This window comes from Collinsella sp. OM08-14AT (assembly GCF_003438115.1).
Taxonomy (GTDB): Bacteria; Actinomycetota; Coriobacteriia; order Coriobacteriales; family Coriobacteriaceae; genus Collinsella.
On sequence record NZ_QSTE01000003.1, the window covers coordinates 113,639 to 171,309 of the forward strand.

The following is a 57,671-nucleotide window of genomic DNA, read 5'->3' on the forward strand; positions in this document are numbered from 1 at the left end:
CCGCCCTCGAGGGCCTTGGTAAACTTAACTTTGAAGAGAAGGGCAATAACCGTCAAAACGATGGTCATCATAGGGGCTGCGCCAAGGTCGATCAGCGGCTGAAAGACGGCATTAGCAAACCCGATTACTGCGTCCATGTCTCCCTCTTTCCTAAAAGAGAATTTCCTTTTCCGTATGTTGCCTTAAAAAAGGAAGATGCCGTTCCCGGTCGTCATCTTCCTTAAAGCCAAAGATTGTGCAGAGCGAAGCTGCAAATGATTAGTTGAGACCCTTTTCCTTGATAATGGCCTCAATCTTGTCGTAAACCGGCTTAGCCATAGCAGGCATGCGATAGAGGATCGGGCCGGCGTCGACGATCGGAGTCTTAACCTCAAAGCCAAAATCGGTCTTGGCGATCTGGGCGAAGATGTCGTACTGAGAGAGCATCTCCTCGTTAACGTCCTTGATCATCACGGCGTCGCAGTGCAGGTTGTAGCCGCGATTCTTGAACTCGGACTCGATGGCGTCCTTGATCTGATGGCTGGAGTTAACACCGGCGCCACAAGCTGCGAGAACCTTAATCATGATGAATTCCTTTCTCTATGCGGGTTATTCCGCGGATTCCTAAGGGTAATTGGCTAGTCGGCAGGAAAGTTGTCGACCAAGAACTGGTAGATGGCCTTGGCGTCGGTCATGGAGAACAGCTCCTTGACGCGATCGGTGCCAAGAGCGTTAACGAAGTCCATGATCTTGGCGAGGATGCCCACCTGGGCCTCCTTGTCGTCGTTGAGGATCATAAACAGGAACGAGACGGGGAAGGTCTGCGAGGGGTCGATCATGGAGTGCCACTCGACGGGGGTCGTCAGCTTGACGGGGACGATGCGGCGGGTGTGAACGAATTCGACCTCGGTGTGGGGAACGGCAAAGCTGGGCAACTCGGGGTCGACGACAGACATATCCATGCCGGTGGGGTAGCCCTTTTCGCGCTCGATGATGTTCTCGAGAAACGCGGGCGCCACATAGTTTTTGAGTGACAGCTTATTGGCGATCTCGGTAAAGACCTCTTCTTGCGTGGTGCGGTCGCAAACAAACACGGTGTCTTCGAAGAACAGATTGCTCTCTGCGGACATGTCTGCAACTCCTTCCGTTCCATACAGATCGAACATGTTCGAATCTGTTTGTTTAAGTTCTCTGTTATTTAAGTCTAAGAGAATTAGTGTGTCAATCTGTTTTCTATTGTTCGGCAAAGTTCAATTTGCTTTATTGAGGCAACATTGGATTGAAATGATTTTAAAATCGCAGCTTTTTGCCTATGTATAGCTGAAGTTGATGTGTCGGATACATTCGATATTCAACGTTTGGCGTTTACTATCCTACCGTTCACCGGGAAAAACCGACCGTTTAGGGTGAGTGAGCATAAATGTTCGATTACTATAAATGCGAACAAAACCACTCAAAGGAGTAAAAATGATTAAGGCGGAGCGTCAGGATAAGGTTCGTCAGCTGCTCGAGGAGCAGGGTACGGTCTCGGTCAAGGAGATCTCGGATGCGCTGGGCGTTTCGGACATGACGATCCGTCGCGACCTTGAGGAACTTGCGAGCCTGGGCGAGATTGAGCGCGTGCACGGCGGAGCCCGCAGTGCGCAGGGCCGTCCCCACGCTATGTTGCGCCATGAGTATTCGCACAGTGAAAAGCGCACCAAGCATGCCGAGGAAAAGCTGCAGATTGCGCGCCGTGCTGTGGAGCTTATCGAGGAGGGCTCGACCATCTTTTTGGGCACGGGCACCACGGTTGAGCAGATGGCCTCGATGCTGCCGACGTTTCGCCTGCGCATTGTGACCAATTCGCTTTCGGTGTTTAACCTGCTCGAGGCGCGCGAAGACTGCGAGCTGTGCCTCGTGGGCGGTATGTACCGTCGCCGCACCGCCGCTTTTGTGGGACCAACGGCCGAGGATACCCTGCGCGCGCTGGGCATCGATGCGGCGTTTATCGGCGCCAACGGCATCTTGGACGGTGACGTGTCTACGTCCAACATGGACGAGGGCCGTATCCAGCAGCTCGCCTTTAGCAAGGCCGACTCGCGCTACCTGATCGCCGACTCCAGCAAGATCGGCAAGCGCGACTTCTACACCTTCTGCCGCCTGGACAGCTTGGACGCCGTGGTGTGCGAGCCGGATATTGCCGACGAGGACCGCGCCGCCATCGAGGAGCACACGCAGGTCATTTGCTAGCGAGTGCCGCCGTGCTAGATCAGGCGGGCGTAGTCCTGTGACTGGTGAAAGACGTGGGCGATATAGATCGCATCGTGCTCAAACTTGTAAAGGCACGCGTAGTTGTCGACGGGAAACGATCGATAATTGCGTGTCGCCAGTTCCCGTATGTGGGAGAGGGGCCGTAGGAGCGACTGCTCGCGAAGCAGGTCAAGCTGATATTCAAACTCGGCAACAAAATTGCCCGCTGCACGTGGATTCATGAGGATTTGAGCAAGGTATCCGACAATACTCTCGTACTCATATCGTGCGCTTTTGAGTATTACGACGTTATAGGTCATATTTGTCTCGCATCGCGGTCGCGAAGGAGTCGTAGTCGCTGTAGTCGCCTTGCGATATCTCGTCTTCTGCCAGCATCATACGAGACAGCAGCTTGGCTTTGGCGATTTCTTCTTGCATGAGGCGATACTGGTCGCTGCTGATGCAGTGCATGGCCTCGTAGCCGTTCTTAGTTACGGTGACGTCGCGCTCAGACTCAACAAGTGCGGTGAATGTGGCAGTGTCCTTCATGTCTCGGACGGGCACACAGATGGGCATAGGTATCTCCTTCGCATTGGGACATAATTGTGCCACGTCATAAAAAATTGTCGGCGCCGCTGAATTGTCTCAATCTGTAACAGGTAGGACCGAAAAGTTCGGTTAGATGTTACGGATTGAGACAAACGTGCGGCGCGGGCCGCTCAAAAGCAAAAAAGGCAGATACGACCAAGGATGCGGGGCATCTACCGGGAAGGTCGTATCCGCCACACGGAAAGAGGCGCATGGACGCAGCGCCCATGCAATCGGGATTGGTAAGGTGCTCAATCGCGCGCGATAGTCGCGGCGGCCGGTGGAGCAGGCTTGCAAGCATGGGCAAGTGACACGCTCAACACGATTCTAAAAACAAAAAGGCCAGGATGCAGTTCATCCGGTGGTGTGTTCATCGCCTTCGTTGCCAGATTGCTCTGCACGCTGGCGCGTTGCGACGAGTTATGAGCCCATATCATGCTGAGAAGGCAAAGCCCAAGAACAAAAGTATCCCCGTCGGACCTAAGTTCCGACGGGGGCTACGGTGCGCTATCGCGCTGAATGGGTGTGATTACAATTGAGTGGCACAGGTACCCTCAACCATAGCGGGAACAGCGGCAACGCCCTGCTCGACCATGCAGTTTACATCGATATCGGTGTAGAACGCGATGTGGTTGGTGAGCAGCACGTTGGGGAACTGGCGTAGGTAAGCCATCTTGCGGTTGGCAAGAATGTCGTGCATACGGTTCTCATGGTAGATGCCCACTTCGTCCTCGAAGACGTCCATAGCAAGCGCACCGATCTTTTCGGACTCAATCGCCTCGATGACGGCATCGGTGTCGATGAGCTCACCGCGCGAGACGTTGACGATGGTCACATCTTCGCGCATCTTGGCGATGGCATCGGCATTGATGATGCCGCGGGTGGAGTCCATGAGGGGCACGTGCAGGGTGATGACGTCGGAGTTGGCAACGAGCGTATCCATGTCAACGTACTCGAGGCTGTCGCGGTTTGCCAGCTCGGCATTGGGGTAGGGATCGTAGGCCAAGATCTTGCAGCCAAAGCCGGAGAGGTTGTCGATGACGGTGCGACCAATGCGGCCGGTGCCAACCACGCCCACGGTCAGCGTGCGCAGTTCGCGGCCCAGCAGCCCGTCCAGGGAGTAGTCATTCACCTGCTGGCGCCAAATGGCGGCCTTGCAGCGGCGCAAGGCCATCAGGATGAGCATAACGGTGAACTCGGCAACGCCGTAGGGCGGATAGGCGGTGTTGCACACCTTGATGCCCAGCTCCTGGGCGCGCTTGACGTCCACGTGGTTGAAGCCGACGCAGCGGATAGCGATGTAACGAACGCCCAGCTCGTGCGCGCGCTCCACCAAAGCGGCGGACATCACGGATTTGTTGTTGATGATGATTCCCTCGCAGCCTGCAACGGAGTCAATGTTAGCTTCGGAGAGGATTTGAGTGTCAAAGGAGATGGAGTAGCCTGCTGGAAGATTGGCGGCAGCGCGCATGTAGGCGGCGACCTCGTCGTCGCGCAATTCGAACAGTCTGATGTTCATAGCGTTCCTTTTCTATGTCGGCGTATGATACGTCGCGGCCGGTGCCCGTGTGGCCCGTCCGCCGCGCTCGGGGATACCGTTCCCGTGGCGCGTTCATCGTCGTTACGATAATAGGCGGGTTTTTCGTGCTGCAACATCGCATAACCAGCACTTCCACGATTGCTATTTCACCTACGCGGTGAAAGATTTGAATGCGCGTGAAATTGGCAGGTCCTATGACGGAAGGTATAGTTATCTGAGACGATGATAGGAGGGTGCCGTGAGTTCCGATCGAAGCAGGGAAATTGTTCGTATTCTCGAAAGCGGGGCGTCCTGGACCACGGCGTCTCAGATCGCTTCGCAGGTTGGATGCTCTTCCCGTACTGTCAAAAGCGACATCACCGCGCTGAATCGCACCCATGAGGGCATGATTGTTGCCAGCTCGAAGGGCTATCGTATCGAGGATGCCACAGCAGCGGCGCAGCTGCTGTCGCAGCAGGCGAACGAGGTGCCGCAGACGGCCGAGGCGCGCAAGCGTTATATTCTGTTTGAACTGCTGATGCGCCACCGCAAGGTGCGCGCGGCTGATTTGGCGGAAAGCCTCTATATCTCGCTTGCGACGCTCGATAATGAGCTGGTTGCCATCAAACGAGAGTTGTCCGGGTACGGCCTGGTGCTGCGTTCGCGCGCGGGCTCGCTGTATATCGATGGCAGTGCATCGGGTGAGAAGAAGATGGTCAACCAGCTGATCTTTGACGAGACGAAGGACTATTTCAGCCAAATCGACCTTATCAATCGCTATTTCCCCAAGCTCGACCTCGCGCAGTTGCAGGAGCGCATCGACGCATGCCTGAAGCGCCGCGGGTTCTACATCAACGGCTATGCGCTCTCGAGCCTCATCATACATATTGCCATCTTCGTGGAGCGCACAAGCAATGGGTTCGAGTCGGTACCGACGACGGTCAAGGCGGCTCAGCCCGCCGGTAACGAGGCGCGCGAGGGTCTTGACGAGGTGGCGGGTGAGGTTTGCGCGGCTATCGAGGACCTTTTCTCTATGCTCGTGTCCGATGCCGATCGCGATGCCGTCCGCTTGATGCTGGGTGCAAACTTGATTCATGCGAATCGTTTTGAACCAAGTGACCCGGAGCACCGGCATGCGCGCGAGCTGTTGGGTGCGATTGTGGAGCGCGTGCACGATCAATTCGGGCTTAATTTGAGCGATGGCGAGTTTGAGCTTCGTTTCTCTCTGCATCTGGCCAATATGCTATCCCGCGTGCGCTGCGGGATGCTGTTGCGTAACCCGCAGCTCGAGGCCATCAAGAGCAGTCAACCGTTTATTTACGATGTTGCGGTGTTTGTCGCCGATGTCATCGCTGCGGAGACCGGCGTTTCTGTCAACGAAGACGAAATCGCCTACATCGCGCTCCACGTGGGGTGCTTGGTGGAGGGGCAGCGCGCCAATGCCGATAAACTGCATGCGCTGGTGGTGTGCACACGTCACAACGCCTACGAGACTCATATCGACAGTTTCCTCGATGCCCTTGATGCTTGTGTGGTGGTTGAGGGTATCGTGCCTGCCATCGACGCGGCGGGTGACATCTCGCGCGTTGACCTCGTGATTTCAACCGTGCCGCTGTCGGGGTATTGCCCGGTACCGGTGGTTAATGTCTCTCCGTTCTTTAGCAAGCAAGATATTTCGCTGATGCGTGAGCGTGTCGAAGCGCTGCTTAAGGCGCGCCTGCGGACAAACCTTGAGTGCAGCATGCGCACCTTCTTCACCGAGGATTTCTTTGCGATCGAGCCCGAGGTTGACGATTGGCGCGATGCGATTTGCAAGATGAGTGCGCCGCTGATCGAGGGTGGCTACGCGTTTGAGAATTTTACTGAGCGCCTACTGGAGCGTGAGGACATCAGCTCCAGTGCATACTGTGACATCGCGATGCCACACCCGCTCGATATGGACGCCAAGCGCACTGCCGTCTCGGTCGCTCTGTTCCCGCGCGGCCTTGCGTGGAACAACGCGACGGTGCATGCGGTGATCATGCTGTCGATTACCCGTGATGACCGGGCGTTTTTTGGCGAGCTGTTCAATTACATCTCGGGCGTGCTACTCAAGCCCGGTGCTGTGCGCGCCATCTCCCATGCAAAAAGCTACCAGGAGTTCTTGGACGCCCTGTTGCGTTGTGCGTAGGGTTTGCGTACAAGCGGGGGTGGCTACGTCAAAAAGGCCCTCCGTCGGGTGGTCGCCTTCTCGCTTGTCGCTTCGCGACATTTCAACTCATAAATAACAACGCCCGCTCGAGCACATACTCGGGCGGGCGTTGCATGAAAGGAGGGCCTTTGATACGCGGGCGAGGTCTACTTGATGAGCTGGTGGGTAGCCATGCGATCCATGGCCTCGATGACCAGCTTGCGAGGCATGCCCAGGTTCAAGCGCACGAAGTCGGCGCCGTTCGCGACATAGAAGGTGCCATCGCCCACGATGACGCCCGCCTTCGCTGCCATGTGGTTGCAGATTTCGGTTGCCGTGGCGCCCGTGCCAGCGATGTTCACCCACGGTAGGTAGGATGCATCCATACGCATGAGCTCCCAACCCTTCATCTTCTCCTCGATGAAGGCGGCGGTCTGTGCATAAGACTCGCGCAGATAGTCGGTGATCTGGTCCAGCCACTCCTCGGACTCATCGTAAGCGGCGATGATGGCGGCGCAGCCAAACGTGTTGGGAGAGGTAATAGAGTTCATCTCCAGGCGATGGCGGAAGATAGTGCGGATGCGCTCGCTTGGGATCATAGAGTAGGAAGTCTTGAGGCCGCCCAGATTAAAGCCCTTGTTGGGCGAGGTGAGTACGATAAGGTTGTCCAGATAACGCTCGGGCAGCTGCAGGGCCGAGATGAACGAGCCGGCCATGATGTGCTCGCAGTGAACCTCATCGACCACCAGTAAGCAGTTGTACTTGTGGCAGATCTCGGCGACGCGGGTGATTTCATCGAGCGTCCAGATGCGACCACCGGGGTTGTGCGGCGAGCAGAACAGGTGCACGCGTGGACGGAAACGATCCATCTGTTCCTCGAGCAGGTCGAAGTCGATGCGATAGGTGCGATCGCGATAGATGAGCGGGTTTTCGATTACGCGGAACCCGTTGTTGTGCGCCGCGTAGCCAAAGGGGTCGTAGACCGGCGTGTTGAGGATGACGCAGTCGTTGGGCTGGCAGAATGCCTGATACAGGTAGTGGATGGTCGGGACGGTTCCATAGGCGAGTGTGATCCACTCGCGCTTGACCTCGTTGTTATGGCGGCGGCGCTGCCAGTTGATGACGGCGTTGTAAAAGCCGTCGTGCGCATAGCCATAGCCGTATGCTCCGTTTTGGGCTACCTCGGCCAGACGCGTGCAGATTGCGGGGGCGGCGGCAAAGTCCATGTCGGCGATCCACATGGGAATGTAGTCATCCCCAGCCTTAGGGAATTTCTGCTTGATGATGGCGGGGTCCCACTTGCGAGCGTGATCGAGCGAGCGGTCAGCCATGGAATCGAAGTCGTAAACCGGCATAAGGTATCCTCCTCGGCGATATAGGCGCGACCCGCGGATGTGGGTCGCACACCGCCGGCGTGGTTCGCATCAGCGGCGTATGTTGCAGATAAGTATGACAAAGATGCATATGGAGCCCCATCCCCAGTAATTGCACGGCCGTGGTGAAAGGGGAGGGGCTTTCACCGTTTCACCGCTACGGTGAAAGCCCGGATACATCATTTGCGGCGCGCTGTCGATACACTCGCATGCAGACGCCGCCACTACGGGCGCCGCCATACGACCACAAGGGGGGTTACCTATGAACAAGGAGCTTATGTTCGCCTTGAGCAACGCCGACGCTGTCGCTTGCCGCGAGGGCGAGGTCCGCTCCATCATGCATGCCGAGCTTGACGATATCGCCGACGCCGTCGAGTACGACAAACTCGGTTCGATCATGTTTAAGAGCGCGGGTACCGAGGAGAATCCGGTCCGCATTCTGTTCACCGGCCACATGGACGAGGCCGGCTTTATGGTTCGCTATATTTCCGATATCGGCATGGTTCATGTGATCGGCGTGGGCGGCCCGCGTAAGAACAGCGTCGAGAGCCAGATTGTGCGCATCAAGACGCGTAGCGGCGAGAAAGTTCGCGGCGTGTTGTTTGCCAAGCGCGATACCGACGGCACTCCGACCGATATGTACATCGACTTTGGCTGCGAGACGGCTGAAGAAGTCCGTGAGCTGGGCATTGAGATTGGCGACTGGGGAACCTTTGCGGCCGAGTGCGAGCTCAAGCCCGTGAGTGACATTCTGCTGGGCAAGGCGTTCGACGACCGCGCCGGTGTGTATGTGGTGACCGAGGCCATGAAGCGCCTGGCCAACACCCCGCACGCAGCCGAGCTGTGGTTCGCCGGTTCCTCTTCCGAGGAGGTTGGCTGCCGTGGTGCTCAGACGGCTGCGGCGCACCTGGATGCCGATATCGTCATCCCAGTGGACATCGCTAATCCGCCCGAGTTCGATCGCGGTTGGAATAACAGCCGCAAGAACGGCCACGGTCCCATGATCGTGCACTACGACCGCATGCATGTCCCCAACGAGAAGCTGCTGCACTTCATCGTGGACACCGCCGAGAAGAACAACATCCCCTTCCAGCGTGACCTGTTCAAGGGCGGCGGCACCGATGCCGGCACCGCTCATCTAGTGGGAGACGGCAAGCTGGCAACGGTGATCGGCGTGCCGTTGCGCTACTGCCACGGTTCGTGGTCTGTCATGCGTGGTGCCGATTTGGACGCGGCAGTCGATCTGGTATGCGCGCTGGCAACCTCGATCGATCGCGTCACCTATGAGGAGCTTAAGAGCTTCGAGTAGCGCTTCGGCAGTCAACGGTTTCAATCGGGCGCGCCGTCAAAGCGGTGACGTGCCCGCCGAGCAGAAAGGGATTATCCCGGTGGAAAACAACGAACAGCAAATCATGACCATCATCGGCTCTGCTGGCGCCAGCAAGGGCAAGGCGTTCGCCGCGCTCGCTTGCGTGCGTGAGCGCGACTACGAGGGCGCCCGTGCGCTGCTTGCCGAAGCCAAGGAGGCCGATCTGGCCGCCCATGCCGCCCAGACCGAGGTGATTACCCAGGCCCTGTCCGGCGCGGAGAACGCCGCCGCTGCGAGCCTGCTTATGGTCCATGCCCAGGATCACTACATGACCTCTCAGCTCGCCCGTGACCTCATCGAGGAGATCGTCAAGATCTTCGAGGAGCGCGACGCCGAGGCCAAGCAGGCGTAAGAAACACGTCTGCGAAGGAGCGATGCGCGCTACGAGCGCTGCGGTCCGTTCCTTCTCCAACAGTATTCAATTGCCGTTAGAAAGGGATAAACAATGGCAAAGATGAACATCGTTTTGTGCTGTGCCGGTGGTTTCTCCACCACCATGCTGATGGATCGCATCAAGCAGACGATCCACAACAGCCAGAAGCTCAACGACGATGACTTTGAGCTCAAGGCCATCGCTGCCGACCTGCTGGACCAGGAGGTCGACCACATGGACGCGTTGATTATGGGTCCTCAGATCGCCCATAAGCTCGAGTCCATCAAGCCCCTGATTGAGCCTCGTCACATCCCATACGTGATCGTCGATCAGGAGACCTACGGCAAGATGGACGGTGCTACCGTGTTTAAGCAGCTGCTCATCGCCAAGAAGAAGGCTGACATGGCCCGCGAGGCCGCCGAGGCAAACCAGTAAGCCCCTGTTTGATATATCCTGAAGTGGAGGATGCGACGTATGTCGGAAGCTGTAGAGAAAAAGCAGAGTGCCTTTGATAAATTCGAAAACCTGCTGAACACCTATCTTGGCCCTGTTGCCGAGAAGATGGACAAGCAACGTCACCTGTCCGCAGTTAAGAAGGCCATGATCGCCATGACCCCGCTGCTACTGATTGGTTCGTTCTGCCTGATCCCGGCCGCCATTCCCAACATGATTGGCGAGACCAACCCCATCTCCGTTTGGATTCTGAACAACACCCAGTACTTCGATTTGGCCTATAACGTTTCCATGGGCCTGATGTCGGTCTTCGTTTCCGTCGTTACCGCCTACCACCTGGCCAAGTCCTATGAGCTGGACGCTCCCGGCTCCATGTCCATGGCCCTCGTTGCCTTCCTGTTGCTCGGCATGGAAATGGACGAGGCCGGCGGCATCGCGCTGCGTGGCATGGGTTCCAAGGGTCTGTTTGTTGCCATGGTCGCTTCGCTACTCGCGGTCGAGGTGTACCGTTGGTGCAAGAAGCGTCACTTCACCATCAAGATGCCTGATACCGTGCCCGACTTCATCTCGAGCTCCTTCGAGATCATCCCGGTCACCGCTATCGTCATCGGCCTGTTCTTGGGTATCCGTGTTCTGTGTCAGGGCGTTTTCGGCATCATGCCCAACGAGATCTTCTCGATCATCCTGGCCCCGCTCGTCGGTTCGATGGACAGCCCGCTCGCGGTTACCTTCTACCACATCCTGCGCTGCTTCATCTTCTTCTTCGGCATTCACCCCTCCGTTCTGTCGCCGATTGTTCAGCCGATTTCCACGCAGTTCCTGGCTGAGAACATCGCTGCGGTTCAGGCCGGTGGTGTCGCTACCCACATCTTCACCCCTGGCCCCATGTCCGCATTTGGCGGTTTCACCGGCCTGGGTGTGACCATGGGCGTTGTTATCTGGTTCATGTTCTCCAAGTCCAAGGTCCAGCGCGAGATCGGCCGCATCGCTTTCATCCCGTCGCTGTTCGGCGTAAACGAGCCGATTCTGTTCGGTGCTCCGATTGTTCTGAATCCGATTTTCTTTATCCCGTTCGTTATCTTCGGCGGCATCCTGTCCTCCATCCCGTTCTGGTTCATGAGCTGGGGCTGGGTACCCTGCTCTACCTTCACGCCTCCTTACGTCGGTGTGTTCCTGGAAGGCTTCCTGACCAACATGTCTTGGACCTCGATTGCGGCCAACGTGGTTCAGCTGGTCCTCGCACTGATCGTGTACTACCCCTTCTGCAAGGTTGCCGAGAAGCGTGCATTGGCTGAAGAGGCTCGTATGGCTGCCGAGAAACATTCCGAGATCTCTGCTGAGGACGAGGCTCTGCTCGAGGATCTTGACCTCGACTTCTAATCAAGTGGAATAGCAGGCGCCTGCGCCTGCTAATTTTGAAAGTATGAAAGCCCGGCGATGGGGGAGACTTCGTTGTCGGGCTCCTTTGAAAGGCGCTACGTTCGATGAATGCACATGTGGATAATATCCGTACCTTCTTGGACGAGCACGAGCTCGACGCATTGCTGATCAAGAGTAAAACCATGAAGCGCTACCTGGGCACGTTGACCGGTAGCGGTTGCAAGGTGCTCATCACGCGTGACCGCGGTTTTCTCATCATGGACGGCCGCTATGTGAACGAGGCCCAGGGTCGCGAGTTCGATCTGGAGTTCCGTGTTCACGAGCAGGGGAAGAGCTATTTGGTCGAGCTCGAGCGTGCGCTCAAGGAGTGCGGCTGTGCCACGGTGGGCATCGAGGAGTCCGAAATCTCAATCTCGGAGTATCGCAACTTGGAGGGCTTGGGCTTTGGCACTACGCTGCTGGGCAGCGAGATGGCGCTGATGCGCCTGCGCAAGGACGAGGCTGAGATTGCTGCGGTCCAGCATGCGGTCGATGTTGCCGATGACGTGTACGCCAAGGTGATCGAGCAGTTGCACGTGGATATGACTGAATTTGAAATCTCCGCACTCGTGCACTATTACTCGATTGCCGCCGGTGCCGAGGCAATGTCGTTCGATACCATCGTTGCCACCGGCGAGCGCAGCGCCATGCCTCATGGCCGTCCTACCGACCGTCGGGTCCAAGCACATGAGCCGATCCTGATTGACTTCGGTGTGCAGATCAACGGTTATCAGTCAGATATGACGCGCGTGTGCTTCCTGGGCGCCCCGACCGACCGGATGGCTCATGTGTACGAGACCGTTTTGAATGCTCATCTTGCAGGCATCGATACCATTCGTTGCGGTGTGGTGGCGCGCGATGTGGATGCGGCCGCACGTCGTGTAATCAACGAAGCGGGTTACGGTGAGTATTTCACCCATGGTCTTGGTCATGGTATCGGCATGGGTGGCGACTTGCCGCTGCTAAACCCCTCTGGTGAGATTGTGCTCGACAACGGAATGATCATGTCCTGCGAGCCGGGCGTATATATTCCTGGAGTCGGAGGCGTGCGCATTGAAGACGACGTCTTGTTGAAAGACGGCGTTGCATGCCCGCTTAACCATACTGATAAGCAGCTGCGCATTCTGAATGTGAGGTAGCGCATGGCTAAAAAGCGCAAGGAACGGCCGCGTGCGGCGACCGCGGAGCAGATGCCTTCTCCTGCGGCGAGCACTGTGAGCAAGATTCACAAGGAATCGAAGGCTAATGCATCCTCGATTCTGCCGGCGCCCCCGCTGTCGCGTTTGTACGCGTACGTTATCGACTGGATTTTGGGTGGTATTGTCTCTGGCTTGCCAGCCGTGTTGGTTTATCTTGCGCTGACCCACAAGAACGCGATGCTCCCCGACTTGTACGTGTTTGAGGCAATGGGGTATCCCTGGAGCGTCGGTATCGTGGTCGGACTATCGTGCGTGCTCGCCGCTATCGCATACTTTGTGCTGATTCCGTTGCTGGCGTGGCCGGGGCAAACGCCGGGCAAGCGCATCGCGCATGTTCGTGTCGCAACGCTTGATGGCGGCTTGCCTTCCGTCGGACGCTTGATTTGGCGTCAGGTTATCGTTGGCTTTTTGCTCGAAGGCAGCGGGTATGTGGTGTCCCGATATATTCGCGAGACAATGGTGCTTGTCACCCGCGTTGACGTGAATTATTACTGGGAAATCGCGGGCATGATTATTACAGCGGTGTCTCTGCTCATGTTCCTGATCGTCCCCGCGCGCCGGTGCGTTCACGATTGCCTGGCTGGCACGCGCGTGGTTCCCACTGAGGGGCATCCGCTGTATCAGGACTAGTCACCTGTGAATTTGCCGCGGCGACGTTGTCCGCGGCCTACTTGTTGTATGCATGCGTAATGTCCGGCATGCTTCTACCTTGCCTAACGCGCGCGTTGGGCTAAATGAATTGGTCGGTCTACGACGAAGGAGTTAGAAATGTATAGCAAGAACGTTATGGTCGTTAACCCCACTGGCCTGCACGCTCGCCCTGCAGCGACGCTGGCGACCGAGGCTGCTAAGTTTGCCTCGAAGATTGAGGTCCGCAACGCCTCCAAGGATGGTGACTTCAAGGACGCTAAGTCCATGATTGCCATCATGACCTCGGGTATTACCCAGAACGATGAGGTCGAGTTGCGTGCCGAGGGCGACGACGAGGTTGCCGCCGTTGACGCGTTGGTCGCTCTTATTGAGGGCGGTTTCGGCGAGTAGCGCACTCTTGATGCGGACGGGTGCGCGTTCTTGCGCGCCGTCGATTTTGGCAAGAACGCCAATGCAGATGCCCTTCTCCGAGCGATCGGGGAGGGGCATTTTATTGTGAGTTTGAGTGGCACGTCCGCCGAGGTTCCTGATAGTTCGCGCTATCTTATCGCCGACTCCAGCAAAATCGGCAAGCGTGACTTCTGCACGTTCTGCCGCCTGGACAATTTGGACGCCGTGGTGTGCGAGCCGGATATTGACGATGAGGATCGCGCCGCCATCGAGGAGCATACGCAGGTTATCTGCTAGCGAGTGCTGCGGGAGATACTTTTGCCCCTGCCATTGCGGAGTATTTACATCATCACGACGCATAATAGGTGCGCGTGCAGATTGCAGGTTCCCCTGTGCGATGAGTTGCAGCTGTTTTACGGTGAGGCATAGCATCCGTTATGCGTAAAGCTCGGTATTACTGTATGTCTCAACCATTGCAATGGTCGGTATTTTTGTAGCTATAAGCTCATTTAAAGCTCGGTATTTTTGTATTATTAGATATATCTGAAGGTCGGTATTTTTGTAAACTAGCACGTAAATTATGCTGAGGTGAGATTATGTTTAAACGGAAGGCATATGATCGTCTGCAGGAGTGGAAAGAACGCTCGCAAGGGCGCACTGCGGTGCTTATTGAGGGTGCAAGACGCGTTGGCAAAACGACGCTCGTCAAGTGCTTCGCGCAAAATGAATACAAGGATTATCTGTACATTGACTTTTCGGCTGCTAGCAAAGCCACGCTCGATATATTTCTGAACCATCGTGAAGATGTCGATCTTTTTTTACGCATGCTTCAGCTGCAGTATGGTAAGGCCCTCGAACCGAGAGAGTCGCTGGTCATTTTTGATGAAGTGCAGCGGTTTCCCATCGCGCGCGAATACATAAAGCATCTTGTAGAAGACGGCAGATTTGATTACATCGAGACAGGCTCTCTTGTCTCCATCAAAAAGAATGTCGATAGCATTGTCATACCGTCAGAGGAAGAAAGGATCCCTCTCGAGCCCCTCGATTTTGAGGAGTATCTTTGGGCGACCGGAAAAGATCTTTATGCAGAAGAGATCCGTAAAGCGCGCGAATCTCGGACCGCGCTTCCGGACGGCGTTCATGCGACGTGCATGAGATTATTTGATGAGTATATGCTTGTCGGTGGTATGCCTCAGTCGGTCGACTCCTTTGTGGCAGAGAATGATTTTAGAGGATGCGACAGGGTTAAACGGCAGATTATCGCACTGTACAGGGAGGACATTGCCAAGTTTGGAGGTTCGGACGCTAGACGTGCGCGGGCGGTTTATGACGATATTCCGGGTCAATTATCTGCGGCAAATAAACGGTTCAAATTTGACAGCTTGGAGAAGGGGTCCCGTTTTGAGACATATGAGTCGGCGTTAATCTGGCTTGAGGATGCGCGACTGATTAACCGTTGCTATTTATGCAGTGATCCGAGCGTGGGTTACCGCCTGCACGAGGACGCGTCTTCGCTTAAATGCTATATGGCGGACACGGGATTGCTCGTGAGCTTGGCGTTTGATGATGGTCCGGACCTTATGGATGTTCATAGAGACATTCAATTTGGAAGAATTTCAATTAATAAAGGAATGCTAATCGAGAACATCGTGGCGCAGCAGCTTAAGAGTCTGGGGCATTCGCTTTTTTATTACAGCTGGCAGGAGCCTTCCAAAACAGAGGGGAGTCGGCCCAGAACGCGTGAAATTGATTTTCTTGTTTCGCGCGGCTTTGAAGACGCGGCTGGAAAACCGCGGGTCACTCCTGTTGAAGTTAAATCTTCCAAATCGTATTCAACAATCTCGCTTGACGATTTCGGCAGACGATTCGAACGACGAGTCGGAGAAGAGATAGTTCTTCACCCAAAACAGCTCAGGGCTGAAGGGCATAGGATATATCTACCTCTGTATATGACGATCTTTATCTGATCGACGGCATGCGGTCCTGTGGCTCATTGAGCCGCAGGACCGTGTATCGTTGGGAGTTTATTGTGATAATGCGCGCAAGCTAAGCCGGGGATCGAGTTTTCGGGATATGTCGGTGAAGTTCCGTCACCGCGGACTGGGTGTCCGTGCGCCCGACGAGGTCGTTGCGTGCCTAGAAGCCCCGAGCTCCAGAAGCCGTACGCTTGTTTCGGGCGTGCTGGTCGAATGCTCCAGCGTGAAAGACCTACGGGTGTAGCTTGCTCGGCCTGTTTGTCTCGATCTGTAACAGCTAGGACTGAAAAACTCGGCTACGTGTTACAGGTTGAGATTTTTCGGCTAGGTCTAATCTATTCATCTCGATCTGTAACAGGTGGGGGCGAAATAACCGGCTAACTGTTATAGATTGAGATTGAGAGGATTGGCCGGTACGTTTGTCTCAATCTGTAACAGGTAGACGCCCAAAACCGGTTTTAGTGTTACAGATTGAGACAATTCGGCCTGGTCGGTCCCTTTCATCTCAATCTGTAACAGCTAGGACCAAAAAACTCGGCTAGATGTTACAGATCGAGACAAACGGCTCCCGACCAGCCAAAAAACAAAAAGACCGGGGGCGGCGCGCCGTGTGACGTGCCGCCCCCGGCTGAGAAATGGGGACAGGTTGTGTGAGCGGGCAACCCCGCCAGCCACTAGTCCAGACGACGGGTCTGCGCCACGTGCTTGTACCAGTAGGCGCTTGCCTTGGGCGTGCGCTTCTGGGTTTCAAAGTCTACGTAGAAGAAGCCGTAGCGCTTGTTGTAGCCGTTGGTCCAGGAGAACTGGTCCTGCAGACTCCACAGGAAGTAGCCGCCCACGTTGACGCCCACCTCCATGGCCTTGAGCAGCCAACGCAGGTGCTGCTCGATGTAGTCGATGCGCGGCTGGTCGTCCACAAAACCGTTCTTGTAGGGGTCCTTGTAGCCCATGCCGTTCTCGGTGATGAAGATCTGCTTGTAGTTGGGGTAGCGCTGCTTAATGTAGACGAGCAGATCGAACAGACCCTCGGGATAGATGATCCAGTCCCAGTCGGTGGTGGGGATGCCGGGCTTGTTCACATGCTCGCCAATGCCCTTGACGCGCCAGCGACCGGTGCCCTTCTCGCCCGTACCGTTGTGGTGCAGGTCGTTCTCGCCATCGTAAGCCTTCAAAAAACGGCACTGATAGTTGTTAACGCCCAGGTAGTCGTTGTGGAGCGCTGCCTCGCGCATAATCTCGAGGTCCTCGTCCAAGATCTCGATGGTGCCGCCCGAGACGGCAGCCAGGCGGTTGGCGCACTCGAGGGTGTCGGGGGCATACTCGCCGCGGAACGTCGCGTCGAGCAAAAACTGGTTTTGCAGCACGTGCTCGTTGTTGGCGGCTTTGATGTCGGCGGGGTCGTTCTCGTTGAGCGGGTACTTAAACTCCAGCGACTGGATGACGCCGATTTTGCCCTTAAAGCCGCCGTTGTGGAAGGCCAGCACGGCCTTGGCGTGGGCGAGCATCATGTTGTGCTCGCACTGGAAGGCCTCGGCCAGATGCGCCTTGACGCCACCGGGGAAGGTGCCCTCGATGTAGGTGTTGGAGGCGTCGGCCCAGATCTCGTTAAAGGTGAACCAGTAGGTCACCTGGTCGGCGTACTCCTTAAAGCAGAAGGTGGCAAAGTCCACAAAGGCGTCGATGGTCTCGCGGTTGAGGAAGTCGCCCTTCTCAAAGAGGGGAAGCGGCGTGTCAAAGTGATGCAGCGTGACGAACGGCTCAACGTGGTGCTTGTGGCACTCGGCGAAGAGATCGTGGTAGAACTGGACGCCCTCGGGGTTGATTTCGCCGGTGCCGTTGGGGAAGATGCGGCTCCAGGCGATGGAGAGGCGAATGCCGTTGATGCCGAACTCCTCGCACAGCTCCAGGTCGACAGGGTACTGGTTGTAGAAGTCCGAAGCGGGATCGGGGGAGAAGCGCCCCTGGGCCTCCAGAAAGTCGTCCCAGGCAACCTTGCCCTTACCGTGAGTGCGGGTCTCGCCCTCTACCTGGTAGGCAGCGGTGGCGCCGCCAAAGACAAAGTCCTCGGGAAACTGCGCGGGCGGGTTGGTGACGCTAGCAGGATTAACGGACATGATGATCCAATCGTCTAAATCGAAGGGCCAGCCGGTCTTGGATGGTCGGCTGGCCCTGGGCGTTACTTACTTCGAAAGTTGCTCACTCACGAAGGCGAGAGACTTGTCGCCGTTCTGGGAGAGCTCGATGTACTGCTTGCCACGGCAGGCGACGCACTTGTTGCCCACGCGCTCACAGTCCTTCTGCAGGTCGGCCAGGTAGCTTGCGGCCTGCGGGGCCAGGACGACCAGGTCAAAGTCGGGGAGCATGTCCACGTGGTTGCCATAGGCCTCGGCAGCGGTCTCGAGGTTAATGCCGCGCTCCTTGGCGGCCTTGGCCAGCGCGTTGGCGAGCAGGCCCGAGGTTCCGCCGCCCTGGCAGAGCACGAGCACGCGCTTGCCGTTGAGGTCGCTGGCGGTCGTTGTCTCGGCAGCGGGTGCTGCGGAAGCGGCGGGGGAGTCGGCCTTCACGGCCTCGGCAGCAGCGCCGGCGGCAACGCTCTTGGCGTCAGCCTTGCCCTGGAAGGCATCGTTGAGCTTGGCGGCCTTCTCGGCGTTCTTGGCGGCGAGCTCCTCCTGGGAGATCTCGGCCTCCTCGGCGCACTTCTGGGCGTCATAGGCACGGAAGAACGGGTAGTACAGAACGAAGTCGACGACCAGGATAAGGGCGAGCATCACAAAAGCGAGCGGCTGGAAGCCCAGGCCCATGATGGTGCCGATGGGGCCGGGGACGGTCCAAGGCAGGGTGTACATAAAGCCGTTCATGCCCAAGAAGTCGATAAAGATCTTGAGGATCCAGATGTTGGCGATCGGGGCAAAGACAAACGGGACAAAGAAGACGGGGTTGAGCACGATGGGCGCGGCGAACAGCAGCGGCTCGTTGACGGCAAAGCAGACGGGGACGATGGCGGCCTTACCGACGGCGCGCATCTCCTGAGACTTGGCCAGGAAGCAGAACATAAAGACCAGGACGAGCGTGGCGCCGGTGCCGCCCATGCAGACGACGAAGTACTGGGCACCCTGGGTCAGGACAGCGGAAGCGTGCTGGCCGGCCTGGAACGCAGCCAGGTTGTCGGTCATGTTGGCAACGAGGGCGGCGGCGATGGCGGGCTCGACGATCGAGGGGCCGTGGACGCCCACGAACCAGAAGAGGCTCATAGCGCCGTAGATCACAGCGAGGCCGATGTAGCCGTCGGCAGCGGTGAACAGGGGCTGGAACACCTGGATGACGCCCTGGGCAAAGCAGAAGCCAAAAGCAGCGCGGAAGGCGATGTCAAAGACCCAAAAGACGGTGATGCAGACGGAGAAGGGGATGATGTCCTTAAAGGTCTGCGAGATGTTGGGCGGAACCTGCTCGGGCATCTTGACGGTGATGTTGCGCTTAATGAAGAACTTGTAGATGATGCCGGTCACAAACGCAGCGATAAAGGCGATCAACAGGCCTTTGGAACCAAGGTAGGTGGTGTTGAAGCCGCTGGCAGCATCCGTGGCGATCGTGTCGCTCGAAAGGAGCAAGAAGCCGATGATGGCTGCGCACATGCACGAGATGAAGTTGATCTGGTTGTTCTTGGGTAGATCGCGGTTCTGGGCGTCGGCGAAGTGCTTGGCCGTGGTGGCGGCGCAGGCGATGGCCAGAATGCCCATGGAGTAGTTGTAGCACTTCCACAGGGCGTTGTTGATGTCATCGGGCCAGTAGAAACCCCAGATGTTGGGGACCGAGGCTACCAGGCAGAAGATGGACGAGAAGATGATGATGGGGATGACGGAGATAAAGCCGTCGCGGATCGCCTTGAGGTACTTGTTGCGGGCGATCGCGTTGAAAAAGGGCTGGCCCTTTTCGATGATGGCGATGAGTTGCTCCATGCAATGCTCCTAAGAGTCGGTGGGTTAGCAACGATGGTAGCTTTTGACGTTCGGTTGCCAAAATGTTGACGTTGCCATTTTGCGGCACAAAAAAAGACGCGAACCGGTGGCCCTTGTGCCTGTGGACCGTCGATTCCTTGCGCGTAAACGTTTGAGTCGCCCGGTGGCTCTGTGTTTGCACAATGGCAACGTTAACATTTGGGCGACAAAAGCCGCTCGGGGAAGCAGAATTGTCGGTGAACGGTAGGTTTTGGGTGGTAAGCGTATCGTTGGGGAGGCGTTGGATATACTTAAAGGTGTTCAAAATGACTGCGCAGGATGTCTTCAATGGCATCGTTGACATAGAAAGATCGACCTATGGCCGCTGTTAAAAAATCGGTTTCCGTTAAGGACGTGGCGCGTCTCGCGGGCGTCTCGGAGCAGACAGTCTCGCGTACGGTGCACGATTCGCCCAGCGTGCGCCTCGAGACCAAGGAGCGCGTGCGCGCCGCCATGCGCGAGCTGGGGTATCGCCCCAATTTTGCCGGTCGATCGCTGCGCCGCGGCAAGTTTAAGACCGTCGGCGTCGCCATGTTCAACATTACCGGCACCGGCAACCTCGACCGTATGGAGGGCTTTGCCGCCGCGGCCGACAAACATGGCTATGCCATCACCCTCACTAAAGTAGACGGGCATCCGTATACCCTCGAGAGCGCATCGTCGCGCATGAGCGCGCTGCCGGTGGATGGCATGGTTGTGATCATGAATCGCATGCCGGCGGACTTTGGCACCTTCGAGCCGCTGCCCGGTATGCAGACGGTGCTCGTTACCATGCTGGAGCACCCGCTCTGTTCAACAGTCGATAACGACCAGTTCGATTGCTCGCGCCAGGTGGTCGAGTCCCTGCTGGAGCAGGGGCACAAGACCGTGCACTTTATCTCGTGCCCCGAGCGCTCGCTTTCGGGCATGCGTCGCGAGGAGGGCTGGCGCGAGACATTGCGCGCGCATGGTATTGAGCCGCCGCGACTCGTCCGTGGCGATTGGACGGCACAGAGCGGATATGCCGCCGGCCAGGTGCTTGCGGACGATTCGAACTGCACAGCCATTTATGCTTCCAACGATGCCATGGCCTACGGCTGCATTCGCGGGCTCGAGTCGCGCGGGAAGCACGTGCCCCAGGACGTAAGCGTGGTGGGTGTTGACGATAGTTTGGGCGATATCGTGCCCGATCGTCGCCTGACTACGGTGCGCTTTGACAACAAGCGCGTCGGCATGTGGGCGGTCGACAAGATTGCCGGCGCCGAGGGCGCTGCACCCGGTGTGGAGCACATGCTGTTTCCGGGTGTGCTCGTCGAGGGCGATACGGTGCGCGATATACGCTAGGGTGCGGACCTGTTTGGGTTGCCGCTAATTGTGTTTGAGAATGTTCAGATTGGTTTAAAAACCGTTCACGGGTGAAAAGCAACCGCTCATAGCTCGAAATTACGTTTTGCGCTGTTCTTTTTTGTTTGAATGTTAATGTTCCTGCCATAAACAGCGCAGCGCGTATGCCCGGACGCGATGCTCTCCGTTGGTTCATATGTGAAAGGAACGCAATATGGCAACCAAAGAAGAAATCTCGATGGTTGGATTTGAGATTGTCGCATACGCGGGCGACGCCCAGACCGATCTGCTTGCAGCGCTCGATGCTGCTCGCGAGGGTGATTTTGAGAAGGCCGAGCAGCTGCACAAGGATGCCAGCGATGCACTTATCGGCGCCCACGACACGCAGACCAAGCTGCTTTCGCAGGAGGCCGGCGGCGGCGAGATGGAGATGACCTTCATCATGGCTCACGCTCAGGACACTCTCATGACCACCATGATCCTGGAGAAGCAGACCCGCTTTACCATCGATGCCTATAAGCGCATCGCCGCACTCGAGGCTAAGCTCGCCTAACGAGCTCTCACAACCAAGTCCCCTTCCAAAAGCTCTGCCGCTACCCGCGGCAGGGCTTTTCTGTTTACCCGGCACTTGGGGACGTTCCTTATCTGCCGGCAGTTTGGGACACTCCTGCCATGCATTCGATCCTTTGAGGATGGAAGAAACCGGGTCATTAGGTTTGCTGCGGTGCCGACTCGGTCTGTCGGTTACAAAACTATGCCGGTTTACTACGATGAATCGCATTCTTTCAACTATGGAAAGAACAGCGTTATCAAAGCCGCAGGTAGAAAGCTTGTCATTTTCTGCTAATAGCAAATGTGGTCGGTCCTATCGGTTTTATCGTAGTAAACCGGCATAGTTTTGAAATGGCACTATTCGACTAGCAGCGTTATGGAGCTTCTGCACGCCCTCCCGTTCGGTTTTTCGATGGGTGGGTATACTTTCCACCGCAATACAGGCCGGAATGAGGAGGCATCCAAATGCCGGATAACGGGTCAATACAAAAAAGAGACGCGCACGAGATGGCTCATGGGCGTCCTGTCCAGATAACCGAGCACACGACGGTAACCGAGCTGCAGCCCAGCCTGTCCGATGTCGTGTGCGCAAACAAAAAGCTGCAGATTGGCTTTATCGTTGCACTCGTGGTACTGGCGCTGCTGTCGGGCTTTGTGGCTCGTCCGCATTTTGCCGATACCAAAACATGGGACTCCACCATCGAGGTCATCGACCAAAAGAAGGGCAACGTTTTGGCGCTCACGACCTCGTGCGTGGCGCTGTCTGCGGGCATTACCGCGCTGCCGGGTGATACGGGAACGCCGGTTGCCGAGCAGCTCGCGCAGCTTTCGGGTAACTTGGGCATCGTGCTTGCCGTGCTCTACCTAGAGAAATATTTGCTCACGATTTTGTGGTCGGTTGGCTTGGGCATCTTAATCCCGTTTGCGCTGGTGCTCTTTGCGGTCTCGCTTGGCATTCACGGACGCTGGAGCACGAGCGCTGTCCTGCGCCGCGTGGCGACCCGCGTGCTGGTGGTTGCCGTGATCGGCATGGCCTTGGTGCCTGCAAGCGTATGGGTGTCGCAAAAGGTCGACGAGACGTATCGGGTGAGCATCGAAGCGGCCGAGCAAAAGGCGGCCGACGCTGCGGGTGCGGCAGACGGCAATAGCTCCAAAACGAGCAAGAAAAAGTCCGAGTCCACAGAATCCAAGAACGTGCTTGAGCAGCTTGCCGACGGTGCCTCGGGTCTTGTCGCGTCGGTGACCAACGGCGCCAAACAGATGACCGATGAGATTGTGCAACAGGTGACCGATCTGATCGAAGGCGTCATCGTGATGATTGTGACTTCGTGCGTTATTCCATTGCTGGTGCTCGCGGCGTTTCTGTGGCTGGGGCACACGCTGCTGGGGATCGATATTTCCGGCCCGGCGAACTATTTAACGGGACGTTTTCTGAGCGCTCCGTCCAAACATGCCAAGAAGAGCGGGCAGTCTGAGTAGGCGGCAAAGCGATCTTTGGAAGATCAACCGTAAGAAGGGCGGCCGAGACACGTTCTCGGCCGCCCTTTTGTTTGTTGAACACATGGTCGCTACGTCTGCGCCGGGCTCAAACGGTCGGCAATCAACCGTAAACGGTATTTGTTCAAAAAAGAACAAAGTTAAACAAATAATGGTTGCAACCTATGTTCGAATGTGTTCAAATAAACATGAACAGTGAAGAACCGCACATTCAGATGCCCGGACCTGAGCGCGATTCAACACTTCCAAACAGAAACTACGCACCTGCGTATCTCTCAAGGAGGATGTCATGAGGGTTGTAATCGCTTCCGATGCCGACGGTATGTCGATGAAGGAGTCCATCAAGGAGATGCTCATCGCTGACGGTCACGAGGTCGTCGACTATTCCGAGACCCCTGCTGCGGACTTTGTCGATTCCGCGACCGCCGTTGCCAAGGACCTGCTGGAGCACAAGGATTCCCAGGGCTTCGCATTCGATAAGTACGGCGTCGGCTCCTATATGGCCGCCGTCAAGATCAAGGGCATGGTCGTCGCAAACATTTCCGACGAGCGTTCCGCCTACATGACCCGCGAGCACAACGGCTCGCGCATGGTCACCATGGGCCCGGGCGTTGTGGGCACCGAGGTCGCCAAGAAGATCGCCCGCGAGTTCCTGCGCGCCCAGTACGCCGGCGGCCGTCACCAGATCCGTGTCGACATGCTCAACAAGATGGCCTAACGAGAGCCACCGAGAACTCGAACTTCTATCTCAACTTGTGAATTCAGACGAAAGGACGTTCTGATGAAGAAGACCATCGCAATCGGTTGCGACCATATCGTTACGGACGAGAAGATCTATCTGGCCGACCGCCTGGAGCAGGCTGGCTACAAGGTGCTCGACTGCGGCACCTACAGCCACACCCGTACGCACTATCCCATCTACGGTAAGGCCGTGGGCGAGGCTGTTGCCAGCGGCAAGGCCGACTTTGGCGTGGCCCTGTGCGGCACCGGCATCGGCATCACCAACGCCGTCAACAAGGTTCCCGGCGCTCGCTGCGCCCTGGTTCGCGACATGACCTCTGCCCTGTATGCCCGTCGCGAGCTCAACGCCAACATCGTGGGCTTTGGCGGCAAGATCACCGGCGAGTTCCTGATGGCCGATATCATGCTTGCCTTCCTGGAGGAGCCCTACGAGAAGACTCCCGAGCACGACGCCCTGATTGCCAAGATCGACGCCTGCAATAAGGCCGACGCCGAGGCTCAGGCTGACCCGCACTTCTTTGACGAGTTCCTCGAGAAGTGGGACCGCGGCGAGTATCACGACTAAGGGGGTTCCGGCGTTTTAACAAACGCCGGACCGGTCGACGCTGCGAAGCCATCTGGCGGGCAATCTGCCGCTCAGCTTCGACGGCATGACCAGAAGGTCAATGCCGTCTCGCTTCACGGCACCTTGCCTCGCCAGCTGGCTTCTCGCTGATGTCTGAGTGACCTGTGGGGTTACCGCTGTTGTTGCGAAGCGTTCTGGTATGGCAAGTTGCTCCGATAACACGTTTGCTTGCTTGGCTTGAGTGCTTCGTTTTGGCGGCCCCCGGCATTCTGCAGCTTTTCAATTGACGGCTCGCGTTTCTGTGAGGGGGCGCGGGCCGGTTTTCTATCAGCCCCACTGACTTGGCGGGCTGTCGTAAGAAAGGGAAGGCTCCTATGGAGTTTGTTCTTGATAACGGTTCTATCCGCGTAGCACTGAGCACGGCTGGCGGATCGTTCACTTCTATTGCGGCCAACGGCCGTGAGTACCTGTGGCAGGGTGACCCGGCGGTCTGGTCGGGCCAGGCACCCATTTGTTTCCCGATCTGCGGCGGCCTTCGCGACGGTCACGCAATGACCATGGGCGGCCGCGATGTTAGGCTCGCCCGCCACGGCTTTGCGCGCAAACAGGAGTGGAAGCTCGAGGAACAGAGCGACAACATGGTTGCACTGAGCCTAAGCTCTGCCGACCATGCCGAGCTGCTCGAGCAGTACCCGTATCCGTTTAAGATCGTTGCTCGTTACACGATCGATGCGGCAAAGGTGGCCGTGTCGTACGAGGTGACCAATGAGGGCACCGAGGACATGCCGTTCTTTGTGGGCGGTCACCCTGGCTTTAAGTGCCCGCTTGACGAGGGTGAGTCCTATGACGACTACGAGCTCCGTTTTGAGCAACGCGAGGCCGCCGAGCTCTGTACTGCCGTTCCCTCGACGGGCCTGATTGATGTTGAGCATCGCAGTAAGAACCCCATGATCGACCAGAACCTGCCGCTTACCCACGAACTCTTCGACTTCGCGGAGACCATCTTTGATGTGCTCGAGAGCCGCGTGGTTACGCTGACCAAGAAAACCGAGGACAAGGGCGTGCGCCTGACGTTCCAGGATATGCCGTACCTGATTGTGTGGAGCAAGCCCGAGGGCGACTTTGTGGCCGTGGAACCGTGGGGCGGCCTGTCTACCTGCTCCGACGAGGACGATATTCTGGAGCACAAGCGTGGCTGCCTGGTTGCCAAGCCGGGGGAGACCGTCACCCGCGGCTTTGAGATCGAGATCCTTTAACGAGCTATCGTATGTTTGGGGTGGGTCATGCCGCCCCGGAACAGGAGTTCAATATGATTCTGACCGTTACCATGAACCCGTCGATTGATACGCGCTATCAGCTCGACAAGCTGGTCATTGACGACGTTAACCGCGTCACGCCCGAAAAGACCGCTGGCGGCAAGGGCCTCAACGTGAGCCGTGTGCTGCTGCAACTGGGAGACGACGTGCTCGCGACTGGTCTGCTTGGCGGCCACATGGGTGCCTATATGGCCGAGCTTATGGATGCCGACGGCGTCAAGAACGACTTTGTGCCCATCGCCGGTGAGACGCGCATTTGCCTGAATATTCTGCACGAGGGTAATCAGACCGAGCTGCTGGAGAGCGGCCCGCAGATCGCCCCGGCCGAGCTCGAGGCCTTTACGGCCAAGTTCGCCGAGCTCGCGGCGAAGGCGGACGTTGTGACGCTTTCGGGCTCGCTGCCGCGTGGCGTCGATGCCGGCTACTATGCCGAGCTCGTCAAGATCGCCGAGGAGGCGGGCGCCAAGGTGCTGCTCGACACCTCGGGTGCATCGCTGGAGGCCGCGCTGGAGTCCGACGCTAAGCCTGAGCTCGTAAAACCCAACCTGACCGAGATTAACGGCCTGCTGGGTACGTCCTTTACGACCGATGATGTCGATGCCCTGCGCGAGGCGCTTGCCGCCGATGGCCGCTTTGCCGGTATTCCCTGGGTTGTCGTTTCGATGGGCGCTGCCGGTTCGGTGGGCTTCCATGAGGGTCGCGCGTTCCGCGCCAAGACGCCCGCGATTGCGGCTGTGAACGCAACGGGTTCCGGCGACTCGACCATCGCCGGTTTTGCGCATGCCATTGCTGCTGGTGCCGACGACGTCACGGTGCTCAAGACCGCCAATACCTGCGGTAAGCTCAACGCCATGGATCCCAAGACCGGCCACCTGGTCATGGACCGCTGGGACGAGATCTACAGCAACGTTGAGGTCGTAGAGTTGTAGCGGTTGCGACTCCTAATAGAATGAGCGTGGATAATCTCCTGCTTTTGGTGCCCATGCGAGCTCAAAGTGGGAGATTTTCCACGCTCGAGTCATTAGTCGTTGGGGACGTTCTTGTTTGACTAGTCGTTTAAGAGCGTCCCCAATGGCTACACTCAAAAACGGCGCCCGTCGGCGATGTTGCCGGCGGGCGCCGTTGTCTTGAAGACGAAATAGTCCGTTTTCCTCCGTCCCCAAGGGATCATTACAGTGAGTCGATAAAGCGCTGCTGGGCGGCGCGGCCGGCTTCGTTCCACTTAAAGACGCCGGCGTTGTCGAGCACGTGGCCAAACACTACGCCGACTTCCTCGTGCAGGATGCCGATGGCGCTATCCGCCGTAAGCTCGTCGGCGCGGCGGGCATAGACGTCCTCGGCCCACGCGGCATGGCTGCGGCAAAGGTCGTCGCCCTCGAGCGCACCGGCGAGATCGTAGCTGGCATCGGCCTTGGCCGCCAGCAGGTGCTCGCGGACAGCGCCGAGCTCGGGAACCAAGCGCGGCGGCAAAATCGCCAGGCCCATGACCTCGATCAGGCCGATATTCTCCTTCTTAATGTGGTGAAACTCGGCATGCGGGTGGAACACGCCCAGCGGGTGCTCGTCGGTCGTGATGTTGCAACGAAGCGCCAGGTAGGCCTCGTAGATCTCGCCGCCGGCATTGCCGCGGGAGTCGACGCGGCGGATGACGGGCGTCACGGTGTTGTGCGCTACGCCGTCGGCCGTGTGCGCGATAACGCCCACAGACTCGTCGGTCCACTCGCGCCAGGCGAGGATAATCTTCTCGGCAGCGTCGAGCAGCTGAGCGCGGTCATGCGAGCGCAGGCGCAGCACCGAGAGCGGCCACTGCAGCACAGTGCCGGTGACCTGGCCAAAACCGGGCACGCTAAACTGCGAGACCTCGGCGGCATGCATCATGGGGAACTCGTGCGCGCCGCCCTGGAAGTGGTCGTGCGACAGAATCGAGCCGCCCACGATAGGCAGGTCGGCGTTGGAGCCGATGAAGTAATGCGGGAACAGGTCCACAAAGTCGAGCAGGCAGGTCAGGCTCTTGCGGTCGACGTGCATCGGACGATGCTCGGAGCTCATGGCAATGCAGTGCTCGTTAAAGTACGCGTACGGGCTGTACTGGAAACCCCAGCGCTCGCCGTTGAGCTGGATGGGGATAATGCGCAGGTTTTGGCGAGCGGGGTGAGCGCCGCCGTCGGCTGCGGCGGAGCGTCCGGGATAGCCCTCGTTTTCGATGCAGAGCTGGCAGGCGGGATACTTCTCGCCCGTGTTCTTGGCGGCACCTGCCGCGGCGATATCGCGCGGGTCCTTCTCGGGCTTGGACAGGTTGATGGTGATCTCAAGATCGCCCCAGTTGGTGGGGGTGCTCCATTTGATGTTGCGCGCGATGGCGGCGCGGCGCACGTAGCCGGCGTCGCAGCACAGGCCGTAGAACCAGTCGGTTGCGGCGCGGGGCTCGTTGACGCCCATGCGTCCGTTGAACTCCTCGTTTACAACCGAAGGCCTCGGCATGAGCGCACCCATGATGCGCATGGCGATGCGGTCGCGGCCTGACGCCGTGTCCTCGGCGGCACCGTTGGTAACGGCGGCCTCGGAAAGCGCGGCAAGCGTGCCTTCAAGATCAAAGTCGGGCAGGGTATTGGGGTGCAAGAGCGAGAGTTTCTCAACCTGGAGCGCCCAGGCCATGTCGAGCGCCGGACCCGTGGCACCAATGCACTCCAGAATAGTGTTGTAGGCCCAGATGCGATCGTCCTGGCCGACCATAGACCGATGGATGGCGTATTCGATCAGGCTCTGCGCAGCTTCGCGCACATCAGTCATTACAGCCATGCCGCGTAAGCCCCCTTGTCAGAAATCGCGTAGTGGCGGGCAGAGTCCTCGCCCAGCCAGTCGTTCATCTTGGCAATGAAGGTGTCGACGAGGTCGAGCGGCACGAAGGCCTGGATGGTGCCGCCAAAGCCGCCGCCGTGGATACGCACGGCGCCGCGGCCGTCGAGCACGTGCTCGGCCAGTGCCAGGGCATACATGGAAGGCTGCTCGGAACCCAGCTTGGCGACGACATTCTGCAGGTACATGGCAGAACTGGCACCGGACTCACGTGTCAGGACCAGGAACCGATCAATGTCGCCGGCGTTGAGGGCCGCCCAGCGCTTATCGACCAGGCCGTTCTCGTACCAGTAATGAACGGCGCGCAGGCAGGCGCGGTCGCCCAGCTTGGCGCGCAGCTCGGGGAGCTTGGCGTCAAAGTCGGCAACGTCGACCTCGCACAGGCGTGCCTTGCCAAACTCGGCGGCGACGTCCTGCATCTCGCGCGGAACGGCGGCGTAGTCGTCGGTAGCCGCCACGTGGTCGGCGCCGACCTTAACGAGCACGAGCGCATAGCCGTGATCCTCAAAGTTGAGCTCGAGCTTCTGGGTCTTAGGTCGAGCCTGATCCTCAAAGTCCATGTAGGCGAGGCCGCCCAGGCACACAGCCGCCTGATCCATAAGACCGCAGGGCTTGCCGTAATAGTTGTTCTCGGTGCGCTGGCTCATCTGGGCGAGCGTGACGGGCTCAATGGCGGGCGCGCCCCAGAGCGTCTCCATGGCGCGGCCGTAAGCCGCCTCGACAGCGGCGGAGCTAGAAAGGCCGCCACCCGAGGGGACGGAGCAGGTAAAGGCAAAGTCGAAGCCTTGGGGCTCAACGCCCAGAGCAGCGATTTCGTGGGCCATACCGCGCACGAGGCTTGCGGACGTGCCCTTCTCGGACTCCTGAACATCCAGCGTGTCGAGCGTGATCTCAAACGTGGGATAGCCCTCGTCGGCAACGCGGACCTTGTTGGAATCGGTTGCCACGGCGATGCCGTCAACGGCGACATCGAGCGAGCCGGCGATAACGTGGCCACCCTCGTGGTCGGTGTGGTTGCCGCTGATCTCGGAACGGCCGGGCGCGTGCACGTAGAGCACCTGGCGGTCGCCGATGGGGCCAAACTCCTCCTCAAACAGCTTGGTGAGTGTGGCGAGTGTCTTTTCGTCGGGGGTGGTCATGAGGGTCCTTTCCTTGGCGCATACTGACGAGTTTTCCGTCGTAGTGAGTACGTTAACAATCTGAAGCGGCATAAACTCAGCATCTACGATGCCGCACGTTACGGGCTATGTTAACGTACTCATAACACAACACTTATCACTTTTTGAGAATCTGGTAATCGGTAGAAATTCAGCCGTGAACGGTACTGCCGTATGGACTTATAAAGCAGAAGAGATGCAGATAGAAAAAGTAGAGTACGTTAACATGCGTCCGACGATAGCGGGCCTCGGCGCGGGATGTATTTCTGCCCGGGCCGGCATTCACGCTATTCAGATCTCTCAAGGGTGAAGGTGATCCTGTGGCAAGGCGCCCGTCCAACGATACCAGTTCGCGTCCGGTCTCCATGGCCGACGTCGCCCGCGCTGCTGGCGTTTCGCAGCAGACGGTTTCGCGCGTCGCCAACGGCTTGCCCAACGTTAACGAACAGACGCGCCAGCGCGTGCAGGCCGCTATGCAAGAGCTTGGCTTTCGTCCGAGTTATGCCGGTCGCTCGCTGCGCGACGGCCGTTACCATTCGGTCGGCCTGTGCGTCAACGATGTCACCAAGTTTGGCAACCTCTCAATGATCGACGGCATCGCCAGCGCTGCTCGCGAGCATAATTGCGCCATCACGCTGGTCGAGATGTCCAAGACCGAGGAGTTTTCGCTTGCCGAGGCCACGCGTCGTATGGCCGCGCTGCCCGTGGACGGCATCATTATCGGCATGAGTCGCATGGCACCCGATTTTGAGACGTTTGATCCGTTGCCGGGCATTGGCACGGTCATCGTTACCATGTACGCGCATCCGCGCGTGACCACAGTCGATTCCGACCATTACGGCTGCTCGCTATTGCTTATTGATCACCTGTTTGAGCTGGGACACGATCAGATTCGCTATATTGGCGGCCCGTCGTTCTCGGTCGACGAGCAGTTTCGTCGCGCCGGTTGGCAGGATGCACTCGAGCGTAAGCACATTAAGCCGCAGGCGCCGCTCGAGGGCGATTGGTCTGCCAACAGCGGATACGAAGCCGGCAGATATCTGGCCGAGCACGACCGCACCATGACGGCGATTTACGCGGCAAACGACCAAATGGCAAACGGTGCCATCGCCGCGCTGCGCGATAGCGGCTTGCGCGTGCCCGAGGACGTGAGCGTGGTGGGCGTCGATGATTCGCTCGATGATTTTGTAGCACACAACGAGCTCACGACCGTTCGATTCGACTTGCATCAGCGTGGGCGCGAGGTGTTTGAGCATGCGGTTCCCGAGGCGGGTACGGTGGGCAAAACCGTTGCCATTCGTATTCCCGGCCAGCTCATCATTCGACATAGCACGGCGATACCGCGCTCATAGTTTGTGCTGGTAAACGGCGATTTATCGCATTTTAATAACAATCGGTAAGGATGCCGGCAGATAGCTGTTGGGATGCAGCCGAGTGCTATGATAGACGGGCTCTTTTGTCTATCTAGGAGGCTTTGCCTGATGGAGATCACCAAGGATATCCGCTACGTTGGCGTCGACGATCACGACATTGACCTGTTCGAGGGCCAGTACGATGTGTCCGAGAACGGTATGGCATACAACAGCTACGTTATCTTGGGCGAAAAGATCGCTGTCGCCGATTCAGTCGATGGCGGGTTTGTCGACGAATGGCTCGGTAACCTCGAGGCTGTACTCGACGGTCGCACGCCCGACTACCTGGTCATCCATCACATGGAGCCCGATCACTCCGCCGGCATCGCCGCCTTTATGGAGCGCTATCCCCAGGCACAGATTGTGGCAAGCATGGGCGCCTTCCGCATGATGGTTAACTACTTTGACACCGACTTCCCCGAGCGCAAGATGGTTGTCAAGGAGGGTGACGTGCTCGATTTGGGCGGCCACAGCCTAACCTTTGTCGGCGCCCCCAACGTGCACTGGCCCGAGGTGCTGTTCTCCTACGAGGCCACCGACAAGGTGCTCTTTAGTGCCGACGGCTTTGGCAAGTTCGGCGCCAACGACATCGAGGATCCGGAAGGGTGGGCCTGCGAGGCGCGCCGTTATTACTTTGGCATCGTCGGCAAGTTCGGCAAGTTTGTGCAGGCCGTGCTCAAGAAGGCCGCCAATCTGGACATCCAGATCATCTGCCCGCTCCACGGCCCCGTGCTGACCGAGAACCTGGGCTATTACCTCGACACCTACAACACCTGGTCGAGCTATCAGCCCGAGGACGAGGGCATCACGATTGCCTACGCGAGCGTGTACGGCCATCTGAAGGCTGCCGTTGAGGAGCTCGCATCTGCGCTCGAGGCTCGCGGCCAGAAGGTTTCCGTCTTTGACCTGGCTCGCGACGATATGGCCGAGGCCGTTGAGGACGCGTTCCGCTATGACCGTCTGGTGCTCGCCTCCATCACCTATCAGGGCGAGATCTTCCCGTTTATGAGCACCTTCATCCACACGCTCGCCGAGCATGCCTACCAGAACCGCACCGTGGCGCTCGTCGAGGCCGGTTCCTGGGCACCTGCCGCCGCTAAGGTTATGACCAAGGAGCTCGATGGTATGAAAGACATCACGCTGACGCAGAATAAGGTGACCGTCCTGGGTTCGCTCAACGACGCCTCGCGCGCTCAGATCGAGGTTCTCGCCGACGAGCTGTCCAAGTAGCGACACATTCACTTCTGATGCTCAACCACCACAAAGGAGACCTTTGTGGTGGTTTTTGTTTAAGCGCCGGCGATGACGAGATTTGGGCGGGTGTCGTCGGCGATCTCGGCGATTGAGATGGCGACGGCGTGATCGGGGTCACGGTCCATTACGATGGCGTTGACGTCGGTCAGCTCGGCAAAGCGGTACATGCCACGTCCGTTGACCTTACTGGCGTCCATGAGGGCGACACTTTGACGAGCGGCACCGACCATAGCCGCTTTGGTCTCGGCCATCTGCGGAAAGTCGGTCGTAAAGCCGCAGCCGGGAACAAAAGCGCCAGGGCACATGACGGCAAGATCGGCGTGGACCATTTGGAGCGCCTGCATGGTAAGTGGGCCGTGCAGATAGCGATGGCCTTTGCGCAGTGCCCCGCCCAGCATGACGACATCGACTAAGGGCATGCTCTCGTCGATGTAATCGGCAATGGTAATGTCGGCCGTGATGACGGTGATGCCATCGCGCTGGTCGAGGAGCCGGACGAACTCGAGCGCTGTGGTGCCCGAGTCGACGAGCAGAGTGTCACCATTGCCGACGAGTTCAATGGCGCTTTGCGCGATGGCCTGCTTGGCGGCGACGTTGACATTGATGCGGCGATCCTGCGTGGAAACGGTCAGGCGTTTGTGGAGCGATACGGCACCGCCATGCGTGCGGCGCAGCTTGCCTGCTTCGGCGAGCGCGTCCAGGTCGGCTCGGGCGGTGACGGAGGACACGCCAAAGGTCTGGGCGATTTCTGCTACCTGCACCGAGGCATTATGATCGAGCATCTCCATGATGGCGGAACGACGCTCGTCGGCGAAAGCTCGGGTTGTTGCGTGGGCCATATCTGCTCCATCATCGTCTGAAATTTGCAGGAATTGTGTTGACTCTATTTTCGTTCATTTTCTTTTTGAGTAAGAAAATACCTTTCGATTACTTATCTTTTCTATAAAAGAAAGACGATCAAGGCTCAAAACTCAATATCGAACACGCGCGCTCGGGTTCGATCCCTTCCGTTTGCTTTTCAAAAATGAAGGTTGAACCTCGCGCGATGACAATATCTCGCACGTGCAAAGCCGCTGAATTTCATACAATGAGCGCAGCAAAACGCAAGGTAAAACGCCTTGTGAACAACTACGCCCGATGTCCAGATGCGGGCGAGGGAGAGGAGCAAACGCTCATGGCACTTGTTACCACCGAAAAGATGCTCAAGGACGCTCAGGCCGGCCACTACGCCGTCGGCGCGTTCAACGTCGAGAACCTCGAGTTTGTTATGGCCGTTCTGGCCGCTGCCGAGGAGACCAAGTCCCCCGTCATCATGCAGACCACCCCGGGCACCATCAAGACCGCTGGTCTGGACTACTTCTACGGCATGGTCAAGGCTGCCGCCGAGCGCGCTTCCGTGCCCGTCGCTCTGCACCTCGATCACGGCGATGGCTATGACCGCTGCATGCAGGCTTTCCGCACGGGCTACACCTCCGTTATGATTGACGGCTCGCACGAGTCCTTCGAGGACAACATCGCCCTGACCAAGTCCGTCGCCGATGCTGGCCGCGCCATGGGCGTGCCCGTCGAGGCTGAGCTCGGCAAGGTCGGCGGCAAGGAGGACGACGGTCCCGCGGTTGAGGGCGAGAGCCCCTACACCGATCCTGCCGAGGCCAAGGAGTTCGTCGAGCGCACTGGCTGCACCTCCCTCGCTATTGGCGTTGGCACCAGCCACGGCGTGTACACGAGCGATCCGCACATCGAGCAGTCCGTGGTCAAGGCCATCCGCGACGCCATCGACGTGCCGCTGGTCCTGCACGGCACCTCCGGTGTGCCCGATGAGCAGGTTGCCGAGGCCGTGAAGAACGGCATCTGCAAGGTTAACTACGCTACCGAGCTGCGTCAGGCCTTCACCAAGGGCTTCATGGCCTACATGGCCGAGAACCCCGCCTGCTTCGATCCCAAGAAGCCGGCCAAGGAGGGCATGCGCGAGATCACCGAGCTGGTTAAGATCCGCATGACCAACCTCAACTCTGTGGGCAAGGCAGAGTAACAGCAAGGGTACTCCGACTCGCTACATATCCCGGGGAGGGACGGGGGCTTAGTTCCCCAATCGTCCTCGGGCATGCAAAAAGCCTCGCTGCGCACTTCGTGCGGCGAGGCTTTTTGCCCCCTGCGGAAAGATTGGGGAACTAAGCCCTCGTCCCTCCCAGGTTGACCTACTCGAGGTCGTCGCCCTTGTGGCGTTAGGGCGGAAAATAATAAGAAGCCTTCGCGCTGCGGAATGATTTTGGAAACTAAGTACGGGGACCCGCCCAAGCCGTTCTGCTCAATCGCCCTTGTGGTGTTGGGGCTGAAAGGGTGGGACGCGTGGGTTATTTGGTTGTTAGGGTTAGTAGGTCGTTGGGGGTTTTGAGGTTGTAGGTGGCGTTTGGGATGTCTTGGTGTGATCCCCATGCCGCTCTGGCAAAACTGACCCCTGCCGAAGTTGCGCATTGTTCGTCGTAGACGGTGTCGCCAACGTAGACGACGTTGCCAGGATTCGCGCCCGTACGCCGGAGATATTCGAGCATGGGTGCGGGTGCGGGTTTATGTTCGGTTGTGTCTTCGACAAGGATGATGTGCTCAAAATACTTATCGAAACCAAGGGGTGCAATTTCTTTTGTGTATTCGTCGCGCGCACGTGAGGAGACGATGCCAAGTTTGCAGCCGCTATCGGCGAGTGTTGCGATGACTTCAAGCAAACCTGGAAACACGCTGATGGTGCTTTTAAAGCTGGCGGCAACTTGGCACCAGCGATCCAACGTTGCCTGCGAGTAGATTCCAAGTTTCTCAAGGGCATCCTTGCCGGGTATGCCGAGGGCAAATTCAAGCTCGTGTCGGGGGAGCGTTTTGCCGGTCTCTTCTTGGACAATCTGGACAAGCGATGATAGAACGCTTTCTTCTGTATCTGCCAATGTCCCATCAACGTCAAATACGATATGGTCAAAGTGCTTCATATGATTGCTCCTCTCTGTTGTTTGCCTGCAAGTTTGATGCGGTGACAGAAGAAAGGCTAGCGGGATTTCTGCCTAGTGCTATCGAGATTCTGCCTCGCTGCTCGATAGCTCGAAGGAGTGCATCCCATTTGTTCTTTAAATACCTGGCCAAGATGGCTTGCTGTCGCAAAGCCGCATTGGCGCGCGACTGTCTGGACCGTTCGCGTGGTGTGTGTCAAAAGTTCGCAAGCACGGTTTACGCGGTATGCGCGCAGATATGCCGCCGGGGTCGTTCCTGCGCAAGCTTCGATAATGCGGTAACACTCTCTTTCGCTTACGCCGGCTGCAGATGCCATCTGGGGCACATCTATAGCGGCTGCATAGTTCGCGCGGATATAGTCCAGGATTGCCTTGAACTGTACGTCGCGGTTGGTCATCCAAGAGGCGTTGTCGGAGGAAAAGAGCGGTTCGGCCTTGGCGTAAATCTGAATCCAGAGCTCTGACAAGCTATTCCGAAGCGCCATCTCGTTCTGCGGCCGTTGAAGGTCGTGGTTAAAGGAACTCTTTAGCAAATCGATAAAGGGCATATCGTCGGGGTTGGTGGGCGACCATTTGAGCACATCGACGCCTCGACATTGCAGTAAAGGATTGATATAGCGCTTTTGAAGGCGTCCCGCGGGATCGCCGAGCATCGACGGCTGAAAGATATGCAACATTTGAATGGCTGGTGCCGAATTGGGTGATTGCAGCGTGCTGTGCAAAACGCCGCCGTTGATAAAGCCGGCGGACCCTTCCTCAAAGCGTACGTGCTCATGAGCCGCGCGCGTTCGATAGTCAATCGCTCCCTGCTCCATGTAGAAAAGCTCAACTTCGGAATGCCAGTGCCAGGGGACGGAATTGCCCGGATAGCGAGCGAATTCTGCGCGTTCGGCAATATAGGGCCAGTCATCGGCGGTCTCGGGAAACGCTTCCTCGCGTCCTCCGCGGTGCAATTCTATGTGATCCATGTTTCGCATGGCATCAGTATAAAGCGCGATGGGCTTAGATTGCTCTTGCCTGTTCGGGGAACGCCTTGTTTAGGGATGCTTGGAGCTTTTCGAACGATGCTCGCAAGTTGAGGTTCTGGTCGGTTGAGCGTTTTGCTTTTGTGGTGGGGGAGTCGAGGAGGCCATTTCTCTGTGTCGGGGGGAAGGAGAAAAGGTCTGCATGTGTTAGGGATGGCTGCTGTGTTGCGTCATTGGAAGAATGCATGCTTATGCGGCCTCCTCGATGTCCACCAAAAGGTTGCGCACAGGGTGTGCTGCTAGGTCCCGTGCGTTGGCAGTATTATGCAGCGGACCGTTCAAAGAAGCGCTAAAGAAAGGCTTAACCTGGTTTGGTGTTACGATGAAACCGCAGGTCAAGGCTATTGAGTAACACTCTTGAAAGGTTTTGGGCTTAAGGGCTTTCTAAGGTTTGTGACGTGGATGTGGCTCGCCTGTGTGGGGCGTGTGAATGCTCGCTGTTAGCGCTGCGGCTCTGCAGCCCGTACCTGCTCGATGACCTTTTCCATCGTGGCGTCGATGCGGTCTTTTTTGAGCTCGCATTCCCAGATGGTTATGGGTGTCCAGCCCATTTGAGTGAGTGCCGCCACGGCAGCGCGGTCGCGCTCGACGTTGCGACGGAACTTTGCCTCCCAAAAATCAACATTGCGCTTGGGCTGGCTCGGGTTGCACTTGGGGCAGCGGTGCCAAAAGCAGCCGTTGACGAAGATGGCGATCTTGCGGCCGGGGAAGGCGATGTCGGGCTTGCCGGGTACCTTCCATTCCAAACGATAGCCCGTAAGGCCCGCGGCCCGTAGGCGCTGACGTACGAGAAGCTCGGGCTTGGTGTTGGCGCGCTTGTTGCCCTTCATGGACTTTTTGATGGCGGCGCGCCGGCGGACCAGTTCGCGCTCGTCAGCGGAGAGGTCCGAGGTATCGATGCCGTCCAGCAGGCCGGGCTTGGGGCGCTTTTTGCTGCGGCGCTTAGGTTTGCGCCTGGGTTTGGCGGCTGTGTTGGGCGCGGCGTCATCGGCGGCGCTTGCCTCAAGCCGGTCTTCCTTCAGCTCAATCAGGGCATCAATGAGCCCCTTGTCGGCGGGCATCCACTCAACGGTGGCAAGCGAGGTGCGCGGAATCCAGCGGATATCGAGCTGGCGGTCGTGCTTCTGAGGCTCATCGGATTCATCGGCGAGCGAGCAGTAGTAGCACTCCATGGAGAGATGAAAATCGGGGTAGTCATACTCAACGGTGTAGAAATCGCGCAGGTTGGTGACTTTTACCTGCAACTCTTCCATAAGCTCGCGGCGTACGGCGTCCTCGGGCGACTCGCCGCGCATGAGCTTACCACCCGGGAACTCCCAAAGTCCTTGCATGTCGCCGTAGCCGCGCTGCACGGCCAGCAGCTCGTCGGATCCTTCCTTGCGAATGATCCCGGCGGCAACATGAACAGTCTTCAACAGGAGTCCTCTCTCAACATCAACACGTGACAGGCTAGCTACCCGTACCTTACACAACGGTAAGGCAAGCGTAAGTCATATCGATGGTAGCCGACTCGGCTTCTTGCGACTATAGATGCCGTAGACTAATCGCAAGAAAGGACTCGGTATGCAAACCACGCACATGGCGACCCCGGTACTGGAGGTCGCGCATCTCGAAAAGGTATATGGAGCGCTGGGCAACGTGACCCGCGCGCTCAACGACGTCAGCTTTACCGTCAACCGCGGCGAATTTGTTGGCATCATGGGCGCTTCGGGCTCGGGCAAGTCGACGTTGCTCAACTGCGTGTCGACCATCGATAGCGCCACAAGTGGCACGATCCGCATCAACGGCCAGGACGTGACGCGCATGAAGCAGGCCAAGCTCTCGCAGTTCCGCCGCGAGGAACTGGGCTTTATCTTCCAGGACTCCAACCTGCTCGATACGCTCACGGCGCGCGAGAACATCGCCCTGCCGCTCACCATCGCCCGCACAAACTCGGCAGAGATCTCGACCCGCGTGCAGGATGTGGCAGCGCGCCTGTCCATCAGTCAGGTGCTCGACAAGTATCCCTATCAGATGTCCGGCGGTCAGCAGCAGCGCGTTGCCGCGGCTCGCGCGCTCGTCACCGATCCCACCATGATCATGGCCGACGAGCCCACCGGCGCCCTCGATTCCAAGAGCGCTCGCCTGCTGCTCGAGAGCCTGGAGGCCCTCAATCGCCGCCTACGCGCTACCGTGCTCATGGTCACGCACGACAGCTTTGCCGCCAGCTACACGAGTCGTGTACTGTTTATTCGCGACGGCAAAATCTTCACCGAGTTGCGCCGCGGCGACACCGACCGCCGAGAGTTTTTCGACCGCATTATGGAGGTCGTTGCCATGATGGGCGGTGAGGGCTCCGATGCTCTGTAAACTCGCTTGGGGCAACGTCCGCCGCGCCGGCCGCGACTATCTCGTCTACCTTTTGACGCTCACCCTGGGCGTCACGGTCTTCTATGCCTTTAACACCATCTCGATGCAGGTTGACATCGCCGGAATCGATGAAAAGGGCTTGGCGCAGGTTATGGGCAGCATGCTCGGCTACCTGACGTACTTTTTGGCCGGTGTCATGGCCTTTTTGATGGTGTATGCCAATAACTTCATCATGAAACGCCGCAAGAAGGAGTTTGGCCTGTACCAGGTGCTCGGCATGGGGCGCGGGCGCGTCGCCACGATCATGGCGCTCGAGACCGTGATAGTATCGGTCGTGGCCTTTGTTGCCGGCATTGTGCTGGGCGTGGGGCTCTCCCAGCTCATGACGTTCTTTACGGCCTCGCTCTTTAAGACGCAGATTGCCAATTTCCACTTTTTCTTCTCGGCGCATGCGTTCAACCTGACCCTTGCCTGCATGCTCGTGATGTTTGTGCTCACGCTACTGCTGAACCTTCGCGCCGTGCGTCGTACCAAACTCATCGAGCTTATGGGTGCCGAGCGTCGCAACGAGAGCATCAAGACACGCAACCCCTGGATCGCGATTGCCATCTTTGCCGTGGGCGTGGTGCTTGTGGGCGTGGCCTATTACCGTCTGCTACGTGATGGGTTCCCGCTAACCGCGACGGACAGCAAGCTGCAAGAGGCTATGAACCAGTTTGGCATTACGACCGCTATGGTTACAGTGGGCACCTTTGCCCTGTTCTGGGGACTCTCGGGCATGCTTATCAAGCTGTTGCAGAGCCTGCGCGGCGTGTATTGGCGCGGACTTAACATGTTTACCGTGCGCCAGCTTGCGGCCAAGGTCAACACGGTGTGCTTTTCGATGGGCGTCATCGCGATGATTCTGTTTTTGGCCATTACCTCGGTGACGTGCGGTATGTCTATTGCCAATGTGATGAACGAAAACCTGGAGCGCTATAACCCTGTTGACGTGTCTCAGACGTATGTCTATTACACGCCCGAAACGCTCGACTACTACAAGGAGTATGTCAATCCGTCTGAGGCCGATCGCATGGTGCTGGCCGATGCAACGGTCGATTTGTACGCTGCATGGCATGGCGAGCGCAAGTCGGCGGACAACAACGACGAGACCGGCAAAAAGGTCAATATCGCCGATGTTGCCGGTGAGCATGTGCAGATCGATTCGTATCTGAGTTACCCGCTTGGCGGCTCGGGCCCCTCGGTGGTGGCGGGCGAGATGTGCAAGGCCATGGGCGAAAAGCTTCCCAAGGCGCTCGAGGGAAGCAACGCCGATGCGATGGGTCTGTATGTGACGCCGGCGAGCCAGTACAACAAACTGCGCCAGATGATGGGCGAGGAGCCGGTGAGCATTGGCCGCGACCAGTATTTGCTCACGTGTGATATGGGCGGTGAGCTGGGCGACCTGTACACCAAATACATGGCCGGCGGCCATACCCTCACCTTGGGCGGGCATGAGCTCAAGCCCGCAACCGATAAGTCGGACGAGGACACGGCGGCCATCGCCAACTCGGCGATGGGCAGCAATCCCGGTACCGTGGTCGTAGCCGATGAACTGCTGTCCCAGCTTAATCTGCAGCCGTATTCCAGTAATCTGCTCGTTAATTACAAACAGGGTATGGATACGACCGAGGCAGACGAGAGCATTAAATACACCTTGCTCGATAATCTGCTCGTTGACGGCAAGGAGCCGGGGTCGTGGGGAGTCTTCATCACGCGTTCCGAGATGTACACGCAAGCAGCGCAGATGAACGGCATGATTAGCTATCTGGCCATCTACATTGGCTTTGTACTGGTCGTTGCGTGCGCGGCAATCCTATCGATCCAGCAGCTCTCCAATGTGGCCGACGGCAGCCGCAGCTATCGTGTGCTGGCACAGATCGGCTGTGACGACCGCCAGATTCGTCATTCGGTGATGGCGCAGCAAGCGGTATTCTTCCTGTTCCCGCTGGCAGTGGGCTTGGCGCACTCCTTTGTGGCGCTCAAGGTGATCATTGAGCTGGTGAGCGTATTCGGCGATATGAGCATCGCCGTCACCGTGGGCCTCACCTGCGCGATTTTCCTGGCGGCCTATGGTGGCTACTTCCTGGTAACGTACCTCATGAGCGCCGGCATGGTACAAGCTGCCATCGCCACCCGCTACAGCGAGTAGCAGACGGGTAAAACCATCGCAAAGCCACTGCGAACAGCCGCCGCGAACGGGGTTCGGACCCCTTTCGCGGCGGTTTTTTGCCTTTCTGGTGCGCCTCAGATGCAAGTGAGTAGACTTTCTTGGATTTGCCGAGCACACCGCGACAAGTGCCCAATAAAACCGCAGGTCAGGGCTGTGTCGATTTGGGGCGTGCTCGGCCTTCTGCAAAAAGCCTACTCACTTGGTTTTCGCTGTTAGAAGGCCGTCGCGAGGGAAAGCAGTTCCCTCGCGACGGCCTTCACGTTTGCCCAGATAAAACCTGCCAAAATAAACCTGTCCCTTTTTGGTAGGTTATCGCTTCCAGAAGTGGAGGATCAGCGTCGTGCGGTTTTGCTGCTCGGTTTTGACCAGGATGTTGTGGATGTGGGTCTTGACGGTGCCCACGGCAAGGAATAGCTCGTCGGCGATCTCTTGGTTCGATTTGCCCAGCACAACCAGGCGCATGACTTCGGTCTCGCGGTTGGAGAGCTTGTAGGCGTTGCGGTAGAAGGGCATCTGCTCTTCGATGTGTCGATCAAGATCGCTGACGTTCTTTTCCTCGGGTGCCTCCCGCATGCGAATCGAAAGCACGTGATAGGCATAGATAATCAGCAGAATCGCAAAGTAGCACGCAAAGATGTTCTCGCTAAAGTTGCGCTCGGATAGGTACAGCTGCAGCCAGGAGGGTGCCAGGCTCATGGGAACAACAAGGATGTTGTAGAAATCCTCGGCAACGATGCAACCGACCAGAATGGCGCCGATAATGAGGTGCTTTCGTTGATTGTTGACGCGCGCCTTAAGCTCGACCTGCGTGCTTTTATGCGCCGTCCAAAAGATATAGAGCCCCACAAATACAAGGAATGCCTGACGTATCGTGTAGTAGAGCCATTGATGCATGGGGCCGTAGGGGACAGCGACAATGATCAGCAGCTCGCTCAGGAAGAACGTTGCGACGGGAATAACAAACTGCTTTTTTGAATGTTTGTCGAGCAAGTCCATGGCAATGAGCCAGATAAAAGCTTGTGAAGCGGTCGCCACAAGGGTCCGCAACACAGGCATGGTAATTGAGTAATAGTCGCTGGCCGGAAAACTCTGGTTTTGCAGCGTGTATTCGAAAAAGAAAATCTCGGTCATCTCGATGGCATAGCAGATAAATACGCCGCTGCCATAGATAAAGAACCGTCGACGAGACGAGGCATAGGCGGCAAGCGAAAGCACTGCCGTCACAATACAAATCAGGAGTATCGCTAGGGTATAGAAGAACATCAGAGTGTTCATCTGCCACCGTCCCATCTCATTTCGTCTATGGCCGAGCCCTGTATATCTTGCGGGATATAGACGCCTCAACCCATCGTTTCATTGCGGATTAGGCGCCGAGTTACAGCATAGCGATATACCGTTCGCGGTTCCAGATAGTAAACCCCCTGCAAGCTCGCTACCTGCGGGTTTATATTGGTTTAGAGGGGGTGTAACTCCGTGAACGGTCTTTAATCCCGAATAAACTAGGTAAAAATTGCATACGGGTGAATGATGGTCTTGTCAACACGAGGCGTGATGTTCGAGCGTCTCATAGTAATAGTCGGCAAGACCGGCGGAAAGGAAATCGACATGGCACTGCCTAAGGATTTCATCGACACCAACGACTTCACCAAAGAGCAGATCCTGGCTATCGAGGATCTTGGCCTGGCAATGAAGAAGGCCATCAAGGTTGACGGTTATTATCCGCACCTGCTCCGCAACAAGAGCCTTGGCATGATCTTCCAGCAGGTCTCCACCCGCACCCGTCTTTCCTTCGAGACCGCTATGACCGACCTTGGCGGCCATGCTCAGTTCTATGGCCCTGGCACCATCCAGCTCGGCGGTCACGAGTCCCTGGGCGACACCGCTCGCGTTATGGGCTCGCTGCTCGACATCATGATGGCTCGCGTTGACCGTCACAAGGACGTCGTCGGCCTCGCCGAGGGCTCCGCTGTGCCCGTCATCAATGGCATGTCCGAGTTCAACCATCCCACGCAGGAGATGGGCGACCTCATGACCATGCTCGAGAACCTCCCCGAGGGCAAGAAGATCGAGGACTGCACCCTGGCCTTCATCGGCGACGCCACCCAGGTCTGCGTCTCCCTCATGTTCATCGCCTCCAAGGTCGGCATGAAGTTTGTCCAGTTTGGACCTAAGGGCCACCAGATCCCCGACGGCGGCCTGCACGTTGGCACCGTCGAGGAGCGCGCCGAGTTCGGCAAGCAGATGATGGCCATCGCCGAGGAGAACTGCAAGGTCTCCGGCGGCTCTGTCGTCATCTCCGACGACATCGAGTGCATCAAGGGCGCCGACTTCATCTACACCGACGTGTGGTATGGCCTGTACGACGAGGAGGTCTCGGGCGAGAACTACATGGACGTGTTCTATCCCAAGTATCAGGTCACCATGGACATGATGAACTTTGCCGGCCCCAACTCCAAGTTCATGCACTGCCTGCCGGCCACCCGCAACGAGGAGGTCGTCGACGAAGTCATGGACGATCCCGAGCGCTCCCTGTGCTGGGTCGAGGCCGAGAACCGCAAGCACTCCATCCGTGCTCTCCTTGCCGCCCTGGGCAAGCGCACCCCGCTCAACGACGAGGGTGTCGAGTACTCCGCCAAGGCTGAGCTCCACGCCGCTCTCGAGGCTCTCGAGCAGCTCTAAGCCTCAAGGCTTCTAAAAGCACGTTTGCGGGCGGCGGATGCTCGTCTCCTGTCGCCCGCTCACCGAGGCCCAAGCAATTGCCTTAATACCTTAGGGCCTCGGATCTGTCCAAGACTGAGCGAAGGAGCTCATCATGAGCGACGGAAAGAAAAAGCTTTCCTTCTTGACGGTCATTTCGACCATCATCTGCGTCGTCTTCGTTTGCGAGGCCGCCGCTCCTGCTGCTGCCATTGGCAACCAGCAGTTCTTCTGGTGGATCTTCCTGATCCTGACCTTCCTGCTTCCCTACGGCATGGTTGTCGCCGAGCTCGGTACCACCTATGACGGCGAGGGCGGCATTTACGACTGGGTACGCGATGGCCTGGGCGACAAATGGGGCGCCCGCATCTCGTACTACTACTGGGTCAACTACCCGCTGTGGATCGCCTCGCTGGCTACCATGTTCCCCGACATTTTGGGCATGGTCTTTGGCGTCGAGTTCAACTTGATCGCCAAGATGGGTATCGATCTTGCCTTTGTGTGGATCGTCTACCTCATGGGCCGCTCCAAGGCGGCCGACTCCGAGTGGGTCCTTAACGGTGGCGCCATCATCAAGGTCGCCGTCGCCGTTATCGTTGGCGCTTTGGGCATTTGGTATGCCATGGAGAACGGTTTTGCGAACGACATGTCCGCTGCCACCTTCCTGCCCGAGCTCACCAACACCAACGCTCTCGGCTACCTGTCGATCATCATCTTTAACTTCATGGGCTTCGAGGTCATCTGCACTATGACCGACGACATGGCCGATCCCGCTCGCGATATCCCCAAGGCTATCATCGTCGGTGGCCTGTCCATCGCCGTGATCTACCTGTTCGCTGGCTTTGGCATCGGCGCTGCTGTGCCGGCCGATTCCATCGACCCCGACTATGGCATGATTGTCGCAGTCCAGACCATGGTGGGCGACTCCATGATCTTCAGGGTCATCTGCATCGCCTTCCTGATCACCCTGTTCGCCAACATGGCCGCCTGGTCCTTCGGCGTCAACTCCGTCGCCCGCTACGCTGCCGAGCACGGCAACATGCCCAAGGTCTTCGCCTCGATGATTTCGGATGATGACATGCCCAACGGCGCCAACCTGGTCAACGCCGTCGTTGCCTCCCTGGTGCTGTGCCTGCAGCTCGTTCCCATCGACGCCATCTCCAACGGCGTCTTCTGGATGCTCTTCGGCACCTCCGTCGTCTTCCTGCTGCTCACCTATATCCCGATGTTCCCGGCGTTCCTCAACCTTCGTAAGAACGACCCCAACCGCGAGCGCATCTTCACGTTCCCGTTTAAGGGTGCCATGATGAAGGTCATGCTGGCCATCCCTTGCATCGAGCTGATCCTGGCCATCGTTGCAACGCTGGTGCCGCTCTCTGCCGCTGAAATTGGCGACAAGCTCCCGATGATCGTTATCTTCATCGTGCTTCTGCTCATCGGCGAGGTTGTCCGCGTCGTCAGCGCCAAGGGCCGCGAGACCGAGTACAATGGCCTCACTCCCGAGCTGGCAGCTCAGCGTCTCGCTGAGGAGGCCGCCGAGGCCGAGGAGAACTAGGGCACCCGGTTCTGGGGCTCCAACCCTCCTCGCGTACCAACGTGCGCTTCGTCGGGCTTGTCGCTCCCGACTCCGGGCACTCTAGCTTCTTCGGAGACGTGCCCAAGCGACAGGTTTGCTAACCATTCCCCGGGGTGGGTGTGAGCGATAGCTCCGGTAACCACCGCCCACCCCAATCTCTCTTCCGTATCCTTCGTGCGTTTTGTCTCCGCGCACTTGGTTACGTCGTCGCTTGCCGGTGCGACTCCGTGAAAACCGGCGCCGGGCGCCCCGACCTTTGCCGGGGAACGGGCGCCTACCATCTCTTGGTTTTAGGCTGCGGGTAACCCGCCCGCAGCAAGCGATCGTTCGATTTGGAGGAAATCTTATGCGTACGATCACCGAGTCCGAGTCCACCCCCAAGGCCGACGGCTTCTTTATGCCCGCTGAGTTCGCCCCGCAGGATCGCGTGTGGATGGGTTGGCCCCACCGCACCGACACCTGGGCCCACGGCGCCAAGCCGGCTCAGAAGCAGTATGCCGCCATCGCCCGCGCCATCGCCGAGTTCACCCCGGTTACCATGTGCGCCAACCAGGTCGACTATGCCAACTGCAAGGCCGTCTTCGAGGAGGACGAGAACGTCACCGTCATCGAGATGACCACCGACGACGCCTGGTTCCGCGACACCGCCGCCACCTACGTCATCAACGGCAAGGGCGAGAAGCGCGCCAACCACTGGCACTTCAACGCTTACGGTGGCCTTGTGGATGGCCTCTATTTCCCGTGGGACAAGGACGAGCAGATCGCCCTTAAGATGGCTGAGCTCTCCGGCTGCCGTCGCTATCGTCCCGATGACATGATCCTCGAGGGCGGCTCCATCACCGTCGACGGCGAGGGCACCCTTGTCGTGACCGACCAGTGCCTGCTTTCCCCGGGCCGCACCTGCTCTGCGGTTCTGGAGGAGGAAGAGGATCCCGAGTCCATCTGGCCCAAGTTCCACAAGAAGTTTGAGCCCTGGAGCGAGGAGCTTCGCGCCTATATGGACGAGCACCTCAAGGATTACCTGGGTGTCGAGAAGGTCATCTGGGTCAAGGAGGGCATCGACCCCGAGGAGACCAACGGCCACATCGATGACGTCGCCACGTTCATCGCTCCGGGCGTCATGGCCTGCATCTGGACCGACGATCCCGAGTATCCGTTCTACGAGCAGTGCCACGCTGCCTACGAGACCCTCTCCAACGCCGTTGACGCCAAGGGCCGCAAGATGAAGGTCTACAAGCTCTGCATGCCCGTGAACCCGCTGTTCATGGACCAGGCTTCCTGCGACACCATCGACGCCGACGAGAACGCCGAGCCGCGCGTTCCCGACGAGCCGCTGATCGCCTCCTACATGAACTACCTGGTCACCAACCACGGCGTTATCGTCCCGCAGTACGGCGACGAGAACGACCAGCTGGCCGTTGACACGCTCCAGAAGATCTATGACGAGGTCTGGGGCGAGGGCGTCTACAAGTGCGTCGGCGTTCAGTCCGAGCAGGTCGTCTTCGGCGGCGGCAATATCCACTGCATTACGCAGCAGGAGCCGTCCGCTTAATCGTCTGACTTTCCGAGGCACCCCATCTCGCCGCTCAAACCGTCGCTCGCGTACCAAAGTACGCTTCGCTCCTCTTTCGCGGCGACCTGGGGCACCTCGAAAACCCAGCCGATCAATCGGACAATCGGCGAATCGAACCATCTTGGGGCATTGATGGTCGGCTTGCCCGATGTCTTGGTCGGTTGGGTTTTCTTTGGGCACTCCGTTGCCTCCACTTCGGAGTGCCCTTTTCTTTGATTGAGTACGCGTCTGGCCTGGGATTTTTTGCGGGTTAGGCCAATTGTTCGCTTGAATTTCACAGGTCAGACGCGTTTTCAATTGCCGAAAGTTATCGGTCGTGAACGCGGCCGTTTTGATCGGAGTATCTATGTACCAGCGTATCGTTATCTACACGCGCCTGTTCCGCGAGCGTTGGTCCAACAAATGCATCCTCTCCTCTCTCTGGGATGGCACCTGCACCGGTGACGCGGCCTGCAACCCTACCTTGGGCTGCGCCTTCGGTACAGATGCCATCCTTTTTGCTGTAGGGGGCGCGCGCCATGGCAGGTAAAAAGTTCTCCCTGATCGAGGTCATCCTTTCGGTTATCTGCGTCGTGTTTACCATCGAGGCGGCGGCTCCGGCATCTGCCATGGGTAACGTACAGTTCTTCTGGTGGATTTTCCTTATCATTACGTTTTTGCTTCCCTATGGTCTGGTGGTGGCCGAGCTGGGTACGGCGTTTGATTCCGAGGGCGGCCTGTACGATTGGGTTCGCTTGGGCCTGGGCGACCGTTGGGGCGCCCGTTGCTCTTGGTGCTACTGGGTTAACTTTCCGCTGTGGGTGGCAAGTATCGCCTGCATGTTCCCCAGTGTCATTAATGCGGTGTGGGGTATCGAGTTTTCACTCGGGATCCGAATTGCCATCGAGATTGCCTTTGTGTGGGGCGTCACGGTCATGGCAATGCAGCCGGTGGCGGAGGCCGATTGGGTTATGGACGGCGGCGCCGTCATCAAGGTGCTCATTACCGCTGCGGTGGGAATCGTCGGCATTTGGTTTGCCTGCAATAACGGCTTTGCCAACGACATGTCGTTTAAGACCTTCATTCCAGATCTGGGCGACACCAATTCGTTGACGTACCTATCGATTATCCTGTTCAACTTTATGGGCTTCGAAGTGGTCGCGACCTTTGCCAGCACGATGAAGAACCCGTCGCGTGATATCCCCAAGGCGGTTATTGCCGGTGGCGTGGCCATTGCGGCGATCTACATCATCTGTGGCATTGGCATTGGAGCCGCGGTTCCCACCGAGCAGCTTTCACTCGATTCGGGCATTGTGGACGCAGTCGCCGCTATGGTGGGGCGCACCCACCCGCTGACGATGGTCGTGGGCGTGGCCTTTTTGGTGACGCTGTTCGCCAATATGATCTGCTGGAGCTTTGGCGTCAACAACGTAGCGAGCTGTGCCGCACGTCACGGCAACATGCCGCGCCCCTTTGCGCTGGTGTCCAAAAAGACCGGCATGCCCAACGGCTCGGCGCTCATTAACGGCTGTTTTGCCAGTCTGGTGCTGCTGCTCCAGATTCCGCTGGGTGAGGGTTCCGACGTCTTTTGGGTCTTCTTCTCGATGAACGTCGTCTTTCTGCTCATGAGCTATATTCCCATGTTCCCAGCGTTTTGGCGTCTGCGCAAGCACGATAATCGCTCGCGTGTGTTCCGTGCGCCTTTCGAGGGCAAGGTGCTCGCGGTGGCGCTTGCGATTCCCGTGGTGGAGCTCGTGCTTTCGATTGTTGCTACGATTGTGCCGCTCAACAGCTCACCTGCCGAGATGGCAAAGTTGCCGATTCTCGCGGGCGTAGTGATTGGCCTGTTATTGGGCGAGGTTTCGCGCCTCATATCGCGCCGCGGCCGAAGCGTCGACAATCCCGGCGTTGGTGCACGGGGGTCAGGTTACTTTGCACCAAAACAGTAAGCGCCGCGAGTTACGCAGCGCTTGGTGCATCTTGGATTACTGTTCGCGGTGCTCGGGATCGGAAACGAGCTTAGGCGCAAAGTAGGGGACGTGGCCCAGGTACGGGCGGCTGTCCGAACGCTCCTCGGCGATGCAGGGGACCTCATCGTAAGTAAGTGAGTCGCTCAGGTGGGCGATGGCCTTGGCGGCAGGAGCGACGAGCATCTTGAGCGGTGCGATAGGCGCCATGGCATCTCCTTTCCTGTATGCGACCCGTGCTTTGGCGCGAATGTATATGCCGCAAGTCTAGCATCCCGCCCAGGAGAGCTTCAAACCACCACAAAGGGGACAGGCACCTTTGTGGTGGTTTTGGCGTTTGCCCAGATGAAACCCGCCAAAATGAACCGGTCACCAGGAGAGGAAATGGCGTTGGGCGAGAATTTGGTTTGTTAAATAGGGTCCCGACCTGGGCTACTTATAGATTGTGGAAAACTCTATTGTCAGATTATGGCGAATGCTGCTGTAGGATTATGACATGCGCTACTACAGCCTATGGCAACGTACCTCATGAGCGCCGGCATGGTGCGAGTTGCCATCGCCACTCGCTACAGCGAGTAGCAGGCGGGCAAAACCACCGCAAAACCGTCGCAAAACCGCGATGAACAACCGCCGCGAAGGGGGACGGGCCCCTTTCGCGGCGGTTTTTTGCCTGCCTGGTGCGTCTCGGATGCAAGTGAGTAGACTTTTTGGGATCTGCCGAGCACATCGCGACAAACGCTCGATAAAACCGCAGGCCAGAGCTGCGGCGTTTTGGGGTGTGCTCGGGATCCCGCCAAAAGCCTACTCACTTGGTTTTCACGGTTAGTAAACCGCCGCGAGGGAAAGCAGCTCCCCCGCGGCGGTCTTAACGTTCGCCCAGATAAAACCTGTCACCACAAGGGGGATGGGCGCCTTTTGTGGTGGTTTTGGTACTTGCTTAGCGGGTTAGCCCTGCGTGTCGCCTCCGTACATGTAGACGATAAAACCGTCGCCGGTGTCTTGACTGTGATCCTCCAGGATGCGCTTCATGTTGAGGTGCTCGTAGAACTGCCAGTCGGAGTTGCAGTCGCTCATCAGGAAGAACTTGGTGCAGCCTGCCTTGGCGAGCTCGGCGCGCGCAAGGTCGATAAGCGCGCGGCCGAGCCCCTTGCCCTGCCACTCGGGCACGATGATGATCAGGTTGAGCTGGCCCTGGGCATACTCGTTGCCTGTGGCGGCAAAGCGATCCGCCGTGGCCTTTTCGCGACTGTCGCCGAAGAGCGAGCCCTCGAGCTTGGCGTCGGCGGCCTTTGCCATTTCGGTTGCCTGGGCGAGCATCTCGTTGTAGCAGGACTCCCACGTGGGGTTGGTGCGCGGCTTGCCGTCCTCGAAGATGCCGATGCAGCAGGCGGCGATAATGCGGCCCTCGGCCTCGGCGACAAGCGCGATAGGTGAGCGTTGCAGCTGCATAGCGATGTTAAAGCGCGCGCAGAAATCGGCAGCTTCGACGTCGCCGCGGTTGCGCAGCGTGTTGCACCACAGCTGGTTGTAGATGGCGGCGATGCCGGTCAGGTCGTCGAGCGTGGCGGCGCGCAGGGTTACGTTGTCAAGGCTCATGAAGGCTCCTTCCAAGTTGGGTCAGGCCACCTCTGAGTGTGACATGGACGCAGGGCGGCCGCATCAATCATTCGGCAGGCGAGCCCCGATCCCTCGGGGACGGAGGAAAAGGGGTCACGAGTGAGGATTTTCGGACGCTTGCCCGACGAGAGTGGATAATCTCCCACTTTGAGCGCGAACATGGGCCAAAAACGGGAGATTATCCACTCTCGTGGTGAGCGGGCCCTTGTGTCGATTCATTCCCTTTTTAGTAGGCTGTGCTTGCACTTTAGCGTGCGACAGCGGATAATGCCGAGCACTCGACAATACGCTTTTTGCTCTCTCTATAGATTGAGGAGGCCCCTATGGCCATGGATTTCAAACGTAGGCTGCCGATCCCCATGGAGATCCGCGAGGAAATGCCGCTTTCCGCCGAGCTTACCGCTAAGAAGCAGGCATTCGACGCCGAGGTCGCCAAGGTCTTTACCGGCGAGGACGCGCGCAAGGTGCTCATCATCGGCCCATGCTCTGCCGATCGGGAGGATTCGGTCCTCGAGTACATGAACCGCCTGGCCAAAACCGCCGAGGAGGTCAAGGACAAGCTCATCATCATCCCGCGTGTCTACACCAACAAGCCGCGCACCAAGGGTACCGGCTACAAGGGTCTACTGCACAATCCCGACCCCGAGGCGCCCGATGACCTGCTCGAGGGCGTCAAGGCCATTCGCCACATGCACCTGCGCGTCATCGAGGAGACCGGCTTCTTTACCGCCGACGAGATGCTCTACCCCTCTAACTATCAGTACCTTGTCGATCTGCTGAGCTACGTCGCTGTGGGCGCGCGCTCGGTCGAGAACCAGGAGCACCGTCTGGTGTCGAGCGGCATTTCGGTGCCGGTGGGCATGAAGAACCCCACTGCCGGCTCCACCACCGTCATGCTCAACTCCATCTACGCCGCTCAGGCGCATCAGAGTTTCATCTTCCGCAACTGGGAGGTCGAGTGCGACGGCAATCCGCTCGCGCACGCCGTTATGCGTGGCTACATCGGTCTCGATGGGCGCACCTACCCCAACTACCACTACGAGCACCTCGAGCGCCTGGCCGAGCGCTATACCGAGCACGCCGGCTATGCCAATCCGGCAGCGGTCATCGACTGCAACCACGACAACTCGGGCAAGCGTCCGCTGGAGCAGTATCGCATTTGCAAGGAGGTGCTCGACAGCTGCCGCCGCAACGAAGCCATTTCAAGGCTGGTCAAGGGCTTTATGATCGAGTCCTACCTTGAGGACGGCAACCAGCCGGTCGACGGCGGTGTCTTTGGCAAGTCGATCACCGATCCGTGCCTGGGCTGGGAAAAGACCGACTACCTCATTCACGAGATCGCGGAGCGGGTTTAGTTACGCGGGTTTTCGCTGACTCTGCCAAGACATCGGCGGTCCCGTTGCTGCCGGGCACTCATTGGGGACAGACTTAAATGAGTGCTCGCAGAATGAGAGTGGATAATCTCCCGTTTTTAAGTAGTCGTTGGGGACGTTCTTGTTTGACTGGTCGTTTAAGAACGTCCCCAATGACTACCCTGTTGGCCTTTTCCAGGCCCTGTGGGCAAAAAATGGCAAATATGAGTACTGTTGCTATCGTAGTGTCATATTGCCGGCATAAGATAATAGACATAACAGAAAATATGTTCATTAACCTTAACACATATAAGCCCGCTATAGAACTATTTGAGTAATTTAGGGGCGCTTGCAAGCCGTGCGGGCAGCATATGGGGCTGTTTTGGCTGTTACTAAAAAGGTAACAGTACTCATATTTGCCATTTTTTGCCCACAGGGGCTGGAAAGGACCGTCAATTCGGCTCCAGGGGATGCGGCCCAAGGGCCGCAGAACGAAAAATGGGGGCGCTGGTTGTCCTGCGCCCCCATTCTTTGGGTATTGCGGTTGTTTGCCGCCGGTTTTACGCCGCCTCGTCGAACTGCGAGTTGTACAGGTCGGCGTAGAAGCCGCCCTGGGCGAGCAGTTCGTCGTGTGTGCCCTTCTCGACGATGTCGCCGTCGCGAATCACCAAGATTACGTCGGCGTTGCGGATTGTGGACAGGCGGTGCGCGATGACAAAGCTCGTGCGGCCCTGCATCAGCGCATCCATGGCGCGCTGAATAAGCTCCTCGGTGCGGGTATCGACGTTGGAGGTCGCCTCGTCCAAAATCAGCGCCGGACGGTCGGCCAAAATGGCGCGGGCGATGGTCACGAGTTGGCGCTGGCCCTGTGAGAGGTTGGTGCCCTCCTCATTGATCATAAAGTCGTAACCGCCGGCGAGCGTATGGATAAAGTGGTCGCAGCGTGCGGCGCGCGCGGCGGCCTCGACCTCGGCGTCAGTCGCATCGGGACGTCCGTAGCGGATGTTCTCGCGGATGGTGCCGTTAAACAGCCAGGTATCCTGCAGCACCATGGCAAACTCGCCGCGCAGTGCCGCGCGGTCCCAGTCGCGCACGTCGACGCCCTCGACGCGCAGCGAACCGCCGTCCACGTCGTAGAAACGCTGCAGCAGCTTAATGAGCGTGGTCTTGCCGGCGCCGGTGGGGCCGACGATGGCGATGGTCTGACCGGGCTGCGCCTCGCAGCTAAAGTCGTGGATGATGGTCTTGTCGGGCGTGTAGCCAAACTTGACATGGTCAAACTCAACGTGGCCGGGGCGCTTCTCGGGAATCTGGGCGTCGGCCTTCTGCTCCTCCTCGGGCGCGGCGAGGAACTCAAAGACGCGCTCGGTGGCAGCGGCCATCGACTGCATCGTGTTGCTCACGTTGCCCAGCTGCTGCACCGGCTGCGTAAAGTTGCGCACGTACTGGATAAAGCTCTGGATGTCGCCGGGCGTGGCATTGCCGGTCAGCGCGAGCTGTGCGCCCACCACGACAACGCCCACGTAGCCCATGTTGCCCACCAAGCTCATAAGCGGCATCATCAGGCCCGATAGGAACTGCGAGCGCCAGCCACTAATAAAGAGACGGTCGTTTTGACGGTCGAACTCCTCGATTGAGGCCTCGGCGCGGTCGAACACCTGAATAACGTTCTGGCCGGCAAAGTCCTCCTCGATAATGCCGTTGACGGCGCCCAGGACTTGCTGTTGCTCGCGGAAGTACGGCTGCGAGAAGTGAATCATCACGGTCAGGATAATCGCGGCAGCCGGCAGCGTGAGCACGGTGACGCCGGTGAGCGGCAGACTGATCGACAGCATCATGACGAGCACGCCGATAATCTGCGTCACCGATGTGATGAGTTGTGTCACGCTCTGGTTGAGTGACTGACCCAGCGTGTCGACATCGTTGGTGATGCGGCTGAGCACGTCGCCCTTGCTGTGGCCGTTGAAGTAGCTCATCGGCACGACAGCGATCTTGGCGGCGATCTCCTTGCGCATGCGGTAGCAAATCTTTTGCGTGACGCCGGTCATGAGCCAGCCCTGGATGAGGCCGCAGACAGAGCTTGCCAGATACAGGCAGAGCAAAAAGCCGAGCGTCTTGGCGATCCAGGCAAAGTCAACGTCGCCGGTACCGTTGACCTTGGCAACCAGGCCCTCGAACAGCTTGGTCGTAACCTGGCCGAGCACCTTGGGCCCCACAATGTTAAAGATGACCGAGCATACGGCAAAGGCGACGGCGGCAAACACGGCAATCTTGTGCTGGCCGATATAGCCGAGCAGCTGCCTCATGGTGCCCTTAAAGTCCTTGGCCTTTTCGCCGCGGCCCATACCACCCATGCGGCCCATGGGACCGCGCCGGCGGGTGGGCTTGGGAATCTGAGTCTTGGTCTCGTCTGCCATTAGCGCTCGCCTCCTTCCATGACGGCTTCAATCTCTTCTTGGGTAAGCCCCAACTCCTCGGCGGAAAGCTGCGACTGTGCGATCTCCAGGTATGCCGGGCAGTTGTGCAGCAGTTCCTCGTGCGTGCCGGTGCCCACTACGTGGCCGTCGTCGAGCACGATGATCTGATCGGCGTGCATGATGGTCGCGATGCGCTGGGCCACGACCACGAGCGCGGCGTCGGTAACGTTTTTGGCAAGCTCCTCGCGCAGGCGCGCGTCGGTCTTGTAGTCGAGGGCGCTAAACGAGTCATCGAACACCACGACCTCGGGCTTTTTGGCCAACGCGCGGGCGATGGCCAGGCGCTGGCGCTGACCGCCCGAGACATTGGAGCCGCCCTGGCTGATGGGGGAGTCGTAGCCGCCCTCGCGCTCGGCGATAAAGTCCTCGGCCTGTGCGATGCGTGCCGCCTGGCGCATGTCATCATCGCTCACCATGTCGCCGGCAAATTTGAGGTTGCTCTCGACAGTGCCCGAGAACAGACGCCCCTGCTGCGGGATATAGCCAATGCGGCGGCGAAGCTCGGAAAGGGTCATATCGCGCACGTCGATGCCGTCGAGCGAAATGCTGCCGCCGGTGACGTCGTACAGGCGCGGGATGAGCTGCACAAGCGTGGACTTGCCCGAACCCGTGGAGCCGATGATGCCGAGCATCTGGCCGGCGTGCGTGGTGAAGTTCACACCGCTGATGACATCGGCGTGGGCATCGGGATACTGGAAGCTCACGTCGTGGAAGGCGAGCTCACCGCGCGGCGCGTTGGCCGCGGGCAGTTTGGGCGAGACGGGGTCGTTGATGCTCGTGGGACAGGTGATGACCTCTTCCACGCGCTCGGCTGCGACCTCGGCGCGGGGCAGGATGACCGAAACCATGGTGAGGATCATAAACGCCATGACGATCTGCATGGTGTAGGAGATAAACGCCATCATGTTGCCGACCTGCATCACGCCGTCGGACACGCCCTGCGCACCAAACCAGACGATAAGCACGGTGATGCAGTTCATGACGAGCATCATGAGCGGCATCATAAAGCTCATGGCGCGGTTGGTGTAGAGCTGCGTGGTCATCAGGTCGAGGGACGCCTGGTCAAAGCGCTCGAGCTCATGCTCCTCGCGGTTAAACGAGCGGATGGGCATAAGGCCGTCGAGCAGCTCGCGGGCGGTAAGGTTCACGCGGTCCACAAAGCTCTGCATCTTTTTGAACTTGGGCATGGTGAGGCCCATAAGCACGCCGACGACGGCCGAGACCGCGATGATGGCCACGGCGATGGTCCACTCCAGGCCGGTGTGGTTGGCCAGGACGCGCATGACGGCGACGATGCCCATGACGGGCGCCATGAGGCACATGCGGATAAACAGGGTTGCGGCCATCTGAATCTGCTGAATGTCGTTGGTGCAGCGGGTGATGAGCGAGGCCTGGCTAAACTTGCCCACCTCGGCCGGCGAGAAGTGCATAACCTTGTTGAAGGTCTCGCGGCGCAGGTCGCGGGCGATGGAGCAGGCGGTGCGCGAAGCCACGGCACCGGTCAGGATGGTGGCGACCAGCGACACCAGACACAGACCAAACATCGTGGTCGCCATGCGGCCCAGGTAGGCGTTCTGCACGTCGGCGGGGTCGATACCCTGTGCCTTGTACTCGTCCTGCACATAGCTCACGGCGCGTTGGGTCACGATGGAGCCCGACATGGAGCCCATTTTGTCCTCCATACCGTCGGCGCCCTCGACGAGCTTGCCTTGGTCGATTAGGCCGCCTTCAACGCCTAGACGCAGGCTCTTCATGGTGATCTTGCCGCCGTCGGCATCAATCTGCTTTTGCATATTCTGCGCCGCTGCGGCCTTTTGCTGCATCTTGGCGAGCTGGTCGGGCGTCATCGCTGCCATTTGCTCGGGCGTGGGCATGGCTTGGGCGTCGCTGTTGCCTTTCTCGCTGGACGCGCCCATCATGTCGCCCATGGAGCTGGCGTCGATGCCTTGGTTGAGCGAAAGGACGACGGTCTCGGGCAGGCTCATGATATCGGCAATCTTGCCGCCGTCGGCGCGCTCATCCTCGGTTCCCCTGTACGTGCGAATGCCGTTTTTGTCTGCCCTGCCAAACGCAGCTTCTACTGTCTTGGCGTCTTTGGCGCTCATAAAGAGTTCGAGGTCGTCGAGCGATTCGGCACGAATGGTGTCGGGCACGGGCGAGGCGATGCCGCCTTGCTGCACGCCCACGTCGACGATGTCGCTCATATAGGTAGGCAGTGCCAGATCGGCGTTACAGCTGATTACGATAAGTACGATAGCTGCGAACAGTGATGGGACATGCTTTTTAAAGAGCTTGAGAATCCTCACTTGGCATTTCTCCTTTCTTGATTGCAGTCGATAATTTCGTTGAGACGCCTTAGAAGGCGCACCATCTCTTGGGTATCTGTTTCGCCGAGCTGCTCGAGGAAGGCCGCGGTGCGCTCCTCGAATTCCCGACGTTTGATTTCGAGATTCTGGAATCCCTTGTCGGTCATCGTGACGTGTACACGACGACGGTCGGTCTTTGAGTGCTCGCGCTCGACCCAGCCCTTGGCTTCGAGAGTGCGTAAGATATTGGCGATGCGGGCACTCGAGACCCAGGCGCGATTTGCGAGTTCGCTCGGCGTGAGCGAACCGCCAGCGAGCATGAGGGCGCGCATGACAGCCATCTCGCCGCCGAGAGCTTTGTCCGCAGAGCGTGAAATGCGATGATGCATGCTGCCAAACTCAGTTAAGAGCTGACGTCCAAGCTCATGGAAATCGGTATCTTCCACCGAAAACCCCTAACACTGGAAACTATTTTCGGTGAAAGATGATACCCGCATATTCGGGCCTCATGCAGTGGGCAATATAAAGAGCGCATAAAGAGTTAAAAAATTCAATTGCTGAAGCGTTTCAAAGAACTACTATGCCCGCGGTTAGGCGAGGGGTTGTCACCACCATGACGACTGGGACTCATTTATCGCCACGTGCGATGCTCCAACTTCCCGCAAGGAGACACCTGAATCAAGGGGGTTGGAGTCATGGCATTTGACTTCACGGGCAAAACCGCGATCGTTACCGGCGGCACTCAGGGCATTGGCCTCGAGATCGCCAAGGGCATCGTCGCGGGCGGCGGACACGTCGCGCTCATCGCAAGGAACGCTGCCAAGGGCGAGGCCGCTGTGGTCGAGCTTGGCGAGGGCAACAAGTTCTATCAGCTCGATGTCGCCGATGCACCCAAGGCACGCGAGACCGTCGAGCAGATTTTTACGGACCTGCCGCAAACCAACATCCTGATCAACTGTGCTGGCGTCATCAGCACCAAGAAGTTCGACGAGATCGATGACACCGAGTGGCGTCGTACCATCGACATCAACCTCAACGGTACCTTCACTATGATGAATGCTGTGTACCCGCACTTTAAGGCGGCCCATGCCGGCACTATCGTCAACGTGAGTTCCGTTGCGGGCAAGATCGGTGGCGGCCTGCTCGGCACCGCGGCTTACGCGAGCTCCAAGGCCGGTGTTAACGG

Annotated in this window: 52 protein-coding genes (2 of these 52 running past the window's edge); 31 read left to right on the top strand and 21 right to left on the bottom strand. The window is 58.2% G+C overall.

The genetic code is table 11. The annotated features are described in order from the left end of the window. The 3 genes from DXC18_RS03160 to DXC18_RS03170 form a co-directional block, all read right to left on the bottom strand. A protein-coding gene (locus DXC18_RS03160; protein WP_117716299.1) for a PTS transporter subunit IIC crosses the window boundary here: on the bottom strand, window positions 1–137 show its start. Its footprint begins 1,387 nt before the window's first position; 137 of the gene's 1,524 nt are visible here — the first part of the coding sequence; it begins with the start codon at window positions 135–137; the stop codon falls past the left edge of the window. Between the two features lie 121 nt (window positions 138–258). After that, window positions 259–564 carry a PTS sugar transporter subunit IIB gene (locus tag DXC18_RS03165; RefSeq protein ID WP_117716300.1) on the bottom strand — a complete coding sequence of 102 codons (306 nt, stop codon included), beginning with the start codon at window positions 562–564 and terminating at the stop codon, window positions 259–261. Window positions 565–617: 53 nt separating this feature from the next. Further along, on the bottom strand, window positions 618–1,109 hold the full coding sequence (locus DXC18_RS03170) for a PTS sugar transporter subunit IIA (RefSeq protein WP_117716301.1): 492 nt from the start codon (window positions 1,107–1,109) through the stop codon (window positions 618–620). A gap of 337 nt (window positions 1,110–1,446) precedes the next feature. Here DXC18_RS03170 and DXC18_RS03175 point away from each other — a divergent pair, with 337 nt between their 5' ends. Then, window positions 1,447–2,211, top strand: coding sequence for a DeoR/GlpR family DNA-binding transcription regulator (locus DXC18_RS03175; protein ID WP_117716302.1), 765 nt, complete (start codon window positions 1,447–1,449; stop codon window positions 2,209–2,211). Between the two features lie 14 nt (window positions 2,212–2,225). Here DXC18_RS03175 and DXC18_RS03180 read toward each other — a convergent pair whose 3' ends face one another. The 3 genes from DXC18_RS03180 to DXC18_RS03190 form a co-directional block, all read right to left on the bottom strand. Beyond that, window positions 2,226–2,531, bottom strand: coding sequence for a type II toxin-antitoxin system RelE/ParE family toxin (locus DXC18_RS03180; RefSeq protein ID WP_117716303.1), 306 nt, complete (start codon window positions 2,529–2,531; stop codon window positions 2,226–2,228). Next, window positions 2,521–2,787, bottom strand: coding sequence for a type II toxin-antitoxin system Phd/YefM family antitoxin (locus DXC18_RS03185; RefSeq protein WP_117716304.1), 267 nt, complete (start codon window positions 2,785–2,787; stop codon window positions 2,521–2,523). The genes DXC18_RS03180 and DXC18_RS03185 overlap by 11 nt, the downstream gene beginning before the upstream one ends. A gap of 541 nt (window positions 2,788–3,328) precedes the next feature. Continuing rightward, window positions 3,329–4,318 (bottom strand): D-isomer specific 2-hydroxyacid dehydrogenase family protein, encoded by a 990-nt coding sequence (locus DXC18_RS03190; protein ID WP_117716305.1) that lies wholly within the window; start codon window positions 4,316–4,318, stop codon window positions 3,329–3,331. Between the two features lie 259 nt (window positions 4,319–4,577). Between DXC18_RS03190 and DXC18_RS03195 the strand changes: the two genes are divergently transcribed. Beyond that, entirely contained in the window at window positions 4,578–6,488 is a 1,911-nt protein-coding gene (locus tag DXC18_RS03195; protein ID WP_117716306.1) for a transcription antiterminator, read from the top strand. 167 nt (window positions 6,489–6,655) lie between these two features. Here the strand turns inward: DXC18_RS03195 and DXC18_RS03200 are convergent, their stop codons facing one another. Further along, the gene (locus DXC18_RS03200; protein WP_117716307.1) at window positions 6,656–7,843 is read right to left on the bottom strand and encodes a MalY/PatB family protein; all 1,188 of its coding nucleotides are present in this window, start codon (window positions 7,841–7,843) and stop codon (window positions 6,656–6,658) included. 280 nt (window positions 7,844–8,123) lie between these two features. Between DXC18_RS03200 and DXC18_RS03205 the strand changes: the two genes are divergently transcribed. From DXC18_RS03205 to DXC18_RS10410, 10 genes are all read left to right on the top strand, one after another. Further along, complete coding sequence (locus tag DXC18_RS03205) at window positions 8,124–9,170, top strand: aminopeptidase (protein WP_117716308.1); 1,047 nt, start codon at window positions 8,124–8,126, stop codon at window positions 9,168–9,170. 79 nt (window positions 9,171–9,249) lie between these two features. Then, window positions 9,250–9,582: a PTS lactose/cellobiose transporter subunit IIA gene (locus tag DXC18_RS03210; protein WP_233508986.1), complete on the top strand. Its 333-nt coding sequence runs from the start codon at window positions 9,250–9,252 to the stop codon at window positions 9,580–9,582. A gap of 93 nt (window positions 9,583–9,675) precedes the next feature. After that, entirely contained in the window at window positions 9,676–10,038 is a 363-nt protein-coding gene (locus DXC18_RS03215; protein WP_199412180.1) for a PTS sugar transporter subunit IIB, read from the top strand. A 39-nt stretch (window positions 10,039–10,077) separates the two neighbouring features. Further along, window positions 10,078–11,436, top strand: coding sequence for a PTS sugar transporter subunit IIC (locus DXC18_RS03220; RefSeq protein ID WP_117716310.1), 1,359 nt, complete (start codon window positions 10,078–10,080; stop codon window positions 11,434–11,436). Window positions 11,437–11,552: 116 nt separating this feature from the next. Next, window positions 11,553–12,614 carry a M24 family metallopeptidase gene (locus tag DXC18_RS03225; RefSeq protein ID WP_233508987.1) on the top strand — a complete coding sequence of 354 codons (1,062 nt, stop codon included), beginning with the start codon at window positions 11,553–11,555 and terminating at the stop codon, window positions 12,612–12,614. A 3-nt stretch (window positions 12,615–12,617) separates the two neighbouring features. Continuing rightward, window positions 12,618–13,304: an RDD family protein gene (locus tag DXC18_RS03230; protein ID WP_117716312.1), complete on the top strand. Its 687-nt coding sequence runs from the start codon at window positions 12,618–12,620 to the stop codon at window positions 13,302–13,304. Between the two features lie 138 nt (window positions 13,305–13,442). Next, window positions 13,443–13,715, top strand: a complete 273-nt coding sequence (locus tag DXC18_RS03235) for an HPr family phosphocarrier protein (RefSeq protein WP_117716313.1) — start codon at window positions 13,443–13,445, stop codon at window positions 13,713–13,715. Between the two features lie 105 nt (window positions 13,716–13,820). Beyond that, complete coding sequence (locus DXC18_RS03240; protein ID WP_199411133.1) at window positions 13,821–14,012, top strand: hypothetical protein; 192 nt, start codon at window positions 13,821–13,823, stop codon at window positions 14,010–14,012. Between the two features lie 299 nt (window positions 14,013–14,311). After that, on the top strand, window positions 14,312–15,682 hold the full coding sequence (locus tag DXC18_RS03245; protein WP_117629883.1) for an ATP-binding protein: 1,371 nt from the start codon (window positions 14,312–14,314) through the stop codon (window positions 15,680–15,682). 112 nt (window positions 15,683–15,794) lie between these two features. After that, window positions 15,795–15,935 (top strand): hypothetical protein, encoded by a 141-nt coding sequence (locus tag DXC18_RS10410; protein ID WP_158551494.1) that lies wholly within the window; start codon window positions 15,795–15,797, stop codon window positions 15,933–15,935. A gap of 430 nt (window positions 15,936–16,365) precedes the next feature. On the opposite strand, the gene lacG is transcribed toward DXC18_RS10410, so the two are convergent. Together lacG and DXC18_RS03255 are read right to left on the bottom strand one after the other, a co-directional pair. Beyond that, on the bottom strand, window positions 16,366–17,805 hold the full coding sequence (lacG, locus tag DXC18_RS03250) for a 6-phospho-beta-galactosidase (RefSeq protein ID WP_117716314.1): 1,440 nt from the start codon (window positions 17,803–17,805) through the stop codon (window positions 16,366–16,368). A 66-nt stretch (window positions 17,806–17,871) separates the two neighbouring features. After that, entirely contained in the window at window positions 17,872–19,647 is a 1,776-nt protein-coding gene (locus tag DXC18_RS03255; RefSeq protein WP_117716315.1) for a lactose/cellobiose PTS transporter subunit IIB, read from the bottom strand. 357 nt (window positions 19,648–20,004) lie between these two features. Here DXC18_RS03255 and DXC18_RS03260 point away from each other — a divergent pair, with 357 nt between their 5' ends. The 7 genes from DXC18_RS03260 (at window position 20,005) to DXC18_RS03290 (ending at window position 26,609) form a co-directional block, all read left to right on the top strand. Next, window positions 20,005–21,009, top strand: coding sequence for a LacI family DNA-binding transcriptional regulator (locus tag DXC18_RS03260; RefSeq protein ID WP_117640151.1), 1,005 nt, complete (start codon window positions 20,005–20,007; stop codon window positions 21,007–21,009). Window positions 21,010–21,223: 214 nt separating this feature from the next. Next, window positions 21,224–21,562 (top strand): PTS lactose/cellobiose transporter subunit IIA, encoded by a 339-nt coding sequence (locus DXC18_RS03265; RefSeq protein WP_089572387.1) that lies wholly within the window; start codon window positions 21,224–21,226, stop codon window positions 21,560–21,562. 464 nt (window positions 21,563–22,026) lie between these two features. Beyond that, window positions 22,027–23,040, top strand: coding sequence for a hypothetical protein (locus DXC18_RS03270; RefSeq protein WP_147330253.1), 1,014 nt, complete (start codon window positions 22,027–22,029; stop codon window positions 23,038–23,040). Between the two features lie 307 nt (window positions 23,041–23,347). After that, entirely contained in the window at window positions 23,348–23,776 is a 429-nt protein-coding gene (gene lacA, locus DXC18_RS03275) for a galactose-6-phosphate isomerase subunit LacA (RefSeq protein WP_006234830.1), read from the top strand. A 63-nt stretch (window positions 23,777–23,839) separates the two neighbouring features. Next, on the top strand, window positions 23,840–24,364 hold the full coding sequence (lacB, locus tag DXC18_RS03280; RefSeq protein ID WP_006234831.1) for a galactose-6-phosphate isomerase subunit LacB: 525 nt from the start codon (window positions 23,840–23,842) through the stop codon (window positions 24,362–24,364). A 374-nt stretch (window positions 24,365–24,738) separates the two neighbouring features. Next, window positions 24,739–25,620, top strand: coding sequence for an aldose 1-epimerase family protein (locus tag DXC18_RS03285; protein ID WP_117716316.1), 882 nt, complete (start codon window positions 24,739–24,741; stop codon window positions 25,618–25,620). A 53-nt stretch (window positions 25,621–25,673) separates the two neighbouring features. Then, window positions 25,674–26,609, top strand: coding sequence for a hexose kinase (locus DXC18_RS03290; RefSeq protein ID WP_117716334.1), 936 nt, complete (start codon window positions 25,674–25,676; stop codon window positions 26,607–26,609). Window positions 26,610–26,850: 241 nt separating this feature from the next. Here DXC18_RS03290 and DXC18_RS03295 read toward each other — a convergent pair whose 3' ends face one another. Together DXC18_RS03295 and DXC18_RS03300 are read right to left on the bottom strand one after the other, a co-directional pair. After that, the gene (locus DXC18_RS03295) at window positions 26,851–28,479 is read right to left on the bottom strand and encodes a UDP-glucose--hexose-1-phosphate uridylyltransferase (protein WP_233508988.1); all 1,629 of its coding nucleotides are present in this window, start codon (window positions 28,477–28,479) and stop codon (window positions 26,851–26,853) included. Further along, complete coding sequence (locus DXC18_RS03300; RefSeq protein ID WP_117716318.1) at window positions 28,470–29,675, bottom strand: galactokinase family protein; 1,206 nt, start codon at window positions 29,673–29,675, stop codon at window positions 28,470–28,472. Before DXC18_RS03300 ends, DXC18_RS03295 begins: the two co-directional genes overlap by 10 nt. A gap of 383 nt (window positions 29,676–30,058) precedes the next feature. Here DXC18_RS03300 and DXC18_RS03305 point away from each other — a divergent pair, with 383 nt between their 5' ends. Then, the gene (locus DXC18_RS03305; protein ID WP_117716335.1) at window positions 30,059–31,045 is read left to right on the top strand and encodes a LacI family DNA-binding transcriptional regulator; all 987 of its coding nucleotides are present in this window, start codon (window positions 30,059–30,061) and stop codon (window positions 31,043–31,045) included. Window positions 31,046–31,174: 129 nt separating this feature from the next. Further along, complete coding sequence (locus DXC18_RS03310) at window positions 31,175–32,335, top strand: FprA family A-type flavoprotein (RefSeq protein ID WP_117716319.1); 1,161 nt, start codon at window positions 31,175–31,177, stop codon at window positions 32,333–32,335. A gap of 59 nt (window positions 32,336–32,394) precedes the next feature. Here the strand turns inward: DXC18_RS03310 and DXC18_RS03315 are convergent, their stop codons facing one another. After that, window positions 32,395–33,198: a DeoR/GlpR family DNA-binding transcription regulator gene (locus tag DXC18_RS03315; RefSeq protein WP_117629874.1), complete on the bottom strand. Its 804-nt coding sequence runs from the start codon at window positions 33,196–33,198 to the stop codon at window positions 32,395–32,397. Window positions 33,199–33,533: 335 nt separating this feature from the next. On the opposite strand from DXC18_RS03315, the gene DXC18_RS03320 reads away from it, so the two are divergent. Continuing rightward, window positions 33,534–34,391 carry a class II fructose-bisphosphate aldolase gene (locus tag DXC18_RS03320; RefSeq protein ID WP_117716320.1) on the top strand — a complete coding sequence of 286 codons (858 nt, stop codon included), beginning with the start codon at window positions 33,534–33,536 and terminating at the stop codon, window positions 34,389–34,391. 322 nt (window positions 34,392–34,713) lie between these two features. On the opposite strand, the gene DXC18_RS03325 is transcribed toward DXC18_RS03320, so the two are convergent. The 3 genes from DXC18_RS03325 to vsr all read right to left on the bottom strand — a co-directional run bounded on the left by DXC18_RS03325 (window position 34,714) and on the right by vsr (window position 37,795). Further along, on the bottom strand, window positions 34,714–35,337 hold the full coding sequence (locus DXC18_RS03325; protein WP_117629872.1) for an HAD family hydrolase: 624 nt from the start codon (window positions 35,335–35,337) through the stop codon (window positions 34,714–34,716). Between the two features lie 56 nt (window positions 35,338–35,393). Further along, a complete protein-coding gene (locus tag DXC18_RS03330; protein WP_158551686.1) occupies window positions 35,394–36,323 on the bottom strand; it encodes an AraC family transcriptional regulator in 930 nt (309 codons plus the stop codon). A 497-nt stretch (window positions 36,324–36,820) separates the two neighbouring features. Continuing rightward, entirely contained in the window at window positions 36,821–37,795 is a 975-nt protein-coding gene (gene vsr / locus DXC18_RS03335; protein WP_117629870.1) for a DNA mismatch endonuclease Vsr, read from the bottom strand. Between the two features lie 148 nt (window positions 37,796–37,943). Here vsr and DXC18_RS03340 point away from each other — a divergent pair, with 148 nt between their 5' ends. Further along, entirely contained in the window at window positions 37,944–38,729 is a 786-nt protein-coding gene (locus tag DXC18_RS03340) for an ABC transporter ATP-binding protein (RefSeq protein WP_006234847.1), read from the top strand. Continuing rightward, complete coding sequence (locus tag DXC18_RS03345) at window positions 38,719–40,920, top strand: FtsX-like permease family protein (RefSeq protein ID WP_117716321.1); 2,202 nt, start codon at window positions 38,719–38,721, stop codon at window positions 40,918–40,920. The genes DXC18_RS03340 and DXC18_RS03345 overlap by 11 nt, the downstream gene beginning before the upstream one ends. A gap of 330 nt (window positions 40,921–41,250) precedes the next feature. Here DXC18_RS03345 and DXC18_RS03350 read toward each other — a convergent pair whose 3' ends face one another. Then, on the bottom strand, window positions 41,251–42,216 hold the full coding sequence (locus tag DXC18_RS03350; protein WP_158551685.1) for a response regulator transcription factor: 966 nt from the start codon (window positions 42,214–42,216) through the stop codon (window positions 41,251–41,253). 330 nt (window positions 42,217–42,546) lie between these two features. On the opposite strand from DXC18_RS03350, the gene ptcA reads away from it, so the two are divergent. The 5 genes from ptcA to DXC18_RS03380 all read left to right on the top strand — a co-directional run bounded on the left by ptcA (window position 42,547) and on the right by DXC18_RS03380 (window position 48,715). After that, window positions 42,547–43,620 (top strand): putrescine carbamoyltransferase, encoded by a 1,074-nt coding sequence (gene ptcA / locus DXC18_RS03355; protein ID WP_117583532.1) that lies wholly within the window; start codon window positions 42,547–42,549, stop codon window positions 43,618–43,620. Window positions 43,621–43,753: 133 nt separating this feature from the next. After that, window positions 43,754–45,193, top strand: a complete 1,440-nt coding sequence (locus DXC18_RS03360; protein ID WP_117716322.1) for an APC family permease — start codon at window positions 43,754–43,756, stop codon at window positions 45,191–45,193. A 367-nt stretch (window positions 45,194–45,560) separates the two neighbouring features. Next, the gene (locus DXC18_RS03365) at window positions 45,561–46,766 is read left to right on the top strand and encodes an agmatine deiminase family protein (protein ID WP_089572369.1); all 1,206 of its coding nucleotides are present in this window, start codon (window positions 45,561–45,563) and stop codon (window positions 46,764–46,766) included. 367 nt (window positions 46,767–47,133) lie between these two features. Then, window positions 47,134–47,316, top strand: coding sequence for a hypothetical protein (locus tag DXC18_RS03375; RefSeq protein WP_117637033.1), 183 nt, complete (start codon window positions 47,134–47,136; stop codon window positions 47,314–47,316). Next, entirely contained in the window at window positions 47,306–48,715 is a 1,410-nt protein-coding gene (locus tag DXC18_RS03380; RefSeq protein ID WP_117716323.1) for an APC family permease, read from the top strand. Before DXC18_RS03375 ends, DXC18_RS03380 begins: the two co-directional genes overlap by 11 nt. Before the next feature lie 36 nt (window positions 48,716–48,751). Here the strand turns inward: DXC18_RS03380 and DXC18_RS03385 are convergent, their stop codons facing one another. Together DXC18_RS03385 and DXC18_RS03390 are read right to left on the bottom strand one after the other, a co-directional pair. Beyond that, complete coding sequence (locus tag DXC18_RS03385) at window positions 48,752–48,943, bottom strand: hypothetical protein (RefSeq protein WP_117564706.1); 192 nt, start codon at window positions 48,941–48,943, stop codon at window positions 48,752–48,754. 735 nt (window positions 48,944–49,678) lie between these two features. Beyond that, entirely contained in the window at window positions 49,679–50,329 is a 651-nt protein-coding gene (locus DXC18_RS03390) for a GNAT family N-acetyltransferase (RefSeq protein WP_117716324.1), read from the bottom strand. Window positions 50,330–50,673: 344 nt separating this feature from the next. Between DXC18_RS03390 and DXC18_RS03395 the strand changes: the two genes are divergently transcribed. Then, a complete protein-coding gene (locus DXC18_RS03395) occupies window positions 50,674–51,705 on the top strand; it encodes a 3-deoxy-7-phosphoheptulonate synthase (protein ID WP_117564710.1) in 1,032 nt (343 codons plus the stop codon). 557 nt (window positions 51,706–52,262) lie between these two features. Here DXC18_RS03395 and DXC18_RS03405 read toward each other — a convergent pair. The 3 genes from DXC18_RS03405 to DXC18_RS03415 are packed head-to-tail and all read right to left on the bottom strand — an operon-like array spanning window position 52,263 to window position 56,931. Next, on the bottom strand, window positions 52,263–54,119 hold the full coding sequence (locus tag DXC18_RS03405; RefSeq protein ID WP_117716325.1) for an ABC transporter ATP-binding protein: 1,857 nt from the start codon (window positions 54,117–54,119) through the stop codon (window positions 52,263–52,265). Further along, a complete protein-coding gene (locus tag DXC18_RS03410) occupies window positions 54,119–56,485 on the bottom strand; it encodes an ABC transporter ATP-binding protein (RefSeq protein ID WP_117716326.1) in 2,367 nt (788 codons plus the stop codon). Before DXC18_RS03410 ends, DXC18_RS03405 begins: the two co-directional genes overlap by 1 nt. Then, complete coding sequence (locus DXC18_RS03415) at window positions 56,482–56,931, bottom strand: MarR family winged helix-turn-helix transcriptional regulator (protein WP_089572358.1); 450 nt, start codon at window positions 56,929–56,931, stop codon at window positions 56,482–56,484. The genes DXC18_RS03410 and DXC18_RS03415 overlap by 4 nt, the downstream gene beginning before the upstream one ends. 249 nt (window positions 56,932–57,180) lie before the next feature. Between DXC18_RS03415 and DXC18_RS03420 the strand changes: the two genes are divergently transcribed. Next, window positions 57,181–57,671, top strand: the 5' portion of a protein-coding gene (locus DXC18_RS03420) for an SDR family NAD(P)-dependent oxidoreductase (RefSeq protein WP_089572357.1). Its footprint extends 259 nt past the window's final position; only the first 491 of its 750 coding nucleotides appear in the window; its start codon is at window positions 57,181–57,183; its stop codon lies off the right edge, out of view.

Coding starts and splice junctions, on each gene's coding strand:
- DXC18_RS03325 (WP_117629872.1), bottom strand. CDS start 35,337: ATGAAGCACTTTGACCATATCGTATTTGACGTTGATGGGACATTGGCA.
- DXC18_RS03330 (WP_158551686.1), bottom strand. CDS start 36,323: ATGGATCACATAGAATTGCACCGCGGAGGACGCGAGGAAGCGTTTCCC.
- ptcA (WP_117583532.1), top strand. CDS start 42,547: ATGGCACTGCCTAAGGATTTCATCGACACCAACGACTTCACCAAAGAG.
- DXC18_RS03320 (WP_117716320.1), top strand. CDS start 33,534: ATGGCACTTGTTACCACCGAAAAGATGCTCAAGGACGCTCAGGCCGGC.
- DXC18_RS03165 (WP_117716300.1), bottom strand. CDS start 564: ATGATTAAGGTTCTCGCAGCTTGTGGCGCCGGTGTTAACTCCAGCCAT.
- DXC18_RS03270 (WP_147330253.1), top strand. CDS start 22,027: ATGCCGGATAACGGGTCAATACAAAAAAGAGACGCGCACGAGATGGCT.
- DXC18_RS03345 (WP_117716321.1), top strand. CDS start 38,719: ATGCTCTGTAAACTCGCTTGGGGCAACGTCCGCCGCGCCGGCCGCGAC.
- DXC18_RS03310 (WP_117716319.1), top strand. CDS start 31,175: ATGGAGATCACCAAGGATATCCGCTACGTTGGCGTCGACGATCACGAC.
- DXC18_RS03260 (WP_117640151.1), top strand. CDS start 20,005: ATGGCCGCTGTTAAAAAATCGGTTTCCGTTAAGGACGTGGCGCGTCTC.
- lacA (WP_006234830.1), top strand. CDS start 23,348: ATGAGGGTTGTAATCGCTTCCGATGCCGACGGTATGTCGATGAAGGAG.
- DXC18_RS03360 (WP_117716322.1), top strand. CDS start 43,754: ATGAGCGACGGAAAGAAAAAGCTTTCCTTCTTGACGGTCATTTCGACC.
- DXC18_RS03265 (WP_089572387.1), top strand. CDS start 21,224: ATGGCAACCAAAGAAGAAATCTCGATGGTTGGATTTGAGATTGTCGCA.
- DXC18_RS03285 (WP_117716316.1), top strand. CDS start 24,739: ATGGAGTTTGTTCTTGATAACGGTTCTATCCGCGTAGCACTGAGCACG.
- DXC18_RS03340 (WP_006234847.1), top strand. CDS start 37,944: ATGCAAACCACGCACATGGCGACCCCGGTACTGGAGGTCGCGCATCTC.
- DXC18_RS03190 (WP_117716305.1), bottom strand. CDS start 4,318: ATGAACATCAGACTGTTCGAATTGCGCGACGACGAGGTCGCCGCCTAC.
- DXC18_RS03220 (WP_117716310.1), top strand. CDS start 10,078: ATGTCGGAAGCTGTAGAGAAAAAGCAGAGTGCCTTTGATAAATTCGAA.
- DXC18_RS03255 (WP_117716315.1), bottom strand. CDS start 19,647: ATGGAGCAACTCATCGCCATCATCGAAAAGGGCCAGCCCTTTTTCAAC.
- DXC18_RS03305 (WP_117716335.1), top strand. CDS start 30,059: ATGGCCGACGTCGCCCGCGCTGCTGGCGTTTCGCAGCAGACGGTTTCG.
- DXC18_RS03230 (WP_117716312.1), top strand. CDS start 12,618: ATGGCTAAAAAGCGCAAGGAACGGCCGCGTGCGGCGACCGCGGAGCAG.
- DXC18_RS03245 (WP_117629883.1), top strand. CDS start 14,312: ATGTTTAAACGGAAGGCATATGATCGTCTGCAGGAGTGGAAAGAACGC.
- lacG (WP_117716314.1), bottom strand. CDS start 17,805: ATGTCCGTTAATCCTGCTAGCGTCACCAACCCGCCCGCGCAGTTTCCC.
- DXC18_RS03315 (WP_117629874.1), bottom strand. CDS start 33,198: ATGGCCCACGCAACAACCCGAGCTTTCGCCGACGAGCGTCGTTCCGCC.
- DXC18_RS03175 (WP_117716302.1), top strand. CDS start 1,447: ATGATTAAGGCGGAGCGTCAGGATAAGGTTCGTCAGCTGCTCGAGGAG.
- DXC18_RS03200 (WP_117716307.1), bottom strand. CDS start 7,843: ATGCCGGTTTACGACTTCGATTCCATGGCTGACCGCTCGCTCGATCAC.
- DXC18_RS03180 (WP_117716303.1), bottom strand. CDS start 2,531: ATGACCTATAACGTCGTAATACTCAAAAGCGCACGATATGAGTACGAG.
- DXC18_RS03170 (WP_117716301.1), bottom strand. CDS start 1,109: ATGTCCGCAGAGAGCAATCTGTTCTTCGAAGACACCGTGTTTGTTTGC.
- DXC18_RS03380 (WP_117716323.1), top strand. CDS start 47,306: ATGGCAGGTAAAAAGTTCTCCCTGATCGAGGTCATCCTTTCGGTTATC.
- DXC18_RS03350 (WP_158551685.1), bottom strand. CDS start 42,216: ATGAACACTCTGATGTTCTTCTATACCCTAGCGATACTCCTGATTTGT.
- DXC18_RS03405 (WP_117716325.1), bottom strand. CDS start 54,119: ATGGCAGACGAGACCAAGACTCAGATTCCCAAGCCCACCCGCCGGCGC.
- DXC18_RS03235 (WP_117716313.1), top strand. CDS start 13,443: ATGTATAGCAAGAACGTTATGGTCGTTAACCCCACTGGCCTGCACGCT.
- lacB (WP_006234831.1), top strand. CDS start 23,840: ATGAAGAAGACCATCGCAATCGGTTGCGACCATATCGTTACGGACGAG.
- DXC18_RS03215 (WP_199412180.1), top strand. CDS start 9,676: ATGGCAAAGATGAACATCGTTTTGTGCTGTGCCGGTGGTTTCTCCACC.
- DXC18_RS03385 (WP_117564706.1), bottom strand. CDS start 48,943: ATGGCGCCTATCGCACCGCTCAAGATGCTCGTCGCTCCTGCCGCCAAG.
- DXC18_RS03205 (WP_117716308.1), top strand. CDS start 8,124: ATGAACAAGGAGCTTATGTTCGCCTTGAGCAACGCCGACGCTGTCGCT.
- DXC18_RS03375 (WP_117637033.1), top strand. CDS start 47,134: ATGTACCAGCGTATCGTTATCTACACGCGCCTGTTCCGCGAGCGTTGG.
- DXC18_RS03295 (WP_233508988.1), bottom strand. CDS start 28,479: ATGGCTGTAATGACTGATGTGCGCGAAGCTGCGCAGAGCCTGATCGAA.
- DXC18_RS03300 (WP_117716318.1), bottom strand. CDS start 29,675: ATGACCACCCCCGACGAAAAGACACTCGCCACACTCACCAAGCTGTTT.
- DXC18_RS03395 (WP_117564710.1), top strand. CDS start 50,674: ATGGCCATGGATTTCAAACGTAGGCTGCCGATCCCCATGGAGATCCGC.
- DXC18_RS03290 (WP_117716334.1), top strand. CDS start 25,674: ATGATTCTGACCGTTACCATGAACCCGTCGATTGATACGCGCTATCAG.
- DXC18_RS03390 (WP_117716324.1), bottom strand. CDS start 50,329: ATGAGCCTTGACAACGTAACCCTGCGCGCCGCCACGCTCGACGACCTG.
- DXC18_RS03185 (WP_117716304.1), bottom strand. CDS start 2,787: ATGCCCATCTGTGTGCCCGTCCGAGACATGAAGGACACTGCCACATTC.
- DXC18_RS03365 (WP_089572369.1), top strand. CDS start 45,561: ATGCGTACGATCACCGAGTCCGAGTCCACCCCCAAGGCCGACGGCTTC.